Genomic DNA, 55676 nt, shown 5'->3' on the forward strand with positions numbered 1-55676 from the left:
CGGTTCCTCGACTCTCTAGAATGTTGTTATTGAGAATTAGTATTGTTTGAGCGGGCGAGTCTCGCACGCCGACCAGCGCGCCATGTTTGAGAATTCACCAGATCCCTTTGCGTCCGGCTCGCGCGAGCGCCTGGACATGGCCGCGCTCACGCGCGGCCTGCACCTGCTGGGCGACGACTGGCGCATCGCCGCCGGCGCGCGCCCGCCCGGCGCGCTGCTGCACGGCAGCGTGCACACCGAGGAGCTGCGCCCCGGCCTCGTGCTCTACCGCACGGCGGTGCGCGACCTGCATTCGCTGCGCACCTCCAACCTGCTGCACCCGGGCCTGAAGCTGTGCGTGCTGGTGCAGGGCAGCAGCGAGCTGGCCTACGGCGCGCGCGGCTTCGCGCTCGGGCCGCAGGCCGCGCAGGGCGCCGCCGTGCTGGTGAACCTGGCCGAGCCCGACCGCTTCGTGCGCCAGTGGCGGCGCGGGCGCAGCGAGCGCAAGGTCACGCTCACGCTGCGCCCCGAGTGGTTCGCCGCCGCCGGGCTGGAGGACGCGGGCATCGACGCCTTCCGGCGCGAGCACCTGGCCGTCGCGCCCTGGCGGCCTTCGGCGCGCGCGCTGGCGCTGGCCGCGCAGCTCGCCAGCCCGCCGCCGCTGCCGCCGGGGCTGCAGCGCCTGTGGCTGGAGAGCCGCTGCCTCGACCTGGCGGGCGAGGCGCTGGGCGCGGTCGCGCGCGCGGCGCCGCCCGCGCCCGCCGCGGGGCTGGACGCGCGCGGCCTGCGCCGCCTGTGCGCGCTGCGCGACTTCCTCGACAGCGGCGCCGCCGACGGCATGGGCCTGGCCCAGATCGCGCGCCACGCGGGCATGAGCGCGGCGCACCTGCAGCGCCACTTCCCCAGGGTGGGCGGCACCTCGGTGATCGACTACCTGCGCGCGGCCCGCCTGCAGCGCGCGCGCGAGGCGCTGGAGCGCGGCGATGCCGACGTGGCCGCCGCCGCGCTGCTGGCGGGCTACCGCAGCCCGGCGAACTTCGCCACCGCCTTCCGCCGCCGCTTCGGCATGACGCCCCGGCAGGCGCGGCATTCATGAGGAAAATGGGCGCAAGGCCTTATCCAGAAAGCGCTGGCAGCTCCGTTTTTTGAAGCAGGCAGCAGCCCTCAATCGCGCGACGGATACCCCGTGATCGCCCGGATGTCGCGGTACAGCGGCTGCAGCCGCTGGTACATGCGGCAGTACACGCGCCGGTAGAGCTGCTCGTAGGTGCGCGCGTGCGCGGGCTCGGGCGTGAAGGTCTGGCCGGTGCGCGTCATGGCCTGCACGGCGGCGGCGAAGCCGGGGTGCAGCCCCAGCCCCACGGCGGCGATGATGGCCGCGCCCAGGCCGCTGGTTTCGTACAGGTGCGGGCGCTCGCACGGCAGGTTGAACACGTTGGCGGTGATCTGCAGCGCCGCGTCGCTCTGCGAGCCGCCGCCCGCCACGCGCACGCGCGTGATGCGCGCGCCGCCGCGCCGCTCCACGCGCTCCTTGGCCTCGCGCAGCGCGTAGGCCAGCCCTTCGAGGATGGCGCGGTACAGGTGGGCGCGCGTGTGCACGTCGCCAAAGCCGATGATGGCGCCCTTGGCCTCCGGGCCGGGCACCTTGATGCCGGGGTTCCAGAAGGGCTGCAGCATCAGCCCCTGGGCGCCGGGCGGCACGGCGTTCACCAGGGCGTCGAACAGGCTCTCGGGCGGCACGCCGCGTTCGCGGGCGAGCTGCTCCTCGTGCTGGCCGAACTGCTCCTTGAACCAGCTCACCATCCAGAAGCCGCGCGTGATCTGCACCTCGGTGTTGTAGTGCCCCGGCACGGCGGCCTGGTAGGGCGGGATGAAGCGCGTGGCCTCCAGGTAGCGCGGCGTGGTGGTGTTGAGGGTGGCGGCCGTGCCGTAGGACAGGCAGGCCACCTCGGGCGTCAGGCAGCCCGCGCCCAGCACCTCGCAGGCCTTGTCGGCGGCGCCGGCCACCACGGGCAGGCCGGCGGGCAGGCCGGTCTGGCGCGCCGCCTCGGCGGTGACGGCGCCGATCACCGTGCCCGCGCCCACCAGCTCCGGCAGCATGGACGGGCGCACCGGCAGGGCGTGCCATTTCCAGTCGTGCGCCGCGGCCCAGCGCCCGCGCCTGTAGTCGAACGGCACGTAGCCCACCTGCGCGGCCACCGAATCGGCCATGCGCCCGGTGAGCCGCCAGTGCAGGTAGCCCGAGAGCAGCAGGAACTTGTCGGTGCGCGCCCACAGTTCGGGCTGGTGCTGGGCGATCCAGTTGGCCTCGGCCTCGTGCTGGAAGTGGCGCACCGTCTCGCGCATGCCGATGGCGGCGAACGCCGCCTCCCACCACCAGGGCAGGCGCGGCGCGTGCGCGGCGCGGCGCTGGTCGAGCCAGAGCATCGCGGGGCGCAGCGGCTGGCCATCGGCGTCGAGCGCGACGGTGGTGGCGCGCTGCGTGGTCACCACCACCCCGGCGATGGATGCCTTGGGCACGCCGGTGCTGGCCCACAGGCGCTGGCAGGCCTGGCACAGCTGCTGCCAGAAGGCCTCGGGGTCGTTCTCCATCCAGCCCGGCTGGGGCGACTGGTAGGTGGTGATGGGCACCTGCGCCTTGTCCACCAGGCGGCCGTGCAGGTCGAACAGCAGGGCGCGCACGCTCTGGGTGCCGTTGTCGATGGCCAGCAGGTAGGGCGCGCCCATGTGGTGTCTCCTGATCTTGTAGCTATTGTTTTGGTAGCTTGCAGCGCTTGTCAGATAAGCGCTGGAGGCGATTTTTATTCAAATTCCGGCAGCGTGGCGCCGGGCGGCTGGTAGTGCGCCGCCACCAGCGCGCGGTAGCGCGCCGTCTCCTGCGCCCAGCGCGCGCCGCTCCAGCCCAGGTGCGGCGCGCACAGGGCGCGGATGCGCGGCAGCAGGCCCAGCGCGCCATGCGCCACCAGCAGGCCCAGGCGCGTGCGGCGCAGCAGCAGGTCGTCCAGGTGCTCCACCGCCTCGTGCCGCGCCGCCAGGGGCAGCTCGGCCCACAGCGTGTGCGTGCCGGGAATGCACTGCAGGTCTTCGCCGCGCAGCGCCGCGCACAGGGCCGGGGCGAGCGCGCCGTAGCGCGCCAGCAGGCGCTGGCGCACGGCGGGCGGCCAGTGCGCGGGCAGGGGGCCGGCGCTGGCGAACAGCGGCGCCGCGCTGCGCGCGAAGGGCCGGCCCACGTGCGGCGCGGCGCGCGCCAGCGCATCCTGCGCCATGGGGCGGAAGGTGGTGAGCTTGCCGCCCGTGAGCGTGATGAGGCCGCCTTCGTCGCGCACCAGGTGCTCGCGCGGCGCGCGCGAGGCCGGCTGGCCGTGCGCGCCAACCACGGGGCGCACCCCGGCGTAGCAGGCCTGGATGTCGGCCGCCGTCAGCGCCGCATGGGGGAAGGGCGTGCGCGCCGCGTCCAGCAGGTAGTCCACCTCGGCCGGGGTGATGCGGGCCTCGGCGTCCAGCGGGCCGGCGTGGTCCAGGTCGGTGGTGCCGATGAGCGTGGCGCCCTCCCAGGGGTAGAGGAACACCGGGCGCCCGTCCTGCGGGTGCAGGAAGCTGATGCTCTGCGCCACCGGCAGGCGCCACCAGGGCAGCAGCAGGTGGCTGCCGCGCAGCGGACGCAGCAGCGGCGCGCCGCCCGCGCCGTCCATGCCGCCCGCATGGCCGCGCAGCCGGTCGGCCCAGGCGCCGGTGGCGTTGACCACGCAGCGCGCGCGCACCGTGTAGTCGCGGCCGGCCAGGGCGTCGCGCAGCGCCAGCCCGGTGACGCGGCCCTGCGTGCGCAGCAGGGCCTGAGCGGCGACGTAGGAGAGCGTGGTGGCGCCGTGGCGCCGCGCCTCCTGCAGCACGCGCAGCACCAGGCGGGCGTCGTCGGTCTGGGCGTCGTGGAACACCAGCGCGCCGCGCAGCCTGGGCAGCGCCAGGCCGGGCGCGAGCATGTGCGTGGCGGCCAGGCCGGCATGGAAGTGGCTGCGCTGGCCTGCCAGCAGGTCGTACAGCGTGAGGCCGGCCTGCACCAGCCAGCGCCCCGGCGCGCGGCCCGCGCAGTCGGGGAACAGGAAGCTCTGCCGCACCACCAGCCCCGGCGCCTCGCGCAGCAGGCGCTCGCGCTCGCGCACGCAGTCGCGCGTGGTGCGCAGGTCGCCCTGCTGCAGGTAGCGCAGCCCGCCGTGCACCAGCTTGGACGAGCGGCTCGACGTGCCCCAGGCGAAGTCGCGCTGCTCCACCAGCAGCACGCGCCAGCCCTGCTGCGCGGCCTGCTGCGCCACGCCCGCGCCGCTGATGCCGCCGCCGACGACCACCAGGTCCCATTCCTGCGCCTGCAGCCGCGCCAGCGCCTCGGCGCGCGGGGGGAAGGCGCCGGCGGGCGCCGCGTTCAGTCCGCCCATGGCCCGCCGTCCTGCAGGAGCTTGCCGGGGTTCATGATGCCGTGCGGGTCGAACTGGCGGCACAGCGCGGCCAGGGCCTGCATGCCCAGCGCGCCTTTCTCTTGCGCCAGGTGCGCGGCGTGGTCGCGCCCCACGCCGTGCTGGTGGCTCACCGTGCCGCCGTGCGCGGCGATCTGCGCCGCCACGGCGCGTTTCAGCGCCTGCCAGCGCGCGAAGTTGGGCGCGAAGCCGCCCGGCGCCGTGGGCCACACGTACTGCGCGTAGATGCTGCTGCCCTGCGGGTACAGGTGCGAGAGGTGGCTGAAGGCATGCACCGGCGTGCCGAACGGCGCGAAGGCGTCGCGCGCGGCCTGCTCCATGGCCTGCATCAGCGGCGTGACCTGGGGCCAGTCCACGGCGGTCTCGATGGTGTCCACGCTGTAGCCCAGCTCCCACAGGGTGTTGCGCAGGTAGGGGCCCCTGAAGCGGTTGGCCGCCCACTTGCGGCCCAGCGCCGCGCCGATGTAGACCGCGCCATGGCGCGCCAGCAGCCCGCGCGCGGCGCGCAGCGCGCAGCGCGCGGTGGCGGGGTCGGCGCTCACGCCCAGCATCAGCAGGCACTGGCCCGCGCCGCAGCCGCGCCAGCCCAGGTAGCGCTGCAGCAGCGCGATCTGGCGCGCATGGCCCGCCAGGCGCAGGTTGGTCTCGGTTTCGATGGCGTTGGACAGGCGCAGCATGGACAGCGGCAGGCGCTGCTGCACCAGCGCGCGCACGGCGGCCTCGGCCGCGTCCCAGCCGGGCAGGAAGAGGGCGTGGAAGCGCTCGTGCCCTGGCAGCGGTGCCACGCGCACGGTGGCCTCGGTCAGCACGCCCAGGCGCCCCTCGGAGCCCAGCACCATCTCGCGCAGGTCGGGCCCCGCGCTGGCGGCGGGCACGGTGGGCAGCACCAGCGGGCCCACGGGCGTTTCCATGCGGCCGCCGGCGAAGAGCTGCTCGATGCGCCCGTAGCGCAGCGACTGCTGGCCGCTGGAGCGCGTGACCACCCAGCCGCCCACGGTGGAGTACTCGAACGACTGCGGGAAATGCCCCAGCGTGCAGCCGTGCGCGCGCAACTGCGCCTCCAGCAGCGGCCCCGGCGTGCCCGCGCCGAAGGTGGCGAGCTGGCTGGCGGCATCCAGGTGCAGCAGCTGGTTCATGCGGCCCAGGTGGAGGGACAGGACGGGGCGCCCGTCCGCCGGGCAGTCCAGGTGCCCGGCCACGCTGGTGCCGCCGCCGAACGGAATCACCACCCAGCGCTGCGCGTGCGCCAGGTCCAGCAGGGCGCGCACCTCCTCGCTGGATGCGGGCGTGGCCACGCCGTCGGGCACCGGCGGCAGGTGGCCGCAGCGCTTGCGCAGCCAGTCGGCATAGCTCTCGCCCCAGGCCACGGCCAGGCGCGCGTGCGGGGCGGTGTCGATCAGGGGGTGCGCGGGCAGGCGCGAGGGGGGAATGCGCGCCAGCAGGTCGTCGCGCCGCGCGTCGGGCGCGGCGTGGCCTGGCCCGAGGCGCTCGGCCAGCATGGCGCGCGCGCCCGCGCCCAGGTCCATCGCAGTGGCATCGTCGCCCCAGCCGTTCCATCGCCGCATGAATGCATACTCCCGTGGTTGCCGCTCCACTGTAGGAACGCGCCGCCCGCTTGCCATTTCGCTATGCCGCCAAATGCTTGTTCCATCGCGCCACATGCCGGGCTGGCCCGCGTGGTGGCGCCGTACGCGCGCACGCTGTGGGACGCCGCGCGCGCCGCGGGCGTGCCGCAGGCGGCGCTGGCCCAGGCGCTGGGCCGCGCGGACCTGGGCGGCGAAGACCTGGACGCGCGCCGCTACCTGGCGCTGCTGCAGCAGGCGCTGGCGCATGCCGGGCCGGGCTTCGGCTGGCGCCTGGGGCAAAGCGCCAAGCCCACCACCTACGGGGTCAACGGCATCCTGCTGCTGGCCTGCCCGACGCTGGGCGACGCGCTGGCGCAGGTGCTGCGCTTCGAGTCGCTGGTGCACGACCTGGGGCGCTCCGCGCTGCAGCGCGAGGGCGCGACGGTGGCCTATGCCTGGCGCAACGACTGGGCCGCGCACCCGGCGGGCGCGGCGCTGGCGGAATCGGTGTTCGCCGGCATCCAGACCTGTGCGCAGTGGCTGGTGGGCCAGCCGCTCGCGGGGTTCGACCTCGAATTCGCGCACCGCCAGGACGGCGCCACGGCGCAGGCCATTGCCCAGGCCAGCGGCGCACGGGTGCGCTGGGGCTGCGCGGCCAACCGGGCGCTGTTCCCGGCGGCGCTGCTGGCCCTGCCCATACCCCAGGCCGACAAGGCGCTGCTGCCGCTGCTGCAGCGCCATGCCGACGCGCTGCTGCAGGCGCGCCGCCCGCACGAGGCGGGCATCGTGGCGCAGGTGCGCCAGTGCATCGCCGGGCGCCTGGGGCAGGGGCCGGTGCAGCTGGCGGATGTGGCGCAGGCGCTGCACCTGTCCACGCGCACCCTGCAGCGCCGCCTGGCGCAGGCGGGCCAGCCGTTCCAGGCGCTGCTGGACGACACGCGGCGCGAACTGGCCTGCCACTACCTGGCCAGCACGGCGCTGCCGATCGCCGAGGTGGGCTATCTGCTGGGCTACCAGGACCCGTCGGCCTTCCACCACGCCTTCAAGCAGTGGCTGGGCCAGGGGCCGGGCCAGTACCGCAGCGCCGGCAGCAGGGCGGGCTGACTTGAGTCAAGGTGCGTTGCGCCGCGCTGGCTAAGCTGGCGGCCCTGTTTGACCGGTAAGGATGAAAAATGGCTGCACTCGAATGGACCGACGCCCTGGTGCTCGACCTGCCACTGATGGACGACACCCACCGTGAGTTCGTGGACCTGCTCGCCGCCGTCGAGCAGGCCGGCGATGCCCAGGTGCTGCCCGCCTGGCAGGCGCTGATCGACCACACCGACCAGCATTTCGGCCAGGAGGACTACTGGATGGCGGCCACGCGCTTCGCCTCGGGCAACTGCCACAGCACGCAGCACAAGGTGGTGCTGACCATCATGCGCGAGGGCGCCGAGCGCGGCGCCAAGGGCGAGCTGGACGTGGTGCGCACCATGGCGCGCGAGCTGGCCGTGTGGTTCCCGCAGCACTCGCAGAGCATGGACGCCGCCCTGGCCCTGCACCTGCGCCGCGTGGGCTACGACCCGGCCACCGGCACCGTGCACGCGCCCGACGCCCTGCCGCAGGACCTGATCCATGGCTGCGGCGGCGCCTGCTCCAGCGGCGACGATGAGGCGCACGCCGCGCCCGCGGCGCAGCCCGCCGTGGCGTGAGCGCGCGCCCGGGGCGAGCGTCAACAAACGTCAACGCATTCCGCGCCGGCGGCGGAATAAGAGGGAAATAGGCCGCCAGCCCTTACCAGGCAAGCGCTGGCAGCTATGAAAACAGGAGTTCATAGTAAAATCCTATGGATTTGGCGCGAAGCACCATTGCCCCTATGATGGGGCCGCAGCCAAGGCGCCGCGCCCCCCGGGGCCCGGCGCGATCCACCTTCCAGCGGAGACACTCCCGTGAAAGCCTCCCCCGACCTCTCGTTCCATGCCCCGGCGCAGGCGGCGGCCCGCATGGCCGGCGCGCTGACCCTGACGGCCGCCAGCCTGGTCTTCGTCGCGCCGGCGGCCAGCGCCGCCACGGCCTTCGCGCCCACGCAGACCGTGCAGGGCACGCCCGTGGTGCTGCAGGGCGCGGGCACGCGCTACCGCGCCATCTTCAAGGTGTACGACATGGCGCTGTACCTGCCGCGCAAGGTGCGCACCGCCGAGGAGGTGCTGGCCGCCAAGGGCCCGGTGCGCCTGAGCTTCGTCGCGCTGCGCGACCTGCCCGGCACCGACCTGGGGCGCACGTTCATCAAGGGGCTGGCGAGCAACGCCACGCCCGAGCAGGTCACCCGCCACACGCCGGCGAGCAGCCGGCTGATCGAGATCTTCTCGGGCCGCAACAAGCTCGTCGAGGGCGATACCTTCGCCATGGAATACGTGCCAGGGCAGGGCACGACCTTCTTCATCCAGGGCCAGCCGCAGGGCGCGCCCGTGGGCGATGCGGAGTACTTCGGCATGATCCTGCGCATCTGGCTCGGCCAGTCGCCGGCGGACCCCATGCTCAAGGAGGCGCTGATGGGCGCCGGCGCCAGCGCCGGGGCTGCTGCTACGCCCTGAGCCTCACCGCTCCGCCCTGGCCAGGTAGCGCTTGCGCCAGAACAGCAGCACCAGCGCCAGCGCGATCGCAGCCATCGCGCCCATGGCCCACCAGAAGCCGCTTTGCTGGTGCACGAAGGGGGTGAACTCGAAGTTCATGCCGAAGATGCCCGCGATCAGGTTCAGCGGCAGGAACACCGCCGTGAGCGCCGTGAGCGTGCGCATGATGTCGTTGGTGCGGTTGCTCTGCACGCTGAAGTGCATCTGCACCACGGTCTCGGTGCTTTGCTCCAGGCGGCGCACGTAGTGCACCACGCGCTCGATGTGCTCCAGCAGGTCGCGGCTGCGCACCTTGAGCAGGTCGAGTTCGCGCGGGCCTTGCGTGCCCTCGGGCGGGCTCCAGGCGTCGAGCGCGTCGATCCAGTCCTGCACCGCCTGGCGCTGGTCTTCGCACACGTCGTCCAGCTCGTGCAGCGACAGGCGCGCGTCCAGCAGCGCGCCCCAGTTGGTGAAGCGCGTGCGCGGGCGCAGCAGCTCGGTCTGCCAGTGGTCAAGCTGGCGCGAGAGCTCGCGCCGCAGGTCGAGGAAGCCGTCCACGATCAGGTTGGCCAGGCGCAGCATCAGGTCGGCCGGGCTGGCGGGCGTGCGCGCGCCCGGCGTGGCGCTGGCGCGGCCGTCGCGCGGGTCGGTGGGCTGGGCCGCGAGCAGCCGCGCCGCGTAGGCGTCGCGCACGCTGCAGTCGCCGGGGTGCACGGACAGCAGCACCTGGTCGAACAGCGCGAAGCCCACGGGGCTGGTGTCGATGCGCCGCAGCACCGGCGGGCCGCTGCGGCGCGGCTGCGGCTGCGCGGGGACGGGCGCGGCCTCGGCGCTGGCCACGCTGGCCAGGCGGCGCAGCACCAGCAGGTCGTACTGCGAGGTGTAGTCGTAGCGCGAGGGCAACTGGGCGTTGAGCAGGTCGGAGACGTGCAGGTCCACCAGCTGCAGCCCGGCGGCGGCCTGCAGCGCCGCCTGCACGCTGGCCAGTTGCTCCTGCAGCGCGCCGCGTGTGCAGGCCAGCCAGTAGAAGCCCTGCGCGGGCGGGGCCGGGGGCAACTGCGCCAGCTCGCGCACGCCGCTGCCGGGCTGCAGGTGGAAGATGCGCAGCGGCGCCGCGGTATTCACAGTCAAATCGGCCTCCAGCGCTTTCCAGTCAAGCGCGAGCAGCTCTTATTTTTGAAGCAACCGCGCGGCGTCGCGGGCGAAGTAGGTGAGGATGCCGTCGGCCCCCGCGCGCTTGAAGGCGAGCAGGCTCTCCAGCATCACCGCGTCGTGGTCGAGCCAGCCGTTGGCGGCGGCGGCCTTGAGCATGGCGTATTCGCCGCTGACCTGGTAGGCGAAGGTGGGCACCTTGAACTCGTCCTTCACGCGGCGCACCACGTCCAGGTAGGGCATGCCGGGCTTGACCATGACCATGTCGGCGCCTTCGGCCAGGTCCAGCGCCACTTCGCGCAGCGCTTCGTCGGTGTTGGCCGGGTCCATCTGGTAGACGTTCTTGTCGGCCTTGCCCAGGGCGCCGCGCGTGCCCACGGCGTCGCGGAACGGGCCGTAGAAGGCGCTGGCGTACTTGGCGCTGTAGGCCATGATGCGCGTGTGGATGTGGCCGTGCGCCTCCAGCGCGTCGCGGATGGCGCCGATGCGCCCGTCCATCATGTCGCTGGGGGCCACCATGTCCACGCCGGCCTCGGCATGGGCCAGGGCCTGGCCGGTGAGGATCTCGACGGTTTCGTCGTTGAGGATGTAGCCGGTGTCGTCCAGCACGCCGTCCTGGCCGTGGCTGGTGTAGGGGTCGAGCGCCACGTCGGTCATCACGCCGAGCTGCGGGAATTCGGCCTTGAGGCGGCGCACCACGCGCGGGATCAGGCCGTCGGGGTTCAGCGCCTCCTTGCCGTCGGGGGTCTTGAGCGCGGTGTCGATGGCCGGGAACAGCGCCAGGTAGGGAATGCCCAGCGCCACGCACTCGGCGGCCACGGGCAGCAGCAGGTCCAGGCTCAGGCGCTCCACGCCCGGCATCGAGGGCACGGCCTCGCGGCGGTTGTCGCCCTCGTGCACGAACACGGGGTAGATGAAGTCGTGCGCCGACAGGCGGTGTTCGCGCACCAGGTTGCGGGTGAACGCGTCGCGGCGCAGGCGGCGCGGACGGTTCGTGGGAAAGGGCGTGGGGCTGGACAGATGCATGGCGGGCATTGTGCGCCACATCGGCGCGGCGGCGTCCATCCCCGGGAATGCCCTGTATTGCGCCCCCGGGCCCGCCGGTGCTAGATTGCCTGCCGGGCGGTTCGCCGCCCCCCGCTTTACCTCCCTGAGCGGGGCCTTGCCGGGCCGCAACCCTCGCAAGGCTTACTCGCCCGGCTGCCCGCCGGGCTTTTTTTTGCCGCCAGCCGGGCGCGTGGGGGCTTTGCCGCGGGGCGCGCCATGGCCCGTACACTGCCCCCATGCTCTGGGTCAAAGCCTTTCACATCGTCTTCGTGGCCAGCTGGTTCGCCGGCCTGTTCTACCTGCCGCGCATCTTCGTCAACCTGGCCATGGTGCAGCCGGGCTCGCTGGCTGAACGTGAGCGCCTGCTTCTGATGGCGCGCAAGCTGCTGCGCTTCACCACCTTGCTGTCGGTGCCCGCGCTGGGGCTTGGCCTGTGGCTCTGGCTGGGCTATGGCATCGGCCAGGGGCCGGGCAACGGCTGGCTGCACGCCAAGCTCGCCGTGGTGGTGCTGGTGATCGGCTACCACCACATGTGCGCGCGGCTGCTGCGCCAGTTCGCTGCCGATGCCTGCCAGCGCAGCCATGTGTGGTTCCGCTGGTTCAACGAAATTCCCGTGCTCTTGCTGCTGCTGGCGGTGGTGCTGGTGGTGGTCAAGCCGTTCTGATGGCCGCGGGGGCCGGGGCGCAGCGCGCCACCATGGCCTGGCCGCTGGCGCTGATCTACACGGCGCTGGTCCTTTTTGCCAGCCTGTTCCCGTTCGAGGGCTGGCGCGCCCAGGGCATTTCGCCCTGGGAGTTCCTCGCGGCGCGCATGCCGCCGCCTTACTGGACCTGGTTCGACGTCAGCATCAACGTGGCGGGCTATGCGCCGCTGGGCTTCCTGCTGGCGCTGGCGCTGCTGCGCTCGGGCTGGCCGCGCGCCGCCGTGCCGCTGGCGGCGCTGGCGGGGGCGCTGCTGTCGCTGGCCATGGAGTTCCTGCAGATCTACTTGCCGCAGCGCGTGTCGTCGAACCTCGACCTGGTGCTCAACGCCGCTGGCACGCTGTGCGGCGCCCTGGCCGCGGCGCTGCTGGAGCGCCTGGGGGCCATCGACCACTGGAGCCGCTTCCGGGCGCGCTGGTTCGTGCCCGACGCGCGCGGCGCGCTGGTGCTGCTGGCGCTGTGGCCGCCCGCGCTGCTGTTTCCGGCGGCCCTGCCGTTCGGGCTGGGCCAGGTGCTGGAGCGCCTGGAGGGCGCCGTCGCCGAGGCGCTGGAGGGCACGCCGTTCCTCGACTGGCTGCCGCTGGGCAACGCGCTGGAGCCGCTGGCGCGCAGCAGCGAGGCCCTGTGCGTGCTGCTGGGGCTGCTCATTCCCTGCCTGCTGGGGTACAGCGTCATCGGCCATGCGGGCCGGCGCGCGGTGTTCGCGCTGCTGGCGGTCTCCGTGGGCGTGGGGGTGACGGCGCTGTCCTCGGCGCTGACCTGGGGCCCCAGCCACGCCTGGGAGTGGTGGGTGGGCCTGCCGGTGCGCGTGGGCGTGGCGGCGGGCGTGGCGGTGGCGGCGCTGCTGCTGCCGCTGCGCCGGCGCGCCTGCGCGGCCGCGCTGCTGCTGGCGCTGGTGCTGCACCTGAGCCTGCTCAACCAGGCGCCCGCCAGCGCGTATTTCGCGCAGACGCTGCAGCTGTGGGAGCAGGGGCGCTTCCTGCGCTTCTACGGCCTGGCGCAGTGGCTGGGCTGGCTCTGGCCTTATGCGGCGCTCGCCTATGTGCTGGCACGCCTGTCGCGGCGCGAGGGGCAAACCTACAATCCCGGGCCATGAGCGATACCACCCCCCCGTACTTCCAGCGGCACATCTTCTTTTGCCTGAACGAGCGGGCCAATGGCGAGGCCTGCTGTGCCCAGCATGGCGCGCAGCAGGCCTTCGAGCACTGCAAGGCGCAGGTCAAGGCCCTGGGCCTGGCCGGGCCGGGCAAGGTGCGCGTGAACAAGGCGGGCTGCCTGGACCGCTGCGCCGCCGGGCCGGTGGCCGTGGTCTACCCCGAGGGCGTGTGGTACAGCTACGTGGATGCGTCCGACATCGACGAAATCGTCACCTCGCACCTGCGCGACGGCCAGGTGGTCGAGCGCCTGCGCACGCCGCCGGAACTCGGGCGCTGAATGGCGCTCTATCGGTTTTTCAATGTTTTTGGCCTCTGGCGCTTACCAGACAAGCGCTAGCAGCTATTGATTGGATAGCAAACGTGAATGCGCAGACTGAACGCCTGAGCCTGGCGGGCGCCGCTGGCGCCATCGAGGCCGCGCGCGACGGTGCCGCTGCGGGCGTGGCGCCGCGCGGCGTGGCCATCATCGCCCACCCGCACCCGCTGTTCGGCGGCAGCATGGACAACAAGGTGGTACAGACCCTGGCGCGCGCCTGCGTGGCCAGCGGCTACGAGGCCGTGCGCTTCAATTTCCGGGGCGTTGGCGGCTCGGCCGGCGTGCACGACGAAGGCCTGGGCGAGTGCGAGGACCTGCTCTCCGTGATCGCGCAGGTGGCGCCCGAGGGGCCGCTGGCCCTGGCGGGCTTCTCCTTCGGCGCGTTCGTCACCAGCCACGCGCTGGCGGCGCTCTGGGGGCAGCGCGACATCGGCCACGTGGTGCTCGTCGGCACGGCGGCGAGCCGCTTCACGGTGGCCCCCGTGCCCGCCGAGGCGCACGGCCGCACCCTGGTGGTGCATGGCGAGCACGACGACACCGTGCCGCTGGCCGCGGTGATGGACTGGGCGCGGCCGCAGATACTGCCCGTTACCGTTGTGCCGGGCGGCGGACATTTCTTCCACGGACAATTGCCGCTGCTCAGAAACCTGGTGGCGCGCCACCTGCAATCGCCGTCCTGAGAGCGGCGGCCCCTTCGGAACCTTTTTCCTGTCTTCGCCGGCCCGGGGCGCGGCGGCTGCCGCCATGGCCCGGGGCCCTGTTTCATCCCCATTCTTTTGCTGGTGCATTCCATGACCCGAACCCTTCCTGCACTGCGCGCCCTGGCCCTCGCGGCCGCCGCGCTGCCCACCGTCCTGCTGGCCCAGGTGGCCCCCCCCCAGCCGCCCGAGGTGGCCGCGCGCAACTACCTCCTGGTGGACGTGACCGCTGGCCAGGTGCTGGCCGCCAAGGACATCGACGCGCCGGTGGAGCAGGCATCGCTCACCAAGCTCATGACCGGCTACCTGGTATTCGACGCGCTGCGCGCCAAGAAGATCACGCTGGAGCAGAAGCTCCCGGTGAGCGAGCGCGCCTGGAAGATGCCGGGCTCGCGCATGTTCATCGACCCGAAGATGCAGATCCCGGTCGACGACCTGCTCAAGGGCATGATCGTGCAGTCCGGCAACGACGCCACGGTGGCGCTGGCCGAGGGCGTGGGCGGCTCGGTGGAGAACTTCGTGCGCCTGATGAACGAGCAGGCCAAGGCGCTGGGCATGACGGGCACGAGCTACAAGAACCCCGAGGGCCTGACCGAGCCCGGCCATACCACCACGGCCAAGGACCTGGCGACCCTGGCGCGGCGGCTGATGCAGGACTTCCCCGAGTACATGCACTACTACGCCACCAAGCACTACGCCTACCCGGGCACGCCCAAGTCCAACGGCAACAACCGCAACGCGTTGCTGTTCCGTGATCCGACGGTGGATGGCCTCAAGACCGGCCACACGGCGGCGGCGGGCTACTGCCTGGTGGCCACGTCCAAGCGCGAATTCCCGCAGCTGGGCCAGCGCCGCCTGCTGTCCATCGTGCTGGGCACGGCGAGCGAGAACGCGCGCGCCAATGAAAGCCAGAAGCTGCTGAACTGGGGCTACACCGCGTTCGACGCCGTCAAGCTGTTCGACGCCGGCCAGCCCGTGGCCACGCCCGAGATCTGGAAGGGCAAGCAAGGCCAGCTCAAGATCGGCCGGGCCGACGCCATCGTCGTCACCGTGCCATCGGGGAGCGCGGGCAAGGTCAGCACCCAGGTCGTGCGCCAGGAGCCGCTGCTGGCGCCCATCGCCCAGGGCCAGCAGGTGGGCACGCTCAAGGTGATGCTGGGCGAGCAAAGCGTGGCCGAGGTGCCGCTGGTGGCGCTCGAAGGCGTCGAGCAGGCCGGCCTGCTGGGCCGCGCGTGGGACGCCATCCGCCTCTGGATCAAGTGACGGGAGCGCGCCAGGGCGGGCCGTGCTTGCCTTGCCGGCACCGAACTGTTAGGATCGCGGGCTTTTCGGAATTTCCGAAGGGATTCACGTTTTCGCTTCATTGAAGCACATTCACGTTTTGGGACGTAATCAATGCCAACCATTAACCAGCTCATCCGTCATGGGCGCGAGGTCGAGACGATCAAGTCGAAGAGCCCCGCGATGGAAAACTGCCCCCAGCGCCGCGGCGTGTGCACCCGTGTGTACACCACGACGCCCAAGAAGCCGAACTCCGCTCTGCGTAAGGTCGCCAAGGTGCGCCTGACCAACGGTTTCGAAGTCATCTCCTACATCGGCGGCGAAGGCCACAACCTGCAAGAGCACAGCGTCGTGCTGGTGCGCGGCGGCCGTGTGAAGGACTTGCCTGGTGTGCGTTACCACATCGTGCGCGGCTCCCTTGACCTGCAAGGCGTCAAGGACCGTAAGCAGGCCCGTTCCAAGTACGGCGCCAAGAAGCCCAAGGCCAAGTAAGCCCTGGCCCTTCCGGTCTGAGAATTTTCGGTGCTGTCTCCCGCGTGGCGCGGTGATGCAGCGTAGTGACCCCAAACGCAGGTGTTCTGCGCGGGTCGAGTAAGTGGGAGCCTTGGATAGGTTCTCGCGGTGCCGGAAACGGTGCCAACTGAAGCAAGATAGAGGTGAAAAATGCCACGTCGTCGCGAAGTCCCCAAACGTGAAATCCTGCCGGATCCCAAGTTCGGCAATGTCGAGCTGTCCAAATTCATGAACGTGATCATGGAAGGCGGCAAGAAAGCAGTTGCAGAGCGCATCATCTACGGCGCCCTGGAACTGATCGAGAAGAAGCAGCCCGAGAAGAACGCCCTGGAGGTGTTCACCACGGCCATCAACAACGTCAAGCCCATGGTGGAAGTGAAGTCCCGCCGCGTGGGTGGCGCCAACTACCAGGTGCCCGTGGAAGTGCGCCCCGTGCGCCGCCTGGCCCTGTCGATGCGCTGGATCAAGGAAGCCGCCCGCAAGCGCGGCGAGAAGTCCATGGCCCAGCGCCTGGCCAACGAGCTGATGGAAGCCACCGAAGGCCGTGGCGGTGCCATGAAGCGCCGTGACGAAGTGCACCGCATGGCCGAAGCCAACAAGGCCTTCAGCCACTTCCGCTTCTAAGTCTCGCAAATCCCCTCGAAGGCTGGGAGCCCGTTCGTCACCATCCGGCGACCGGGCTCTTGCCGTTAACGAAAGACCATCACCATGGCACGCAAAACTCCCATCGAGCGTTACCGCAACATCGGTATCTCGGCCCACATCGACGCTGGCAAAACCACGACCACCGAACGTATCCTGTTCTACACGGGCGTGACCCACAAGCTGGGCGAGGTGCACGACGGCGCTGCCACCACCGACTGGATGGAGCAGGAGCAGGAGCGCGGCATCACCATCACGTCCGCCGCCGTGACCTGCTTCTGGAAGGGCATGGACATGTCCTACCCCGAGCACCGCTTCAACATCATCGACACCCCCGGCCACGTGGACTTCACCATCGAGGTGGAGCGTTCCATGCGCGTGCTGGACGGCGCCTGCATGGTGTACTGCGCCGTGGGCGGCGTGCAGCCCCAGTCGGAAACCGTCTGGCGCCAGGCCAACAAGTACAAGGTGCCGCGTCTTGCCTTCGTGAACAAGATGGACCGCACCGGCGCCAACTTCTTCAAGGTCGTGGACCAGATCAAGACGCGCCTGAAGGGCAACCCCGTGCCCGTGGTGGTGCCGATCGGTGCCGAGGACAACTTCAAGGGCGTGGTCGATCTGCTGAAGATGAAGGCCATCCTCTGGGACGAAGCCTCCCAGGGCATGAAGTTCGAGTACGCCGACATTCCCGCCGACGTCAAGGAAACCGCCGAGAAGTGGCGCGAGAACATGGTTGAGGCCGCGGCCGAGGCCAGCGAAGAGCTGATGAACAAGTACCTGGAAGAAGGTACCTTGTCGGAAGAGGACATCAAGGCCGGCCTGCGCGCGCGCACGCTGGCGGTGGAAATCCAGCCGATGCTGTGCGGCACCGCGTTCAAGAACAAGGGCGTGCAGCGCATGCTCGACGCCGTGATCGACTACCTGCCCTCGCCCGTGGACATCCCTGACGTCGAAGGCACCGACCCGGACGACGAAGAGAAGAAGCTGGCCCGCAAGGCCGACGACGGCGAGAAGTTCTCCGCCCTGGCGTTCAAGCTGATGACCGACCCGTTCGTGGGCCAGTTGACCTTCGTGCGCGTGTACTCGGGCGTGCTGTCCAAAGGCGACACCGTCTACAACTCGGTCAAGGGCAAGAAGGAGCGCATCGGCCGTATCGTGCAGATGATGGCCAACGAGCGTATCGAGGTCGATGAGATCCGCGCTGGCGACATCGCCGCCTGCGTGGGCCTGAAGGACGTGACCACGGGTGAAACCCTGTGCGACGTGGACAGCCCCGTCATCCTGGAACGCATGGTCTTCCCCGAGCCCGTGATCGCCCAGGCCGTGGAGCCCAAGTCGAAGTCCGACCAGGAAAAGATGGGTATCGCCCTGTCGCGCTTGGCTTCGGAAGATCCGTCGTTCCGGGTGCGTTCCGACGAAGAATCGGGCCAGACCATCATCGCCGGCATGGGCGAGCTGCACCTGGAAATCATCGTCGACCGCATGAAGCGCGAGTTCGGCGTGGAAGCCAACGTCGGCAAGCCCCAGGTGGCCTACCGCGAAACCATCCGCAACACCGTCAAGGACGTGGATGGCAAGTTCGTGCGCCAGTCCGGCGGTAAGGGCCAGTACGGTCACGTCGTGTTCCGCCTGGAGCCCAACGAGCCGGGCAAGGGCTTCGAGTTTCTCGATGAAATCAAGGGCGGCGTGGTGCCGCGCGAGTACATCCCCGCAGTGGAAAAGGGCGTGGTCGAAGCGCTCACCAGCGGCGTGCTGGCCGGCTATCCCGTGGTGGACGTGAAGGTCGCGCTGACCTTCGGTTCGTACCACGACGTGGACTCGTCCGAGCAGGCGTTCAAGATGGCCGCCATCTTCGGCTTCAAGGAAGCCGCCAAGAAGGCCAACCCCGTCATCCTGGAGCCCATGATGGCCGTGGAAGTGGAAACGCCCGAAGACTACGCTGGTACCGTGATGGGCGACCTCTCCAGCCGCCGCGGCATGGTGCAGGGCATGGACGACATGGTCGGCGGCGGCAAGGCCATCAAGGCCGAAGTGCCGCTGTCGGAAATGTTCGGCTACGCCACGCAGCTGCGCTCGATGACGCAAGGCCGCGCGACCTACACGATGGAATTCAAGCACTACGCGGAAGCGCCGCGCAACGTGTCCGAGGCCATCATCGCCGCACGCGCCAAGTAACTGGCATAAAAATGGCTGCCAGCCCTTGCCTGTCAAGCGCTGGCAGCTATTGAATAAATAGCAAATTCTTTGCAATCTGCGATCCGGTGCCGTCCTGTGGCCTCGTGCGGGACGAGCCAGCAACCGGGTGCAGACGTTAAACCCCGACACGGGCATTGCTCTTTGGAGATTGAAAATGGCAAAAGGTAAGTTCGAGCGGACCAAGCCGCACGTCAACGTAGGCACGATCGGCCACGTGGACCATGGCAAGACCACCCTGACGGCGGCAATCGCCACCGTGCTGTCCGCCAAGTTCGGCGGCGAAGCCAAGAAGTACGACGAAATCGATGCGGCCCCCGAAGAAAAGGCCCGCGGCATCACCATCAACACCGCCCACGTCGAATACGAAACGGCCAACCGCCACTACGCCCACGTGGACTGCCCCGGCCACGCCGACTACGTCAAGAACATGATCACCGGTGCTGCCCAGATGGACGGCGCCATCCTGGTGTGCTCGGCCGCCGACGGCCCGATGCCCCAGACCCGCGAGCACATCCTGCTGGCCCGCCAGGTGGGCGTGCCCTACATCATCGTGTTCCTGAACAAGTGCGACATGGTGGACGACGAAGAACTGCTGGAACTCGTCGAAATGGAAGTGCGCGAGCTGCTGTCCAAGTACAGCTTCCCCGGCGACGACACCCCCATCATCCGCGGCTCCGCCAAGCTTGCCCTCGAAGGCGACAAGGGCCCCCTGGGTGAGCAAGCCATCGACAAGCTGGCTGAAGCACTGGACACCTACATCCCCACGCCCGAACGCGCCATCGACGGCGCCTTCCTGATGCCCGTGGAAGACGTGTTCTCCATCTCCGGCCGCGGCACCGTGGTGACCGGCCGCGTCGAGCGCGGCATCATCAAGGTCGGCGAAGAAATCGAAATCGTCGGTATCCGCGACACGCAAAAGACCACCTGCACCGGCGTGGAAATGTTCCGCAAGCTGCTCGACCAAGGCCAGGCCGGTGACAACGTCGGCCTGCTGCTGCGCGGCACCAAGCGCGAAGACGTCGAGCGCGGCCAGGTGCTGTGCAAGCCCGGCTCCATCAAGCCGCACACGCACTTCACCGCCGAGGTGTACGTGCTGAGCAAGGACGAAGGCGGCCGCCACACCCCGTTCTTCAACAACTACCGTCCGCAGTTCTACTTCCGTACCACCGACGTGACCGGCTCCATTGAGCTGCCCGCCGACAAGGAAATGGTGATGCCCGGCGACAACGTGTCCATCACCGTGAAGCTGATCAACCCCATCGCCATGGAAGAAGGCCTGCGCTTCGCCATCCGTGAAGGCGGCCGCACCGTGGGCGCTGGCGTCGTGGCCAAGATCATTGAGTAATCCTCACCATTCGCAGACAAGGAATACCCAATGTCCAAGCAAAAGATCCGCATCCGCCTGAAGGCGTTCGATTACAAGCTGATCGACCAGTCCGCTGCCGAGATCGTTGACACCGCCAAGCGTACCGGCGCCATCGTCAAGGGCCCCGTGCCCCTGCCGACGCGCATGAAGCGTTTCGACATCCTGCGTTCGCCGCACGTCAACAAGTCGAGCCGCGACCAGTTCGAGATCCGCACCCACCAGCGTCTGATGGACATCGTGGACCCCACCGACAAGACGGTGGACGCCCTGATGAAGCTCGACCTGCCGGCTGGCGTGGACGTCGAGATCAAGCTGCAGTAAACCGCCTGTAGCTTCCCAGTGTGGCGCGGACTTGCTTGCCAAAGCAGTCCGCGTTATACTTTGCGGCTTCGCTCACCCCTTGCGGGTGGGCGAAGCTTTATCAACCGTCTTTCACGCACGCGGGCCTTTTGGTTTGCAGGTGCAAACGGCGCAGCCAATTGAAGTTGCGGCGGTGGAAGTTTTGGAGAAAACCAATGAGTCTGAGCACCTCCATGGGGCTGCTGGGCCGCAAGGTGGGCATGATGCGTCTGTTCACCGATGACGGGGACGCAGTGCCTGTCACGGTGGTGGATGTGTCGAACAACCGCGTCACCCAGGTCAAAACCCAAGAGAACGATGGCTACGTGTCCCTGCAGGTCACGTTCGGTTCGCGCCGCGTTTCGCGCGTGACCAAGCCTGAAGCCGGTCACCTCGCCAAGGCGGGCGTCGAAGCCGGTGAAATCATCCGCGAATTCCGTGTGACGCCCGAGATCGCCGGCAAGTACGCCGCCGGTACCGCCGTGCCCGTGGCCGATGTGTTCGCCGTGGGCCAGAAGGTCGATGTGCAGGGCACCTCGATCGGCAAGGGCTACGCCGGCACCATCAAGCGCCACAACTTCGGTTCGCAGCGCGCCTCGCACGGTAACAGCCGCTCGCACAATGTTCCTGGCTCCATCGGTATGGCGCAGGATCCGGGCCGCGTGTTCCCTGGCAAGAAGATGACGGGCCACCTCGGTGATGTCACCGTCACGACGCAAAACCTCGACGTGGTTCGCATCGACGAAGCACGCCAACTGCTCTTGATCAAGGGCGCTGTTCCGGGCTCCAAGGGCGGCTTCGTGACGGTGCGTCCCGCCATCAAGGCCAAAGCTTCCAAAGGAGCGAACTAATGCAGCTCGAACTCCTGAATGAACAAGGCCAGGCCGCGTCGAAAATCGACGTGCCCGAGACCGTGTTCGATCGCCAGTACAACGAAGACCTGATCCACCAGATCGTGGTCGCCTACCGCGCCAACGGCCGCCAGGGCACCCGTGCCCAGAAGGACCGCGAGCAGGTGCGCCACTCGACCAAGAAGCCCTTCAAGCAGAAGGGCACCGGCAACGCGCGTGCTGGTATGACCTCCTCGCCGCTGTGGCGTGGGGGCGGTCGCATCTTCCCGAACCTGCCTGAAGAAAACTTCACGCAGAAGATCAACAAGAAGATGTACCGCGCCGGCATGGCGTCCATCCTGTCGCAGCTGGCCCGCGAAGGCCGTCTGGCCGTGGTGGATTCCATCAAGGTCGATACCCCCAAGACCAAGGTGCTGGCCGACAAGTTCAAGGCCATGAACCTGGAGTCGGTGATGGTGATCGCCGACGAGGTCGATGAAAACCTGTACCTCGCTTCGCGCAATCTGAAGAACGTGTTCGTCGTTGAACCGCGTTACGCAGATCCCGTGTCGCTGGTGCATTTCAAGAAAGTGCTCGTCACCAAGGGCGCTATCGACAAACTCAAGGAGATGTTCGCATGAGCACGCTCAAGTTTGACGAAGGCCGTCTGATGCAGGTGTTGGTCGCTCCCATCGTGTCCGAGAAGGCCACCATGGTTGCCGAGAAGTCCAATGCCGTGACGTTCAAGGTGCTGCAGAACGCAACCAAGCCCGAAATCAAGGCCGCCGTGGAACTGTTGTTCAAGGTGGAAGTGAAGGGCGTTTCTGTGGTGAACACCAAAGGCAAGACCAAGCGCTTTGGCAAGACCATTGGCCGCCGCGACAACGTGCGCAAGGCCTATGTGACGCTCAAGGAAGGTCAAGAGCTGAACCTGTCCGGGGAGGCTGCGTAAACCATGGCCGTTATCAAGATCAAACCGACTTCCCCGGGCCAGCGCGGCGCGGTGAAGGTCTCGCGTGACCACCTGCACAAGGGTGCACCGTTCGCCGGTCTGCTGGAGCCCCAGTTCCAGAAGGCTGGCCGTAACAACAACGGTCACATCACCACCCGCCACAAGGGCGGTGGCCACAAGCACCACTACCGCGTGGTGGACTTCCGTCGCAACAAGGACGCCATCACCGCCAAGGTGGAGCGCATCGAGTACGACCCGAACCGCACGGCCCACATCGCCCTGGTGTGCTATGCCGACGGCGAGCGCCGCTACATCATCGCTCCGCGTAACCTGGAAGTGGGTGCGACCATCGTGAGCGGCTCCGAGGCGCCGATCCGCGTCGGCAACACGCTGCCGATCCGCAACATCCCGGTGGGCTCGACCATCCACTGCATCGAGCTCAAGCCCGGTGCTGGTGCCCAGATCGCCCGCTCGGCTGGTACCTCCGCGACGCTGCTGGCCCGCGAAGGCATCTACGCCCAGGTGCGCATGCGTTCCGGCGAAGTGCGCAAGATCCACATCGAGTGCCGCGCCACCATTGGCGAGGTCGCCAACGAAGAGCACAGCCTGCGCCAGCTCGGCAAGGCCGGTGTGAAGCGCTGGATGGGTATCCGCCCGACGGTGCGTGGTGTGGCCATGAACCCGATCGACCACCCGCACGGTGGTGGTGAGGGCCGTACTGGCGAAGGCCGTCACGCAGTTGACCCATGGGGCAACCTGACGAAGGGCTACCGCACCCGCAACAACAAGCGCACGCAGACCATGATCGTGTCGCGTCGCAAGAAGTAAGAGGTAGCAAATGACTCGTTCCGTCAAAAAGGGTCCGTTTGTTGACCATCACTTGCTGGCCAAGGTCGAGAAGGCCATCGCCACCAAGGACAAGAAGCCCGTCAAGACCTGGTCGCGCCGCTCCATGGTGCTGCCCGATTTCATCGGCCTGACCATTGCCGTGCACAACGGCAAGCAGCACGTGCCGGTCTATGTCACCGACCAGATGGTGGGCCACAAGCTGGGCGAATTCGCCCTGACGCGCACCTTCAAGGGTCACCCCGCCGACAAGAAGGCCAAGAAGTAAGGAATGACCATGTCTGAAACACGTGCAGTCCTGCGTGGCGTCCGTTTGTCGGTTGACAAGGGTCGCCTGGTCGCGGATCTGATCCGCGGCAAAAAAGTGGACCAAGCCCTGAACATCCTGACGTTCACGCAGAAAAAAGCTGCTGGCATCGTCAAGAAGGTGCTGGAGTCCGCCATCGCCAACGCCGAGCACAACGACGGCGCCGACATCGACGAGCTGAAGGTCAAGACCATCTACGTCGAGCAAGGTGCCACGCTCAAGCGCTTCACCGCGCGCGCCAAGGGCCGCGGCAACCGCATCAGCAAGCCTACCTGCCACATCTACGTGACCGTGGGTAACTGAGGCCAATAGGGAAGAATATGGGACAGAAAATCCATCCTACCGGCTTCCGCCTTGCTGTGAGCCGCAACTGGGCCAGCCGCTGGTACGCGAGCAACCGTGACTTCGCCGGCATGCTGGCCGAAGACATCAAGGTGCGCGAGTTCCTGAAGGCCAAGCTGAAGAACGCCGCCGTGTCGCGCATCCTGATCGAGCGTCCCGCCAAGAACGCCCGCATCACGATCTACTCGGCACGTCCGGGCGTCGTGATCGGCAAGAAGGGCGAGGACATCGAGAACCTGAAGAAGGAACTCGCCACCCGCCTGGGCGTGCCGGTCGCAGTGAACATCGAGGAAGTGCGCAAGCCCGAAATCGATGCCAAGCTGATCGCCGACAGCATCACCCAGCAGCTCGAAAAGCGCATCATGTTCCGCCGCGCCATGAAGCGCGCCATGCAGAACGCCATGCGCCTGGGTGCCCAGGGCATCAAGATCATGTCGTCGGGCCGCCTGAACGGCATCGAAATCGCACGTACCGAGTGGTACCGCGAAGGCCGCGTGCCGCTGCACACCCTGCGCGCCGACATCGACTACGGCACCTCCGAAGCCAAGACCACCTACGGTGTGATCGGCGTGAAGGTCTGGGTCTATAAGGGCGACACGCTGGGCCGCAACGACCTGCCCGCCGCAGAGACGCCGCGCCCTGAAGAAGAGCGTCGTCCGCGCGGTCCGCGCCGTGATGGCCGTGGCGATGGCCGCCGTGATGGCGCTGGCCGTGGTGGCCGCCGTCCTGCCGGCACCAATGCCGCGCCTGCCGACGGAAGCGACAAGCCCGCCGGCGCTGGCGCAGATTCCGTTAAGCGCGTTCGCCATGACGCGCCCGCTACAGCAGCGGACGGTAAAGGAGAATAAACATGCTGCAACCCGCACGCCGCAAGTTCCGCAAGGAACAAAAAGGTCGCAACACCGGCATCGCCACCCGTGGCAATGCCGTGTCGTTCGGCGACTTTGGCCTGAAGTCCACGGACCGTGGCCGCCTGACGGCCCGCCAGATCGAAGCGGCTCGCCGCGCCATTTCGCGCCACGTCAAGCGCGGTGGTCGTATCTGGATCCGTGTCTTCCCCGACAAGCCGATCTCGACCAAGCCCGCCGAAGTCCGTATGGGTAACGGCAAGGGCAACCCCGAGTACTACGTGGCTGAGATCCAGCCCGGCAAGATGCTCTACGAGATCGTGGGTGTGCCCGAAGAGCTGGCACGCGAGGCGTTCCGCCTGGCGGCTGCCAAGCTGCCGCTGCGCACGACCTTCGTGTCCCGTCAAATTGGCGCTTAAGGAGATCGACATGACGAAAGCTGCTGAACTCCGCCAAAAAGACGTGGCCGCGCTGGAAGCCGAAGTGAAGGCCCTGCAAAAGGCCCATTTCGGTCTGCGCATGCAGAAGGCCACGCAACAGCTGGGCAACACGAACACGCTGCGCGCCACGCGCCGTGACATTGCCCGTGCCAAGACCATTCTTGCTGAAAAGCAAGCCGCCAAGTAATCCAGGAGCGAACATGACGGAAGCCAAACCCTCCCTCAAGCGCACCTTGGTTGGCAAGGTGGTCAGCGACAAGCGTGCCAAGACCGTGACCGTGCTCGTCGAGCGCCGCGTCAAGCACGAGCTGTACGGCAAGATCGTTGCCAAGTCGAGCAAGTACCACGCGCACGACGAAAACAACGAGTACCACACGGGTGACGTGATCGAGATCACGGAAAGCCGCCCGCTGTCCAAGACCAAGAACTGGGTAGCCACCCGCTTGGTGCAAAAGGCCGCACTGGTCTAAGCCCTATCGGCACCCGGGCAGCAATGCCCCGCGAAACGACCCACAATGTGGGTCGTTTTTTTTCATCCCTAGGAGTCATACATGATCAAGGTCGGAGACGCGCTGCCCGCAGCCACGCTGATGGAATTCGTCGAGGTCGAAGGCAACGGCTGCAGTCTGGGCCCGAACCCCGTGGACGTGCAAAAGGCCACTGCAGGCAAGACCATCGCCCTGTTCGCCGTGCCGGGCGCGTTCACCCCCACCTGCTCGGCCCAGCACGTGCCGGGCTACGTGGCGCAGGCCGAGGCTTTCAAGGCCGCCGGCGTTGATGAAATCTGGTGCCTGGCCGTCAACGACGCCTTCGTCATGGGCGCCTGGGCGCGCGACCAGAAGACGGCCGGCAAGGTGCGCATGCTGGCCGATGGCGACGCGGTCTTCGCCAAGGCCACCGGCTTGACGCTGGACCTGCACGGCAAGGGCCTGGGCCTGCGCAGCAACCGCTACTCCATGCTGGTCAAGGATGGCAAGGTGGCGGCGCTGAATGTCGAGGCCCCCGGCAAGTTCGAGGTCAGCGACGCGGCCACGCTGCTCGCGCAAGCCAAGGGTTGAGTTTCTCCCCTTCGCACCCCGGCAAGGGCACGCAAGACCGCGTGCCCTTTCTTTTTTTCATCCGTCCCGCGTGCCGCTATCGGCGAAGCGAATGGCCTCGAACAGCCGTTGCAGCTTGGCGCTGCGCGTGGGTGCCAGCCATTGGCGGGCCCATTGGATTTCGCCCGCCAGCCGCGCGCGTTCCCCGGGGTCCACGCAGGCTTGCCGCGCCAGGCGATGCAGCCGCGCCTTCAGCGTGTCGAATTGTGCACGGCTCCAGTTGACGCGGTGGTTGACCACCAGACCCGTTACGTACTGGCGCTGGTGAGCTACATGAAGACCTACAACCACCAGATACCGCAACGCGCGCTCGATCATCTCGCTCCTGTTCAGGCACTCAAGGATTGGTATTCCAAGAAGCCTGAACTATTCAAGAAACGGGTCTATAACCAGTCGGGACTTGACACCAGTCGGGACTTGACACGCCGCATCCGCGCACGAAGCCATGCGCTGCCTCGTGCACGGGAATTGGGGCCAGCAGCAGATCGAGAATCCGCCGCTGCGCCTGCGCCAGCCGTGGGCGCGGCGCTTCCAGCAGGCGCAAGCCGCCACTGGGCTTGGGCAGCAGCCGGTAGCGGTAGTGCGACGGCGCCATGGCGTGGCCGCCGTCCGGCTGCCGCTCGCGCCAATGGGCGTGTTCCGGCGCGAGCCACAGCAGGTCTTCGAGCGAAACGGCCAAGGCTCCGGCGAGATCGGCAGCGGTCGCAAGCAGTGGCCCGGCGCGGGCGCCATCGCTATCGCGCCATGCGGGCAGCGGGCCAGTGGTTGCGGAGCGCAGCAGCCAGCGTTTGGGGGTGACATGCGAGGCCCATTGGCGGAACGCTTCGGCCAATGCCCTCGCCGTCCATTGGCTGGGCGGGGCGGCGGGCATGCCGTCGTCATCGGTGTCGTTGTCTTCTTCGTCGAAACCATCGTCAGGCACCCGCGCACCACGGGCAGAGGGCGCGCCGGTGCGCACACCGGCCATGCGGCGCCAGAAACCCTCGCGCAACCAGGTGCCGATGTCTTCCGCCCCCAGCCGCGCCCATTCGCGCGTGGGCAGCGTGGCCAGGCGGCGCAGCTGTTCTTGCAGTGGTGCCGGGAGCGGGCGCTGTTCCTCGCCCGGGGCGTGGCCCAGGCAGACCTGCACCCGCGCGCGCAGGGCCTCGACGGTGCGGCGCTGCGGTGCCTGGGCGTCGGCCAGTACGGCCAGGGCGATGGCCTTGGCCAGCACGCGGGCATGAACATGGACATGCATGGTGTGGAAGGTGGCCCGGCGCCAACCGGCAGGTCGTGCGCGAACGGGTCGCCACGGGTGGCGTGCGGTTCGCGCGCCCCGATGTGCGCTTGCGAGGAATACCGTGGGGCTGCCCCACGGCCCGAACCCTGACAGGCTCGGAATGCTTGGCGCCAGGCCGTCGGCGATTCTACGGTCAGTAGTGGATGTCGGCCTTGAGGTAATGCGCGCCCGCCACGGGGTTGTGGTAGTACGGCGGTATTTCCTGAAAGCCCAGCTCGGTGTAGAGCGCCCGGGCGGCCTCCATGTCGTCGAGCGTGTCGAGCAGCACGCAGGCATAGCCGGCCTGGCGCGCCATGTCCAGAATGGCTTCGGCCAGTTGCCGTCCCAGGCCGAAGCCCCGGAATGCCTTGCGCACGTACAGGCGCTTCATTTCGGCGGCGTTGGGGTAGTCGCTGGCGTCGAGCGGGCGCAGCGCGCAGCAGCCGGCGATGGCGCCGTCGACGGTGGCCAGCAGCAGCTGGCCGCGCGGCGCGGCGTAGTCGCCGGGCAGGCTGGCCAGCTCGGCCTCGAAATCCTGGAAGCCCAGGTCCACGCCCAGGCTCTCGGCGTATTCACGGAAGATTTCGCGGACGGCGTCGATCTCGGCGGCCTGCGTCGGTACGGACAAAGTGACGGCGGCTTGTTCCACTGGCGGAATGCAGAAGCGAAAAGCCCAGTGTAGCGGCTGCGTGTGCGGCCCCGGTCAGAAGGCCCCGAGCTGTACTACCCACCAGGCCGCCCCGCCGGCCAGGGCCAGCACCGCGGCGGCGGCCAGACGGCTCAGCGCATCGTCGCGCGAGGCGGGCACGGGCGTGGGCAATTGCTTGTCGCCCCCGAGCATCGGGCCGACCATGGCCTGGCGCTTGGCCACGGTGTAGAAGACGATGGCGGCGATGTGCAGCAGCACCAGCGCGATCAGCAGCCCCTGGCCCCAGCCAGCATGGTAGCCCGTGGCCTGGCTCACGGTATCGCCCGACACGAAGCGCGTGAGCGGGCCGGAGAAGGCGATTTCATCGTCGCTGAGCAGCCCGCTGCCCACCTGCAGCGCCAGCACGCCCAGCAGGCCGAATACCGAGAGCGCGCCCAGCGGGTTGTGGCCCACGCTGTCGTGCGCGCCGCCCTGGCCGCGCAGGTGGCGCAGCACGCTGGCGGGCGAGTACAGGAAGGCCGAGAAGCGCGACCAGCGCCCGCCGATGAAGCCCCAGCACAGGCGGAACAGCAGCAGCGCCAGCACCGCGTAGCCCAGGCGCAGGTGCCAGACCATGGCGTTGCCCCCCATCTTGGCGCTGACGAACAGGCCGATCACGCAGGCGGCCAGGCTCCAGTGGAAGAGGCGGGTGGGCAGATCCCAGATGCGGACGGTGTGGGCCATGGCGGTGCTTTCAGAAAAGGGCGTGGAGCGGCGCAAGGGAACTCCGCGCCACGGCGATACTCCCTATTGCCAAAAAGGTTTTTTGACCCCCACCAGAAAGGAAGTTCCCGATGAAGACGATTGCAGCACTTGCCCTGGCCGCCGTGGTCGCCACGCTGTCGGCACCCGCCGCCGCACAGTTCGCCAAGGCGGAGGACGCCATCAAGTACCGCCAGGGCGCGCTGTTCGTGATCGGCCAGCACTTTGGCCGCCTCGGCGCCATGGCGCAGGGCAAGATCCCCTTCGATGCCAAAGCCGCGCAGGACAACGCCGACGTGGTGCTGAACATGTCCAAGCTGCCCTGGGCGGGCTTCGGCGCCGGCACCGAGGGCGGCAAGGCCAAGCCCGCCATCTGGAAGGAGCAGGCCAAGTACAAGGAACACTCCGACAAGTTCGAGGCCGAGGCGGTGAAGCTGGCCGCCGCCGCCAAGACCGGCAACCTGGACAACCTGAAGGCGGCCTTTGGCGACGCCGCCGGCACCTGCAAGGCCTGCCACGACGCCTACCGCAACAAGTGATGGATGCTATTGAATAAGTAGCTGCTAGCGCTTGTGCAGAAAGCGTTTGGGGCCTGTTTCATGCTTGGAACAGGCCCTTTTGTCTGGCGCCTGGTGTCAGGTCTCGGCCAGCAGTTTCTCGATGAGGCGGTGCAGCTCGGCGAAGTCGGGCGCGCCCACGTAGCTCTTCACGATCTCGCCGCGCTTGTTGACGATGTAGGTGGTGGGGGTGATCTTGATGTCGCCCCAGGCGCGCGCCACGGCGCCGGTGTTGTCGATGGCCACCTTGAACGGCAGCTTGCGCGACTCGGCGAAGTTCACTACGTAGCTCGGCGGGTCGTAGCTCATGGCCACGGCCAGGGTCTCGAAGCCCTGGGCGCGGTACTTGTCGTAGGTGCGCACGATGTCGGGCATCTCGGCCACGCAGGTGGTGCAGCTCGTGGCCCAGAAATTCACCAGGGTCACCTTGCCGCGCAGGTCGGCGGTGGTCTGCTGCGAGCCGTCAAGCAGCACGAAGGTCGAGGACGGCGCCGCCTGCTGGCCCGCGCCCAGGTAGACGTAGGCGCCGATGCCCGCGAAGGCGGCGAGTGCCACGCCGGTAATCCAATGTTTGATGGCCATGACTGCTGTTTTCAACGTGTTTGCCGTGGGAGTGTCCGTGGGATTGCGCTGCGCCAGGGAAGTTCGCATTGTCCCCGAACCCGCATAATTGCCGGGCAAACACCCATCCCATGAGCACGCGCATTCTTCTCATCACCCATGCCCCCCTGGCCGAGGCGCTGCGCGCCTGCGCGCTGCACGTATTCCCCGACTGCGCCGGCGACCTGCTGGTGCTGGACGTGCCGCCCCAGGAGCCGCCCGAGGACACCCTGGCGCACGCGCGCGCCCTGCTGGCGCAGGGCGGCGGCGCCCAGGCACCCACGCTGGTGCTGTCCGACATGCTCGGCGCCACGCCCTGCAACGTGGCCCAGCGCCTGGTGGACGGCATGCCCTGCCAGCGCCTGGTCAGCGGCGTCAACCTGCCCATGCTGCTGCGCGCGCTGTGCTACCGCCACGAGGACGTGGACGGCCTGGTCTCGCGCGCCGTCGATGGCGGCAAGGCCGGTGTCATGCAGGTGGCGGCCAGTGTGTCGCCCCAGCCGATCTCATGCAATTCCCATGATTAAAGAAACCACGACCATCATCAACAAGCTCGGGCTGCATGCCCGCGCGTCCGCCAAGCTGACCAAGATGGCGGGCAGCTTTCCCTGCGAGGTGTTCATGAGCCGGGGCGAGCGCCGCATCAACGCCAAGAGCATCATGGGCGTGATGATGCTGGCCGCGGGCCTGGGCAGCGTGGTGGACATCGAGACCGATGGCCCGCAGGAGCGCGAGGCCATGGACGCGCTGCTGGCCTTGATTGCCGACAAGTTCGGCGAAGGCCAGTGATCCGGGAGCCCCGCATATGACCTTCGCCATCCATGGACTGGCCGTCGCCCGGGGCATCGCCATCGGGCGTGCTGTGCTGCTGGCGGCCAGCCACCTGGACGTGGCGCACTACTTCATCCAGCCCGAGCAGGTGCCGGACGAGATCGAGCGCGTGCGCCGTGGCCGCAACGCCGTGGTGCACGAGCTGCAGCGCCTGCAGGTAGAGATGCCGGCCGACGCGCCGGCCGAGCTGACCGCGCTGCTCGACGTGCACCTGATGCTGCTGCAGGACGAGACCCTGGTGGCCGGCATCAAGCACTGGATCAGCGAGCGCCTGTACAACGCCGAATGGGCGCTGGTGACGCAGCTCGAAGTCATCTCGCGCCAGTTCGACGAGATGGAGGACGACTACCTGCGCGAGCGCAAGGCCGACCTGGAGCAGGTGGTCGAGCGCATCCTGCGCTACATGAAGGGCGTGGCCAGCCCCGTGGCCGCGCCCGCGCCGCCCGCGCCCCCGGCGGCCGGCCAGCAGGAGCTGCTGCCGGGCGACGGCACCGACGTGCCGCTGGTGCTCGTGGCCAACGACCTGGCGCCGGCCGATCTGCTGCAGTTCAAGCAGAGCGTGTTCGCCGGCTTCGTCACCGACGTGGGCGGCAAGACCAGCCATACCGCCATCGTCGCGCGCAGCATGGACATCCCGGCCGTGGTCGGTGCACGCGCCGCCAGCCAGCTCGTGCGCCAGGACGACTGGGTCATCATCGACGGCGACGCGGGCGTGCTCATCGTCGATCCCTCGCCCATCATCCTGGCCGAGTACGGCTTTCGCCAGCGCCAGATCGAGCTGGAGCGCGAGCGCCTGATCCGCCTGCGCCACACGCCCGCCGTGACCATTGACGGCCACAAGGTCGAGCTGCTGGCCAACATCGAGCAGCCCGCCGACACCGCTGCCGCCGTGCGCGCCGGGGCCGTGGGCGTGGGGCTGTTCCGCACCGAATTCCTGTTCATGGGCAAGGGCAGCCACCTGCCCGGCGAGGAGGAGCAGTACCAGGCCTACCGCCAGGTCATCGAGGGCATGCAGGGCCTGCCGGTGACCATCCGCACCATCGACGTGGGCGCCGACAAGCCGCTGGAGAAGGGCCACAAGGACGACCACCTGAACCCGGCGCTGGGCCTGCGCGCCATTCGCTGGAGCCTGGCCGACCCGGTGATGTTCCGCACCCAGCTGCGCGCCGTGCTGCGCGCGGCGGCGTATGGCAGGGTGAACCTGCTGTTCCCCATGATCGCGCACGTCAGCGAGATCCACCAGGCGCTGGCGCAGGTCGATCTGGCGCGCGCCGAGCTGGATGCGCGCGGCGTGGCCTACGGCCCGGTGCGCGTGGGCGCGATGATCGAGGTGCCCGCCGCGGCGCTGCTGGCGCGGCGGTTTCTGCGCTATTTCGACTACCTGTCGATCGGCACCAACGACCTGATCCAGTACGCCCTGGCCATCGACCGTGCCGACGAATCGGTGGCGCACCTGTACGACCCGCTGCACCCCGCCGTGCTGCGCCTGGTGGCGGATGTGATTGCCGCCGGCGCCGAGCAGGGCAAGAGCGTGAGCGTGTGCGGCGAGGTGGCGGGCGACGTGGCCATGACGCGGCTGCTGCTCGGCCTGGGGCTGCGCAGCTTCTCCATGCACCCGGCGCAGATCCTGGCGGTGAAGCAGGAGCTGCTGCGCGCCGACACGCGCAAGCTCGTGCCCTGGGCGCAGCAGGTGCTCGAATCGGACGACCCGGCCCAGGCCATGGAAGCCCCGGCGGTGGCCCAGGAAAAAAGCGCCAGCAGCTATTGATTCAATAGCTTCTGGCGCTTGCTGGATAAGGGCTGGAGGCTTATTTCTCTACAAATGCGCGTTCGATCACGAAATCGCCCGGGGTGCTCGTGTTGCCTTCCTCGAAGTCGCGCTTTTCCAGCATCACCTTGAGGTCGGCCAGCATCGCGGGGCTGCCGCAGAGCATCACGCGGTCCGTCAGCGGGTCCAGCGGCGGCAGGCCGATGCTGGCGGGGAAGGCGCCGCTGGCGATCAGGTCGGTGATGCGGCCCTGGTTGCGGAAGGGCTCGCGCGTCACCGTCGGGTAGTAGATCAGCTTGTCGCGCACGATCTCGCCCAGCAGCTCGTGGTTGGGCAGTTCCTTCTCGAACAGCGCCTGGTAGGCCAGTTCCTTGACCTCGCGCACACCGTGCACCACCACCACCTTCTCGAAGCGCTCGTAGGTGTCGGGGTCGCGCACGATCGACAGCCAGGGCGCCAGGCCCGTGCCGGTGCCGATCAGGTACAGGTTCTTGCCGGGCAGCAGGTAGTCGATGAGCAGCGTGCCCGTGGGCTTCTTGCCGACGATGATGGTGTCGCCCACCTGGATGTTCTGCAGCTTCGAGGTCAGCGGGCCGTCCGGCACCTTGATCGAGAGGAACTCCAGGTGCTCCTCCCAGTTCGGGCTGGCGATGGAGTAGGCGCGCAGCAGCGGCTTGCCGTCCACCTTCAGGCCGATCATGGTGAAGTGGCCGTTGGAGAAGCGCAGGGCAGGGTCGCGCGTGGTGGTGAAGGAGAACAGGCGGTCGGTCCAGTGGTGTACGGAGAGAACTCGCTCTTCGAGGAATGCGCTCATGAAAAGATCGACAGGATGGGTTAATGAAGAATGCGGCGGAGTTTCATCGATTTTTTATTCGGCATGGGCATAAGGCGACTTGTTCAGTGTCGCCATGAGCCCAGAAGGCCCAGCCCGGTGTCCGCAGGGGCTTTGCGGGAAAACCCGTCCATTGTCGGACAAACCCGTGGTGCGGGTACAGTGCTGTGCCCCTGAACTGATATCGGACAAGGAATGCCCATGACTTCGCCCCTTTCCACCGTCGTCGCCGCGCTCGCCTTGTGCTGGGGCGCGGCCCACGCCCAGGGAACGATCAAGATCGGCGAAATCAACAGCTACAAGGCCCAGCCCGCCTTCCTGGAGCCCTACAAGAAGGGCATGGAGCTGGCCGTGGCGCAGGTCAACGCGGCGGGCGGCATCGCCGGCAAGCAGCTGCAGCTGGTCACGCGCGACGACAACGCCAGCCCCGGCGACGCCGTGCGCGCCGCCGAGGAGCTGCTGGCGCGCGAGAAGGCCGACGTGCTCATGGGCAGCTTCCTCTCGCACATCGGCCTGGCGTTGACCGATTTCGCGCAGCAGAAAAAGCGCTTCTTCCTCGCCGCCGAGCCGCTCACCGACAAGATCGTCTGGGAACAGGGCAACCGCTACACCTTCCGCCTGCGCCCCTCCACCTACATGCAGGTGGCCATGCTGGTGCCCGAGGCCGCAGCGATGAAGAAGCAGCGCTGGGCCATCGTTTACCCCAACTACGAATACGGCCAGTCGGCCGTGGCCACCTTCAAGAAGCTGCTGCAGCAGGCCCAGCCCGGCGTGGAATTCGTCGCCGAGCAGGCCACGCCGCTGGGCAAGGTCGATGCCGGCAGCGTGGTGCAGGCGCTGCAGGACGCCCGGCCCGACGCCATCTTCAACGTGCTGTTCGCCGCCGACCTCGCCAAGTTCGTGCGCGAGGGCAACACGCGCGGCCTGTTCCAGGGGCGCGGCGTGGTCAGCCTGCTGTCGGGCGAGCCCGAGTACCTCGACACCCTCAAGGGCGAGACGCCCGAGGGCTGGGTCGTCACCGGCTACCCCTGGTACGCCATCCAGACGCCCGCGCACCAGGCGTTTCTGGACGCCTACCAGAAGCGCTTCAAGGACTACCCGCGCGCCGGCTCCATCGTCGGCTACAACGCCATCCTGTCGATCGCCGAGGGGCTGAAGAAGACCGGCGGCAGCGCCGACACCGAGAAGCTCATCGCCGCCTTCCGCGGCCTGGAGGTCAAGACGCCGTTCGGCCCCATCACCTACCGCGCGCAGGACCACCAGTCCACCATGGGCGCCTACGTCGGCAAGACCGCGCTGCGCCAGGGCAAGGGCGTGATGGTGGACTTCAGCTACCAGGACGGCGGCAAGTTCCAGCCTTCCGACGACGAAGTGAAAAAACTGCGCCCCGCCGCGCCGTGACGGGCCGATGGACTTCTCCGGCCTGCTCGTACAGCTCCTGAACGGCCTGGCGGGCGCCTCCACGCTGTTCCTGGTGGCGGCCGGGCTGTCGCTGATCTTCGGCGTCCTGCGCATCGTCAACTTCGCCCACGGCTCGCTGTACATGCTGGGGCTGTACGGCGCCTACACCTGCGTCGAGCAACTGGGCGGCGCGCTCGGCTTCTGGCCCGCGCTGCTGCTCGCGCCGCTGGCCGTGGGCCTGCTCGGCGCGGCGGTGGAGGTGCTGCTGCTGCGCCGCATCTACCGCGCGCCCGAGCTGCTGCAACTGCTCGCCACCTTCGCGCTGGTGCTGGTGTTCAAGGACGCCGCCCTGTGGCTCTGGGGCCCCGAGGAGCTGTTCGGCCCGCGCGCGCCGGGCCTGGAGGGCGCGGTGGCGCTGCTCGGGCGGCGCTTTCCGGCCTACGACCTGTTCCTCATCGCCGTCGGGCCGCTGGTGCTGCTGGCGCTCACGCTGCTGCTCGCGCGCACGCGCTGGGGCACGCTGGTGCGCGCCGCCACGCACGACCGCGAGATGCTCGGCGCCCTCGGCGTCAACCAGGCCTGGCTGTTCACCAGCGTGTTCGCGCTCGGCGCCTTCCTGGCCGGGCTGGGCGGCGCGCTGCAGCTGCCGCGCGAGCCCGCCAGCCTGGAGCTGGACATGCTCACCATCGGCGCTGCCTTCGTCGTGGTGGTGGTGGGCGGCATGGGCTCGCTGCCCGGCGCCTTCGCGGCGGCGCTGCTCATCGCCGAGCTGAAAGCCGTGTGCATCTGGCTCGGTGTGGTCACGCTCGGCGGGGTCGAGATCGCCTTTCCCCAGCTCACGCTGGTGGCCGAATTCCTGGTCATGGCCGCCGTGCTGCTGTGGCGGCCCTGGGGTCTGCTCGGGCGCGCGCCCGCCCCGGCCCGCGCCCTGGGCGCGCCCGAGGCGCCGCTGCGCCCCGCCGGGCGCGCCGCCACGCTGGCCTGGTGCGCGCTGCTGGCGGCGCTGGCGCTGCTGCCCTGGCTCGCCGGGACGCAGAGCTACGCCACCGTGCTGGCCGCCGACGTGGCGATTGCCGCGCTGTTCGCCGCCAGCCTGCACCTGCTGGCCGGGCCGGGCGGGCTGCACTCCTTCGGCCACGCCGCCTACTTCGGCCTGGGCGCCTACGGCGCGGCGTTGCTGGTGCGCTGGGCCGGCTGGCCCATGGGCGCGGCCCTGGCGGCCGCGCCGCTGGCGGCGGCGGCGGGCGGGCTGGTGTACGGCTGGCTGTGCGTGCGCCTGTCGGGCATCTACCTGGCCATGCTCACGCTGGCCTTCGCGCAGCTCACCTGGGCCGTGGCCTACCAGTGGGACGGCTTCACCGGCGGCAGCAACGGCATCACCGGCGTCTGGCCGCCCGAATGGGCGGCGCAGGGCGCGGGCTTCTACCTGCTGGCGCTGGCGCTGTGCGCGGCAGGCATCTACCTGCTGCGGCGCATGCTGCTGTCGCCCTGGGGCTACGCGCTGCGCGCCGCGCGCGACGCCGGCGCGCGCGCCGAGGCGCTGGGCATCGCCGTGCGCCGCGTGCAGTGGTCGGCCTTCGCCGTGGCTGGCGCGCTGGCCGGGCTGGCCGGGGGGCTGTACGCCTTCTCCAAGGGCAGCGTGGCGCCCGATGCGCTGGCCGTGGCGCGCTCGGTCGATGGCCTGGCCATGGTGCTGCTGGGCGGGCTGCAGCAGCTCGCCGGGCCGGTGGTGGGGGCGGCCGCCTTCACCTGGCTGCACGACAGCCTGGCGCGTGGCACCGAATACTGGCGCGCCCTGCTGGGCGGCGTGATCCTGCTGCTGGTGCTGCTGTTTCCACAAGGAATTTCCGGCCTGGGCCACTACTGGCAAGCGCTGGCAGCTCTTAAAAACAGAGCGGCGGGGAGTGCGCCATGAGCCTGCTGGAAGCGCAGGGGCTGCGCAAGTCGTTCGGCGGCGTGCAGGCGGTGCAGGGCGTGTCGCTGCGGCTCGCGGCGGGCGAGCTGCTGGCGCTCATCGGCCCCAACGGCGCGGGCAAGTCCACCACCTTCAACATGCTCGGCGGCCAGCTCGCGCCGGATGCCGGGCGCGTGCTGCTGGGCGGCCAGGACATCACCGGCCTGCCGCCGCGCCGCCTGGCGCGCCTGGGCGTGGGCCGCACCTTCCAGGTGGCCGAAACCTTCGCCAGCTTCACCGTGCTGGAGAACGTGCAGCTGGCCCTGCTGGCGCACGACCGCGCCACCGCGCGCTGGTGGCGCCGCGCCAGCGGCCACCGCCCGCAGGACGCGCTGGCGCTGCTGGCCCAGGTCGGCATGGAGGGCCAGGCCGCGCAGCCCTGCAGCGCCCTGGCCTACGGCGACGTCAAGCGCGTGGAGCTGGCGCTGGCCCTGGCGGGCAACCCGCGCCTGCTGCTCATGGACGAACCCACCGCCGGCATGGCCCCGGCCGAGCGCGGCGCGCTGATGCAGCTGGTGCAGCGCCTGGCGCGCGCGCGCCGCATGGGCGTGCTGTTCACCGAGCACAGCATGGACGTGGTGTTCGGCCACGCCGACCGCGTGGCCGTGCTGGTGCGCGGCCAGTTGCTCGCCGAGGGGGCGCCGCAGGCCATCCGCCACGATGCGCGCGTGCAGGCCGCGTACCTCGGCACGGGCCTGGAATGCTCTGAAAACGAGAGCTACCCGCGCTTGCCAGACAACGGTTTGGCGCCAGAAAACCCCTTGCTCACCGTCGAGGACCTGAACGCCTGGCATGGCGCCGCGCACATCCTGCACGGCGTCTCGCTGCACGTCGCGCGCGGCGAAGTCGTGGCGCTGATGGGGCGCAACGGCGCGGGCAAGAGCACCACGCTCAAGGCCATCGCCGGGCTGCTGGCACGCGCCGAGGGCCGCATCGGCTTCATGGGCCAGCCCCTGCGGGGCCGCGCGCCGCACCAGATCGCGCGCCTGGGCCTGGGCTACGTGCCCGAGGAGCGGCGCATCTTCACCGGCCTGACGGTGCTGGAAAACCTCGAAACCGGCCGCCAGCCGCCGCGCGCCTGGCCCGATGGCACGCCCGCGCCGCGCTGGACGCCCGAGCGCCTGTTCCAGCTCTTTCCCAACCTGGGCGCCATGCCGCAGCGCCTGGGCGCGCGCATGAGCGGCGGCGAGCAGCAGATGCTCACCGTGGCGCGCACGCTCATGGGCCAGCCGCTCGTGGTGCTGCTCGACGAACCCTCGGAAGGCGTGGCCCCGGTCATCGTCGAGCAGATGGCGCAGGCCATCCGCGCGCTCAAGGCGCAGGGCGTGGGCATCCTGCTGTGCGAGCAGAACCTGCCCTTCGCCCAGGCCGTGGCCGACCGCGCCTGCGTGCTCGAAAAAGGCCGCATCGTGCACAGCGCCCCCATGGCCGAACTGGCGCGCGACGCGGCGGCGCGGGCGCAGTACCTGGGGGTGTGAGCCTTATTCCATTTCCAGATCGATCGAGTACGCGAAGGCGAAGCGCAGACAGTGCTGACGCACGGCAAGCGAAGCCGACAAAGTAATCGATTGATCTGGAACTGGAATTACCCGCCCCTGCGCCGCAGCCCCAGCACCCCGAGCAGCCCCGCCAGCAGCCACACCCCCCACGGTGCCAGCACCGGAATCGCCACCCCGGCGGGCGCGATCGGCGTGAAGACGGCGGCCACGCTGCGCGGGCCCTGCACATTGGCCAGCGTGCAGGTGCTGCCGCTGGCGCTGTCGCAGCCCGTGAAGTGGCTGAAGCCGAAGCCTGTGGCCGCCGCCGCGTGGCAGACGGCATCGCCGCCATGCGCCACCGTGGCCGGGCAGTCCAGCGTGCCGCCGTTCGTGGGCGTGGCGCTGGTGGCGATGGCGTAGACATTGCGCGTGAAGCGCGCCGCCACCGTGCAGGCGCCGGTGATGGCGCCGGTGTCGTAGCCGTTCACGCCCGCGCCCGTAGCGGTGCCGCCGCAGCCGTCGATGGTTTCGGTGGTGTAGCCCGGCGTGGGCTGCGCCGTGCAGTGCGCGCTGCTGCCGTGCAGCGCCGTGGCTGGGCAAGTGAGCGTGCCGCCTTCCGCGGGTGTGACGTGGGTGCCAATGGCGTGGGCCACGGGCGGCTCGGCGCTGGCGTCGCAGGTGCCGGTGAAGGGCAGCGGCGCGCTCCAGCGCGCCGGGGCCATGTCCACGCCCCCGGCGGCGGTGCCCGCGCCGTCGTCGAAGCTGCCGCCGCCCCCGCCCGCCATCAGGCCGAAGACCTGGGGCGTGCCATCGGCAAACCAGCCGATGGCCGTACCCGGGGCCAGGCCGCTCACGCCGTAGTCGGCCCAGGCCAGCGGGCCGCCGGTGTTGACCGAGGAGAACACCTGCGTCAGCGCGCCCGCCGCGTCGGTGCGGGCGCTGCCCAGGCCCTGGGCCACGCCGCCGCGCAAGTCCAGCGCCACCGCCACGCTGCGCGTGCCGTCCACGCGCCAGCGCCAGAAGCCGCAGGCCAGGTCGCCGATGTTCCAGTGCTGGCTGGTGGCGCTGCCGTCGCCGTTGTCGAACACCAGGGTGAGGGTGAAGGCCGCGCCATCGGGCGCGTCGGCGGGGATCTGGGAGCCGGCGATGGTGCCGTGGTAGGTGGTGGCGTAGGGCGCCGCCTGCGCGCTGGCGCTGGCCAGCAGCGCGGCGGCGGCGATCAGGGCATGGATGCGCATGGCGGGGCCTTTGGTATTTCGTGGATGCTATGCATTGGGTAGCTGCTCGCGCTTGCCTGGAAAGGGTTCAGGGCCGATTCGGCTTCAAACCCCGTGCTGCCGACGCAGTGCCGCCAGCGCACACCCACGGGGCGCGGGGCATGCGCTGGCGCATGGCGGAACGGGTTGCCGGGTGGATGGTTCTGGCCGCAGTGGCGGCCTGCGGCCGCCATCGCAGGCAAGTCTAGGAACGGATGGCGGCCGCGCCGTGGACGATCTTGGGTGCCGGCGTCCCAGGTTGAGGAAATGCGTCCGGCGGCAGCCCGCGCCAAGCCTGCTGCCGTGGAATGCCGCTGCCTACAATCCGTCGCCATGACACCCACCCCCGCGCCCTGCGTGCTGGAGCATTGGTCCTCCAGCGAAGTCGATCCGGCCATTCGCCTGGATTACTGGCGCGACGTGGCGCACAACTGGGTGGACGTGCAGCCCCTGTCGCCGGGCGAGGAGCTCGACGCCTCCTGGTCGCTGCTGCGCGGCCAGGCGAGCTTCTTCGGCACCAAGCGCTCCACCGCCTACGAAATGCGCACCGGCCCGCAGCACGTGCCCCCGGCGGAGGACATGGTGGTGCTCTCGCTGCTCCAGGCCGGCGAGATGCGGCTGAACGCCGCGCCGGGCGAGCGCCAGCACGCCACGGCGGGCATGCTGGGCATGTACGTGCCCGAGCAGGAAGGCTGCTACCGCTGGGGCGCCGGGGCGCGCCAGACCTACCTGGCGCTGCCGCGCCGCCTGGTGTGGGACACACTGGGGCACAAGCCGGGCAACACGCTGCTGCTACCGCAGCGCTGCGCGCTGGCGCCCATGCTGGCCAGCCAGCTCGGCCACCTGGCGCTGCTGGTGCGCCGGCCCGGGCAGCTCGACGGCGTGGAGTACGGCGGGGTGCTGGACGCCACGCGCGCGCTGGCGCTGCTCATGCTGCGCAACCTGGGCCGCCAGGGCCTGGGCGCCGACCTGCCCGATCTGAACGAGTGCCTGCACGCCGGCCGCCATGCGGCGGCGCTGCGCTTCATGGAGCAGCAGGCGCACCGCCACGACCTGGACGCGGCTGCCATCGCGCGCGGCGCGGGCTGCTCGCGCACGCGGCTGTACGAGGCCTTCGCGGCGCAGGGCCAGACCGTGATGGGCGCGCTGCGCGAGCTGCGCCTGCAGCGCGCGCGGCGCGGCATCGAGCAAAGCGCCCGGCTGCACGTGGGCGGGCTGGCGTGGCGCTGCGGCTTCGCCAACCCGTCGGATTTCAGCAAGCTGTTCCGCGCGCGCTTCGGGCTCTCGCCCACCGAGTGGCACCAGCGCCTGTGGGGGCGCTGAGCGCACGGCCCTGGGACTGCGTCCCAGGTTAAGGGAATGCGTCCGGAATGCGCCGCGCGCGGGTTCGCGGTGCGGCGGTGCGTTCCTAAACTTCGCGCCATGACGCCCCCCACACTGCCTGCCTGCGTTCTGGAGCACCGTTCCTCGGCGGACCTGGAGCCCGCGCTGCGCCACGCGGCGTGGCAGGAGATCGCCCACCGCTGGGTGGACTTCCGGCCCGCGCCCGAGGTGCCGCTGGAGGCCGAGCTGACCACCCTGTCCAGCGGCGTGTGCACCCTGGGCGCCACGCGCTCGTCGGCCTACGAGATGCGCACCGGCGCGCGGCGCGCGCAGCCCGACGACATGGTGGTGCTGACGCTGATGCAGTCCGGCGACCTGCTGCCCCAGGCCTATCCGCGCAAGGGGCCGGGCGCCCTGAGCCTGTGCGCGCCGCGCGAGGCGGGCGCGTACCGCTGGGGCCAGGGCGCGCGCCAGGTCTTCCTGGCCCTGCCGCGCCAGGACGTGGCCGCCGCGCTGGGGCAGGAGCCTTCCACCCGGCTGCTCAGCGCGCGCTGCGCGCTGGCCCCGGCGCTCTCCAGCCAGATGGGCCACGCGGCCCTGCTGCTGCGCCAGGGCACGCTGGACGCCAGCGAATGCGCCGCCCTGCTGGACGCCACGCGCGCGCTGGCGCTGCTCATGCTGCGCAACCTGGGCCGCCAGGGCGCGGCCGCCGACCTGCCCGATCTGCACGAATGCCTGCACGCCGGCCGCCATGCGGCGGCGCTGCGCTTCATGGAGCAGCAGGTGCACCGCCACGACCTGGACGCCGCGGCCATTGCGCAGGGCGCGGGCTGCTCGCGCACGCGGCTGTACGAGGCCTTCGCGGCGCAGGGCCAGACGGTGATGGGCGTGCTGCGCGACATGCGCCTGCAGCGCGCCCAGGGGCTGCTGGCGCAGGGCCAGCGGCTGAACGTGGGTGCGCTGGCGTGGCGCTGCGGCTTTGCCGACGCCTCGGGCTTCAGCAAGCTGTTCCGCGCGCGCTTCGGGCTCTCGCCCACCGAATGGCACCAACGGGCGCACACGGGCGCCCACCACGAACGGAGTTGAACGATGAACCCCTGCAACAACCCCCTGGCGCGGCGGCGCGGCTTCATGGCGGCGGCCGCCGCCGGGCTGGCGCTGCCCCTGCTGGCGCCCCCGGCGCGGGCGGCCACGGCGGCGCCCACGGGCACCGAGCGCGGCGCGACGCGCGTGGCCGGCTTCGCCGATGCCGAGATGGACTTCCAGCTCATGCGCCAGCTCGGCGCGGCGCGCTACGGCGGCGCCTCGGTGGGCGAGTGCTTCGCGCTGGCGCAGCGCATCCAGAACGGACAGCCGGCGAGCTGGGTGAACGAGTTCGCCGCCGCTGCCGTGCGCCAGGAGGAGGACGCGCAGGCGCGCGCGCGGCGCGGCCATGCGCTCAGCGCGCGCGACCAGTACCTGGTGGCCTGCAACAACTACCGCGCCGCCGAGTACTACTGCGGCGTGCTGGACCCGCGCCACGCGGCGCTCGGCCTCAAGAGCCGCGAGTGCTTCCTGGCGGCGATGCTGCGCGCCCCCGAGCTGGCGTGCGAGGAGGCGGCCATGCCCTTCGGCAACAAGCTGCTGCCCGCGTACTACTTCCGCGCGCCGCAGGCGGGCCGCAGGCAGGGCAGGACGCTGATCATCATCAGCGGCTACGACGGCACGCTGGAGGAAACCTGGCTGGCCTACGGCCGCGCGGCGCTGGAGCGCGGCTACCACCTGCTGCTGGTCACGGGGCCGGGGCAGATGGACACGCTGCGCTGGTACCCCGGCCTGGCCTTCGTGCCGGAGTACGAGGTCATCGCCCGCGCGGCGCTGGACTTCCTGCTGGCGCGCCGGGGCACCGACCCGCGCCGCGTGGCGCTCATGGGCATCAGCTACGGCGGCTACTTCGCCACGCGCATGGCGGCACACGAGCCGCGCATCCGCGCGCTGATCGCCAATTCGCCCATCGTCGATCTGCACGCCTACATGGTGTCGTTCGTCGGCTTCGACCCGGCCGAGTGGCCCGACGCCGAGGACATCCGCCTGGCCGACCTGGACCACATTCCCGACACGGCGATCCCGCCGCAGCAGCGCGAGATGATGCGCAGCCTGATGGTGCGCATGGGGCGTGACAGCTTCAAGCAGGCCTACCAGCGGCTGCGCGACTTCCGCGTCAGCGATGCCGATCTGCGCAACATCCGCTGCCCGTCGCTGGCCCTGGTGGGCAGCGGCGAGGGGCAGGAGCCCCAGGCGCAGTGCACGCACTTCCTGAACACCGTGGCCGGGCCGGTGGCGCACCACCTGTTCACCGCCGAGGAAGGCGCCGACGGCCATTGCCAGACGGGCAACCTGGCCTACTCCGCCGCCGTCTCGATGGACTGGCTGGACGAAGTGCTCTGACCTGACGGGCGTGCGGGACGCCCTTCCTCAACCTGGGACGCCGGCACCGCAGATCGTGTTCATGCCCTGGCCCGTTTCTCCCTAGATTCGTACCTGTAGAACCACAAGGAGTTTCAAGCCATGCACCCCTCTGCCCCGAACGGCGCGATCCGGCGCCCCGTGAGCGCCGCCGCCGCGCTGGCATTCATGTTCACCCTCACGGCCTGCGGCGGCGGCAGTGACGCCAGCGACACGCCCCCCACCTCCGGCCCCCCGCCGGGCGCGGGCGCGCCCCAGGGCTCCGTCGTCTGCAAGGACTACGGCATGCAGGACGTGACGGTCGCGCCCAAGACCATCACCATCCGCAACAACGCCGACGAGCAGATCTACCCCGTGCTCTCCACCAGCACCAATGCGGAGAACCTGTGGGTGCAGGGCTGCCTGCGCACCACCGAGGCACTGCCCACCGACGTGGTCTATAAGCTCTACGTCAACGACGGCCAGGGCATTCCGCCCGGCTCCGAAGTCACCATCACCCTGCCGCTCTACAGCGAACTCGGCCCCAAGCAGTACATCACCTGGTGGAACGGCGGTCGCATGCTGCTGGCCGACCGCAACAAGCGCCTGCGCAACGATGAGGACAAATCCATCGCCACCCCCGCCGAGGTGACCTGCCAGGCGCAGGGCACGGCGTGCGCGCTGACCACGTACGCCAGCGCGGTGCAGTTCCCCGAAGACGCCTTCGCGCAACTGTCTGAATACACCTTCGGCGACTCCGACATCCCCGCAGGGCAGGCCGCGCGGCTGCTCAAGCCCGCCAACGTGGGCTACAACATTTCCTACGTCGATCACGTCTACATGCCCGTGGCCATCGGCCCCCGGGACAACCCCTACATCGGCTACAGCGGCTCGGTGCAAAAGCCCGCCGCGTTCCGCAAGGCGCTGCGCAGCTTCCTGGGTGGCCTGGGCGAAGGCTGGCCGGTCTACAACATGAGCGAAGTGCGCCTGCCCGGCGGCTACAACATCTTCGCCCAGCGCGGCGGCTACCTGGTCCAGGACGCCGACGTGCCCGTGCAGCCGCCGGACGGTCAGAACCCGCCGGTGCTCACCGTGCAGAAGTGCATCGACAAGCAATGCACGCCCGAGGAGCAGCGCAGCCTGCAATGGGGCCAGTCGGTGCAGAACATCCAGGACCTGTGGGGCGCCTGCGTCGATTGGGGCAGCGAGGACATCTCCCAATACACCCGCAAGAAGTACCCGCAGGACTGCCCCGCCCCGCAGGAGATGCAGGGCAAGCTGGCCCTCGTCAAGGACTTCTTCGCCGAGAACCACAAGAAGTATTTGGCGATGTACGACGCCAGGCAATGCACCGGCGAGCCCAAGGGCTCGGGCAAGATTCCGCCGCACGTCGCCGAGTTCAAGTTCTGGGAGGCCATCAAGCACATCTACGGCTGGGTGCCCTACAACGAAGGCTGCGGCGCGGGCGCCAACAAGCTGGGTGCCACCACGGCCCAGGGCCGTGACCACGCCTACGTGCAGGCCATGTACATCCAGGACCTGCAATACAACTACGGCCAGGGCGCCGTCCAGGCCGACCCCAGGCTTGCCTTCAACCCCTACGTCAAGCTGATCCACGACGACCTGGGCATGAGCGCCTACGGCTTCTCGGTGGATGACGCCGTGGGCTTCATGAGCGAGCTGGGCAACGGCCTGGTGTTCACCGTGGGCGGCGTGCAGGGGCTGGAGAACGGGCGCGCCTTCAACTACCACGACGGCTTCGACGTGCTGCTGGGCAACCCCGCCGACCGCGTGCCCGAGAACAAGCCGTTGCTCAAGAAGTACGGTGCCTGCTCGCTGGGCCAGGACGCCAGCGACCCCAACTGCGACAACGTCAAGCAGGACGTGCTTATGCCCGACACCAACCGCATCGTCGGCTTTCGCGTGGGCACCATGCCCTCCTACCCCATGAAGGTGCGCTTCACCGACGCGCAGGACAACGTCTACACCTTGCTCGTCAAGGAGAAGTTCTCCGCCTGCACCGGCGCGCTGGCCGACTGCCCGTCCAACCGGGCCAGCATCGTTGACAGCAGCGCGTGCAGTGTCACGACCCCGGCGGGCGGCAAGCACCCCAAGTCCGACATGTGGTGCGTCGGTGCCAACCCCAACCAGAGCCGCGAAAACGACGAGGCGGCCATCAAGAACCACCTGAGCTTCCCCGTTCCGGTGCAATACCTGCCCTAAGGAAAATTAAGACAAAAAACGGCTCCAGCGCTTACCAGGAAAGCGCTAAAAGCTATCAAAAACAGAGTCTCTCGCGCTTGCGCGCGCTCCCGCTGCGTCCCACCCCGCCTCCGGGTGGGACGCATTCCCCCAACCTGGGACGAATCACCGCCAGATCGTCGCCCATCGCCCCCGGGCCCGTGCCTACAGTCGAAGCGACAGAACCACGACACCCGCAGCAAGCCATGTTCCCCACCCTTTCCCTTCTTCGCCTGGGCGCGCTGGCCGGCCTGGCGTGCGCACTGGGCGCCTGCGGCGGCACGGCGGCGCCAGGCGCGGTGCGGCAGGCCGCGGCCGGGCTCGACACCCTGGTGCCGCAGTGGATGGCGCGCACCGGCGTGCCGGGCGTGGCCGTGGCGGTGGTGTACCGGGGCGAGACGCTGTATGCGCGCGGCTTCGGCGTGCGCCGGGTGGATGGCGACGCGCCGGTGGACGCCGACACGGTGTTCCAGCTCGCCTCGCTGTCCAAGTCCGTGGGCGCCACCGTCATGGCCGGGCAGATGCAGGGTGGCACGTCCGCCATCGGCTGGAGCACGCCCGTGCAGCACCTGCTGCCCGGTTTCGCCCTGGGCTACGCCGATGCGCAGGACAACGCCCGCCTGACCCTGGGCGACCTGTATGCGCACCGCAGCGGCCTGCCGGATCACGCGGGCGACCTGCTCGAAGACCTGGGCCACACGCGCGCCGAGGTGCTGCAGCGCCTGCGCCACGCGGCGCTGAACCCCTACGGCAGCTACGCCTACACCAACTTCGGCCTGACGGCCGCCGCCGAGGCCATGGCCCAGGCGCGCGGCGTGGACTGGGCCACGCTGTCCGCGCAGACGCTGTACCAGCCGCTGGGCATGGCGCGCACCAGTTCGCGCTACGCCGATTTCGCCGCGCGCGAGAACCGCGCCTGGGGCCATGTGCAGGCCGGCATCAGCGCGGCCAGCTACGGCGCCGCGCCGGCGCGCTACGCCGTGCAGCAGCCCCCGCGCCAGCCCGATGCGCAGTCGCCTGCGGGCGGCGTCAGCGCCAGCGCGGCCGACATGGCGCGCTGGATGGCGCTGGTGCTGGCCCAGGGCCGCTGGCAGGGGCGGCAACTGGCCGACGCGGCGGCGCTGCAGGCGGCGATGACGGCGCGCCCCGGCGGCGCCTATGGCTATGGCTTCAACGTGGGGCCCGATCCGCACGGCCACCCCAGCGTCTCGCATTCGGGTGCGTTCCTGCTGGGCGCGCACACCGCGTTCATCCTCTGGCCGCAGGCGGATCTGGGCATCACCGTGCTCACCAATGCCCAGCCGCGCGGCCTGGCCGAGGCCATTGCGCTGGCCTTTGGCGAGCAGGCGCTGGGCGATGCCGCGCCGGGTGCGCCCAGCGCCGACTGGCTCGCCGTGATGCAGGAAAAGATGCGCGGCCTGTACCGCCCGCTGGGCGCGCTGGCGGGCCAGCAGCCGCCCGCCGCGCCGCTGCCGCCCCAGCCGCTGGCGCAGTACGCCGGGCGCTACGCCAGCGCCTACTACGGCGGCGCCGAGGTGCAGCGCAGCGGCGATGCGCTCGACCTCGTGCTCGGCCCGGCGCGGGTGCGCTACCGGCTGCGCCACTGGAGCGGCGACCAGTTCGTTTTCACGCCCGAGGGCGAGAGCGCGCCGCCCGGCTCGGTGTCGGCCGTGCAGTTCAGCCTGGACGGCGGACACCGGGCCGTGCAGATGCAGATCGAGTATTTCGGCGAAGACACGGCGCGCGGCCTTTTCGCGCGCGTGGCCGATGGCCAGTGACAGGGGGCCGCTTCCCTGCGCACACATTCCCAGAAGGAGACCCACCATGACGACCCCCGCACGACGCGAGACCCCCCGCCTTTTCCCGGCCAGCGCCTTGGCGCTGTCCTGCGCCCTGCTGCTGGCGGCCTGCGGCGGTGGTGGCGGCGACGGTGGCACCACCCCGGACACCGGCGACGTGACGAAGCGCATCTACGTGCTGTCGGCCGATGCCGGGCAGGCCGGCGCGGTGGCCGCCGGGCAGACGCTCAGCGTGACCCTGACGGGCGTCGAGCCCGGGGTGGACTGGTACAGCGACCGCCCGGCGCGCGAGGTTGGCGAGGCCCGCGTCCAGAACTTCGTGGGCGCCGACTGGCAGCGCGTGTATGGCGGCGTGGCGCCGAATGCCCTGCTGCAGTTCCAGAACGCCAGCGGCGTGCACGCGGTGTTCGGCAGCGTGCAGGCGGCGCAGTACGACGCGGCCACGCGCACGCTGCGCCTGGAACTGCGCGTGACCAAGGTGTCGCCCGGCACGGGGGCCAGCGTGGGCAGCTTCACCCTGCCGGTGGTGACGCTGCTGAACAACCTGCAGGCGCCCGCGCAGGGCTCGACCTTCGCCATGGCGGCGGGCCGCACCGCGCTGCAGTCCGATGGCAAGGGCGGCCAGCGGCTGGTGCTGCAGGACGTGGATGAGGACGTGCTGTGGATGAACAACGCGCCGGCGCGCGCGGGCGACTTCGAGAGCCTGGGCAACTTCGTCAACGTCTGGGACGAGCGCTTCGGCGATGCGCTGCCCAACGCCTCCGTGGCCGGCGATCCGGGCAATGGCGACTACGGCATCGTGCCGCTGACGCTGGCCGACCCGGTGTACGACAGCGCCACGCGCAGCCTGAGCTTCGCCGCCGTGCCGCTGGCCGGGGCGAGCCTGCCGGGCCAGGGGACGCTGCGCAACGCCATCGTGTTCGTCGACGCGGGCGACCGCGCCTCGCCCGCCAGCGTGTTCGAGCAGCCGTGGCGCGGCGTGGCGTACTCGGCCATTCCGGCCAAGTTCCAGAGCAACCCCACGGGGGCGTTCTTCGATTCCGACGCCACCTCCAGCGCCTTCCAGGCCTTGTGGGGCAGCAAGGACGGCTGCGGGCGCAACGACCTGGAGGCCATGGCCGCGCAGGGCGTGAATCTGATCCGCCTGTACGACTACAACTACCAGCGCGGCTCCGACAAATGGACCACCGGCGGCAACGGCCACATCGCCTTCCTGGACAAGGCGCAGTCGCTGGGCATCAAGGTCATCATCCCGGTCTCGAACTACAACTTCAAGAACCAGGACGGCAGCAACCGCCCGTGGGACAACATCGACCTCACCGTCACGCAGATCGTGGCCAGCGTGAAGAAGAATGGCGCCATCCACCCGGCGGTGCACTCCTTCAGCATCGGCAACGAGCTCGATCTGCCGAAGGAGGACCAGACCTGGCAGGCGCTGTTCCCGAAGGCCGCGCACGTGGCCAGCCTGCTCCACAAGCTCGCGCCGGACCACTACATGACGGTGCCCGTCAGCAACGCCGACGAGAAGAGGTTCTACGAGGAGCTGCGCAAGCAGTTGCCGGCCGATCTCTACCAGAGCCGCTTCTACAACGCGGTGCAGACCTTCAAGCTCAAGACCGGCAACGACCTGCGCGACAACATCCTGCAGGCCTACGACAACCTGAACCTGGGCGTGCCGCTGGTCATCACCGAGCTGGGCACGAACAACATCGGCATCGGCTCGGTCGATGCCAAGGTGAACGCGGTGCTGGGCCAGGCCAGCGCGGTGCGCGAATACATGGACGCCAACCCGCGGTCCCTGGTCAAGGGCTTCTCCATCTTCGAGTGGCAGAACTCCAACTGGAAGCGCAACGGCGGTCCGGACAACACCGAGTCCACGTTCGGCATCCATGCCTATGGCCCGGTGCTGTGCCAGTCCAAGACCGGCGTCTTCGGCATGTGGAACGCCAAGGACTCCTACTGGGTCTCCTTTCACGACGATGTCGCCTACGACGTGGATGCGCTGGTGCCGCTCACCAGCGCCGACCACCCCGAGGGCCTGCTGAAGGCGCTGTCGCCGTACTTCAAATGAGGCCGGCGGGCATGCCCGGGCGGCCTTCCCCATAATCCGCCGCATGCCCCCCGCCGCACCACCCTGCACGCTGGAGCGCCTGCACACCCACGACGTGGAGCCGGCGCTGCGCTTCGACGCCTGGCGCGAGCGCGCCCACCAGTGGGTGGAAATGCTGCCGCCGCCGCCCGGCGCGGCGCTCGACGCCGAGCTGCTGATGCTGCGCGGCGGCGGTGGCTGCGTGTTCGGCACCATGCGCTCCTCGGCCTACGAGATGCATGCGGCGGCGCGGCGCATGGCGCATGCGCCCGGCATGGTGGTGCTCACGCTGATCCAGTCGGGCGAGATGCTGCGCGACGCCGCGCCTGGCGAGCACCAGCGCGCCGGGCCCGGCACGCTCGGCCTGTACGACCCGTGGCGCATGGGCAGCTACCGCTGGAGCGAAGGCTCGCGCGAGGCGTTCCTGGCACTGCCGCGCGACGTGGCGCAGGCGGCGCTGGGGCGCGAGCCGGGCAATCTGGCGATAGCGCCCGGGCGCTGCACGCTGGCGCCGGCGCTGGCCGCGCAACTGGGCCACCTGGCGCTGCTCGTGCACCAGCCCCAGCGCATCGACGCGGCGGAATACGCCGGCCTGCTGGACGCCACGCGCGCGCTGGCGCTGCTCATGCTGCGCAACCTGGGCCGCCAGGGCGCGGGCGTGGACCTGCCGGACGCGCGGGAGAGCCTGCACGCCGGCCGCCACGCGGCGGCGCTGCGCTTCATGGAACTGCACGCCCACACCCAGGGCCTGGACGCCGGTTCGATAGCGCGTGGCGCGGGCTGCTCGCGCACGCGGCTGTACGAGGCCTTTGCCGCACAGGGCCAGACGGTGATGGGCACGCTGCGCGAGTTGCGCCTGCAGCGCGCCCGGGGCCTGATCGAGCAGAGCCCGCGCCTGCACGTGGGCGCGCTGGCGTGGCGCTGCGGCTTTGGCGACCCGTCGGACTTCAGCAAGCTGTTTCGCGCGCGCTTCGGGCTGGCGCCTTCGCAGTGGCACCAGCGGGCCTGGGCGGCGGGCTGAAGCTTGCCTCCGTGCCGAGGTGCGCACCGACCACCTCGGCCAGCCAGTCCATCACCATGCGCACGCGGCGCGGCAGGTGGCGGCGGTTGGCGTACACCAGCGTGAGCGGCATGGGCGGCGCGGCGCACTGCGGCAGCACCTCCACCAGTTCCCCGCGTGCCAGCAGGTCCACCACGCCCAGGCGCGGCACCTGGATGATGCCCAGGCCCGCCAGGCAGGCGGCCACGTAGGCTTCGGCGTTGTTCACGGTGATGGCGCCCGCCATGGGCTGGCGCACCAGGGCGCCGTCCACCACGGCCTCGTAGCCGGCCGAGGGCGCGCCCAGCGTGTTCACGAAATGCACCAGCTGGTGCTGCGCCAGGTCTGGCAGCGCGCGCGGCGTTCCGTGGCGCCGCAGGTAGGCGGGGCTGGCGCAGTTGGCCAGCGGTGCCATGCCCAGCGGGCGGGCCACCAGGCTCTGGTCCACCACCGCGCCGGTGCGCACCACGCAATCGAACCCTTCGCGGATCACGTCCACGCGGCGCTCGGTGCTGCTCAGCTCCAGCGCCAGCCCGGGGTGCTGGCGCAGCAGTTCGGGCAGGCGCGGCACCACCACATTGCGCGCCATGCCGGTGGACATGTCGATGCGCACGCGCCCCTTCAGGCCCGCGCCGTCGGCCTGCTGGAACATGGACTGCAGCGCATCCACCTCGGCCAGCAGGTCCTTGCAGCGCTCGTAGCAGGCCTGGCCGTCCTGCGTGAGCTGCACGCGCCGCGTGGTGCGGTGCAGCAGCCGCGTGCCCAGTTGCGCCTCCAGTTGCTGGATGGCGGTGGAGGCGCTGGCCTTGGGCAGGCCCAGCGCCTGCGCCGCCTGCGTGAAGCTGGCGAGTTCGGCCACGCGCGTGAAGATGTGCATGCGCTCCAGGGGGTTCATTGTTCTTCCTGCATGAACGATGTGGTCTATTTTCAGGGATTTATCTCGATTCGATCTCCCAATAAAGTGCATGCCATCTCTTTGGCTCCCGCACTCTGGAAAGGACCTCGCCATGACCGCCTCCACTCCCGCACCCACCCCCATCGCCCTGATCACCGGCGCCAGCCGGGGCCTGGGCCGCAACGCGGCGCTGCATGCCGCGCGCGCCGGCATCGACGTGATCGTCACCTACCGCAGCCAGGCCGCCGAAGCCCAGGCCGTGGTGGCTGAGATCGAGGCCCTGGGCCGCCGCGCGCTGGCCCTGCCGCTGGACGTGGCGCACAGCGGCGGCTTCGCGGCCTTCGCCGCGCGGGTGCAGGACGCCCTGCGCCAGCACTGGCAGCGCGAGCGCTTCGACTTCCTGGTGAACAACGCCGGCATCGGCATCCACACCCCGTTCATGGAGACCACCGAGGCGCAGTTCGACGAACTGGTGGCCATCCACCTCAAGGGCGTGTTCTTCCTCACGCAAAAGCTGCTGCCGCTGATGAACGACGGGGGGCGGATCCTGAACGTGTCCTCCGGCCTGGCGCGTTTCGCCCTGCCGGGCTATGCCGCCTATGCGGCGATGAAGGGCGCGGTGGAAGTGCTCACGCGCTACCTGGCCAAGGAACTGGGCGCGCGCGGCATCGCCGTGAACGTGGTGGCGCCTGGCGCCATCGAGACCGACTTCGGCGGCGGCACCGTGCGCGACAACGCCCAGGTGAATGCCTTCATCGCCGCGCAGACGGCCCTGGGCCGGGCGGGCCAGCCCGACGACATCGGCGGCGTGATCGCGGCGCTGCTGGCCCCGGGAACGGGCTGGATCAACGCGCAGCGCATCGAGGCGTCGGGCGGCATGTTCCTGTGAACGCGGGGCCGCGCGTGGATTGCAAGTCAAAATGGCCTCCAGCCCTTTGCTGGCAAGCGCTATCAGCTATTGAATGAGGAGCGCCCGGCGGATGCCGCGGCCCCGCCGCTCGCCAGGGTGAGCGTGAAGCAGGTGCCGCCCTGCGCCGACGCCGTGGCCTGCACGTCGCCGCCGTGCAACTGTGCGATGCGCCGCGCCACCCACAGGCCCAGCCCGTAGCCGCTGGCCTGGCCGGTGCGTGCGCCGCGCTCGTAGCGCGCGAAGAGGTGCTGCGCCGCCTCGGGCGGCAGGCCAGGCCCCTGGTCGCTCACGGCCAGTGCCAGCAGGCCGGGCGCCGGGCTGTGCGCGCTGAGGGTGATCTCCCCGGGCCCGGCGTGCTTGACGGCGTTGTCCACCAGGTTGGACAGGGCGATGCGCACCAGCGCCGGGTCGCAGGTCCACCACGCCGGGGCGCGTGCGGTGTCCAGGCGCAGGTGGTGGCGGCGGGACCACTGCACCAGCTCGGCGGCCGCATCGACGATGTCGGCCAGCGGCACGTCGCGCCACTGGGGCTTGAAGGCCTGGGCGTCCAGGCGGTCGCTGACCAGGCAGTTGTCCACCAGCGCCATCAGGCGGCGGCAGGCGCGGCGGATCTGGGCCGCGCGCTCCACCTGCGGAGCGGTTTCCGGGCTGGGGAAGGCCTGCTGTTCGGTGGCGGCGCTGTCCACCACTGCCAGGGGCGTGCGGAACTCGTGGTTGATCATGGCGAAGAACTGCCGCTGCTCCTGCCGCAGCGCCCGCTCGCCGTGCAGCGCGGCATGCAGCGCGTTCTGGGTCTGCTGCAGCTCCGCCGTGCGCTGGCGCACGCGCTCCTCCAGCGCATGCTCGGACTTCGCCAGGCGTTTGTACAGATGGGCCTGGCGGCGCATGGCGTCGCCGAACCGCTGGTACAGCCCCGCGCCCAGGGCCACCGTGACGACGATGTTGACCAGCAGGGTGTTCAACTGCCAGAGCACGCTGGTCTCGATGGGGGGCAGTTGCACCAGCCCGGTGTACGCCGCCGTCACGTACAGGCCCATGACGCCGTACAGCGTGGAGGGGCCAGCCATCAGCACGTTCACCATCGAGCAGCGCTCGCGCAGCAGGTTGCTCCATGCGACCACGGCGAACAGCGCGCTGATGGCCCAGGGCGCCGCCACGCCGATCCAGGCCCAGTCCTCGTAGCGGCCCAGCGGAATGCTGGGCAGGCACAGCAGCGGCGCCACGCCGAGCGCCAGCAGCGCGCGGTCGGTGCGCCGCCAGCGCGGGCCCTGCGTGAGCAGCGCGCGGAACTGCCACGACAGCGCGATCGGCAGCATCAGGGTGCCCAGCTTGACGGCGAGGTCGCCCCACAGGGGCGGTGCGCCCGGCAGCCAGACCTGCAGGTAGCCCCGGTCCAGCGCGCCGTGCACCAGCGTGGCCGTGGCGCCCGCCGCCAGCGCCCACAGGCTGCGCAGGCGCAGGAACAGCGCGGCCCCGGCGACCAGCAGGACCAGCGCGAAGTTGATGCCCTGGTGCACGCCGGAGGCCCATTCGACGCCCGAGAGATGCGCCAGCAGCGCCGGGCTGCGCCACACCGTGGCGTCGAGCTGCATGGGGCTGGTGGTCTGCACGCGCAGGATGAAGGGCTGGCCCTCCTGCAGCGGGAACATGAGCTGCCGCACGCGCAGGCGCTGCGCCATGGGCACGGTGTCGCCGCTGCGCTGCGCCTGCCAATGGCCGCTGCCGTCGCCCCCGGGCTGGTACAGCGTGACGCTGTCGAGGTAGCTCGGCAGGATGCTGAGCCACAGGCGGCGGGCCGGTGCGGGTGTGGCGTCGCCGGGCGCGGCGGCCGGGGCGGTGGCCTTCAGCCAGTAGACATCGCGCGTGTAGCCCTGGCTCAGCGGCGCGTCCAGCCGCGTGAAGGCCGCATCGGGCAGGGCGAGCACGTCCGCCAGGGCCAGTGTGCCCCCAGGGTCGGCCAGCGCCTGCAGGGGGATGCCGGGCCCCAGCTGCAGGCCGCGCGCGCCGCCGGGCCACAGGCTGGGCCCGAGGATGGCCAAGGCCACCAGCCCCAGGGAGAGCATGAACCAGCCCGGCAGGAGCAGCCGCCCGAGCCGCCCGCGCCGCGCCGACGCCGCCGGCAGCCCCGGCGCCATGGCATGCCCCGGGGTCATGTGGCCGAGGCCGGGCGCAGCACGCGGCGGTACTGCACGGCCTCCGCGACGTGGGCGGTGCCGATGGCGCCGCTGGCCGCCAGGTCGGCGATGGTGCGCGCCACGCGCAGCGTGCGGTGCGTGGCGCGCGCCGACCAGCCCAGCCGGGTGGCGGCGGCCTGCAGGAAGTCCTGCGCCGCGGGGGCCAGCGCCAGGTGCGCGTCCAGCTCCTGGCCCTGCAGCGCGTGGTTGGGCTTGCCCTGGCGCGCCAGCGCGCGTTCGCGGGCCTGCACCACGCGCGCGCGCACCGCCTGGCTGGCTTCGCCCGCCGGGGCATGCAGCAGCTCCTGCGCGGGCAGGGCGGGCACCTCCACGTGCAGGTCGATGCGGTCGAGCAGCGGGCCGCTGAGCTTGCCCTGGTAGCGTGCCACCTGGTCGGGCGTGCAGCGGCAGGCCTGCTGGCGCGACCCGGCGAAGCCGCAGGGGCAGGGGTTCATGGCCGCCACGAGCTGGAAGCGCGCCGGGAACTCGGCACGCTGCGCCGCGCGCGCGATGGTGATGCGGCCGGTCTCCAGCGGCTCGCGCAGCGCCTCCAGCGCGCTGCGCGCGAATTCCGGGAACTCGTCGAGGAACAGCACGCCTTCATGGGCCAGCGAGATTTCGCCCGGGCGCGGCGGCGAGCCGCCACCCACCAGCGCCACCGCGCTGCTGCTGTGGTGCGGGCTGGCCGTGGCGCGCCGCATCCACTGCTGCGGCGTGAAGCGGCCCGCCAGGCTGGCGATGGCGGCGCTTTCCAGCGCCTCTTCCACGCCCAGCGGCGGCAGCAGCCCGGCGAAGCGCTGCGCCAGCATGGACTTGCCCGCCCCGGGCGGCCCCACCAGCAGCAGCCCATGGCCGCCCGCCGCGGCGATCTCCAGCGCGCGCCGGGCGGCGGCCTGGCCCTTCACGTCGGCCAGGTCGGGGCCCGTGGCCTCGGGCGCGGGCGGGGCGGGCTGCTGGGCGTGCCAGCCGCTGCCGTCGCCGTCCGGCGGCGTGCTGCCCGGGGGCAGGAACTGGCGCACCACGTCCAGCAGGTGCGCGGCGCCGTAGATGGCCGTGCCGGGCACCAGCGCGGCCTCCTGCGCGCTCTGCGGCGGCAGCACCAGGCGCGCGCCTTCCTGCTGGCGGCGCAGCGCCAGCGCCGTGGCCAGCGCGCCGCGCACGGGGCGCAACTGGCCCGACAGCGACAGCTCGCCCGCGAACTCCCAGCCCGCGAGCCGCGCCGCGTCGATCTGCCCGCTGGCCGCGAGCAGGCCCAGGGCGATGGGCAGATCGAAGCGCCCCGAGTCCTTGGGCAGGTCGGCCGGGGCGAGGTTGACGGTGATTTTCTTGTTCGACGGAAATTCCAGCCCGGCGTTGAGCAGTGCCGAGCGCACGCGCTCGCGCGCCTCCTTCACCTCGACCTCGGCCAGGCCGACCAGCGTGAAGCTGGGCAGGCCGTTGGCCAGGTGCACTTCGACGGTGACCGCGGGCGCGGCCAGTCCCAGCAAGGCACGGCTTTGCACCAAAGCGAGACTCATGAAGGTGTTCCTCTCTGTGGGAATGCGCCAAGGCGGTGGGTTGTTGGGGGGCACGTGGCAGGGACGGAGCGTCTCGCCATGCGGCATTGTGCGTGGTAGCACCGCGCATTGCGGCATGACATCGGCAGGATTGACGCAGACGGTTGGCTTGCAGAAACGGCTGGAACAGCCAAAGATTTGGTGGTTGCTCTTAATTCAATAGCGCAAAGCGCTTGATTGGTAAGCGCTGGAGGCTATTTCCTTTCATTTTTTGAGCTGAGGCGTG

General features: G+C 70.0%; 54 protein-coding genes and 1 pseudogene. 40 read left to right on the forward strand and 15 right to left on the reverse strand.

All coding sequences use genetic code 11. The features are described 5' to 3' along the window. Positions 1-82 precede the first annotated feature (82 nt). On the forward strand, positions 83-1075 hold the full coding sequence (locus YS110_15500; GenBank protein UJB66060.1) for a helix-turn-helix transcriptional regulator: 993 nt from the start codon (positions 83-85) through the stop codon (positions 1073-1075). A 68-nt stretch (positions 1076-1143) separates the two neighbouring features. Here the strand turns inward: YS110_15500 and YS110_15505 are convergent, their stop codons facing one another. The 3 genes from YS110_15505 to YS110_15515 all read right to left on the reverse strand — a co-directional run bounded on the left by YS110_15505 (position 1144) and on the right by YS110_15515 (position 6013). Next, positions 1144-2706 (reverse strand): carbohydrate kinase, encoded by a 1563-nt coding sequence (locus YS110_15505; GenBank protein ID UJB66061.1) that lies wholly within the window; start codon positions 2704-2706, stop codon positions 1144-1146. A 74-nt stretch (positions 2707-2780) separates the two neighbouring features. Beyond that, entirely contained in the window at positions 2781-4409 is a 1629-nt protein-coding gene (locus YS110_15510; GenBank protein ID UJB66062.1) for a glycerol-3-phosphate dehydrogenase/oxidase, read from the reverse strand. Next, the gene (locus YS110_15515; protein UJB66063.1) at positions 4397-6013 is read right to left on the reverse strand and encodes an FAD-binding oxidoreductase; all 1617 of its coding nucleotides are present in this window, start codon (positions 6011-6013) and stop codon (positions 4397-4399) included. The genes YS110_15510 and YS110_15515 overlap by 13 nt, the downstream gene beginning before the upstream one ends. A gap of 63 nt (positions 6014-6076) precedes the next feature. On the opposite strand from YS110_15515, the gene YS110_15520 reads away from it, so the two are divergent. The 3 genes from YS110_15520 to YS110_15530 all read left to right on the forward strand — a co-directional run bounded on the left by YS110_15520 (position 6077) and on the right by YS110_15530 (position 8586). Continuing rightward, positions 6077-7117 (forward strand): AraC family transcriptional regulator ligand-binding domain-containing protein, encoded by a 1041-nt coding sequence (locus YS110_15520; protein UJB66064.1) that lies wholly within the window; start codon positions 6077-6079, stop codon positions 7115-7117. Between the two features lie 68 nt (positions 7118-7185). Continuing rightward, the gene (locus YS110_15525; protein ID UJB66065.1) at positions 7186-7704 is read left to right on the forward strand and encodes a hemerythrin; all 519 of its coding nucleotides are present in this window, start codon (positions 7186-7188) and stop codon (positions 7702-7704) included. A 291-nt stretch (positions 7705-7995) separates the two neighbouring features. After that, positions 7996-8586 carry a chalcone isomerase family protein gene (locus tag YS110_15530; GenBank protein ID UJB67477.1) on the forward strand — a complete coding sequence of 197 codons (591 nt, stop codon included), beginning with the start codon at positions 7996-7998 and terminating at the stop codon, positions 8584-8586. A gap of 3 nt (positions 8587-8589) precedes the next feature. Here YS110_15530 and YS110_15535 read toward each other — a convergent pair whose 3' ends face one another. Continuing rightward, positions 8590-9711 carry a magnesium transporter CorA family protein gene (locus YS110_15535; GenBank protein ID UJB67478.1) on the reverse strand — a complete coding sequence of 374 codons (1122 nt, stop codon included), beginning with the start codon at positions 9709-9711 and terminating at the stop codon, positions 8590-8592. Positions 9712-9774: 63 nt separating this feature from the next. Beyond that, the gene (gene hemB / locus YS110_15540; protein ID UJB66066.1) at positions 9775-10782 is read right to left on the reverse strand and encodes a porphobilinogen synthase; all 1008 of its coding nucleotides are present in this window, start codon (positions 10780-10782) and stop codon (positions 9775-9777) included. 257 nt (positions 10783-11039) lie between these two features. Here hemB and YS110_15545 point away from each other — a divergent pair, with 257 nt between their 5' ends. The 21 genes from YS110_15545 (at position 11040) to YS110_15645 (ending at position 25636) form a co-directional block, all read left to right on the forward strand. Continuing rightward, positions 11040-11468, forward strand: coding sequence for a CopD family protein (locus YS110_15545; GenBank protein ID UJB66067.1), 429 nt, complete (start codon positions 11040-11042; stop codon positions 11466-11468). After that, complete coding sequence (locus tag YS110_15550) at positions 11468-12601, forward strand: VanZ family protein (GenBank protein ID UJB66068.1); 1134 nt, start codon at positions 11468-11470, stop codon at positions 12599-12601. Before YS110_15545 ends, YS110_15550 begins: the two co-directional genes overlap by 1 nt. Beyond that, positions 12598-12939, forward strand: coding sequence for a (2Fe-2S) ferredoxin domain-containing protein (locus YS110_15555; GenBank protein UJB66069.1), 342 nt, complete (start codon positions 12598-12600; stop codon positions 12937-12939). Before YS110_15550 ends, YS110_15555 begins: the two co-directional genes overlap by 4 nt. Positions 12940-13022: 83 nt before the next feature. After that, positions 13023-13658: an alpha/beta hydrolase gene (locus YS110_15560; GenBank protein ID UJB66070.1), complete on the forward strand. Its 636-nt coding sequence runs from the start codon at positions 13023-13025 to the stop codon at positions 13656-13658. A gap of 111 nt (positions 13659-13769) precedes the next feature. Next, a complete protein-coding gene (locus YS110_15565; protein ID UJB66071.1) occupies positions 13770-14939 on the forward strand; it encodes a D-alanyl-D-alanine carboxypeptidase in 1170 nt (389 codons plus the stop codon). Between the two features lie 132 nt (positions 14940-15071). Beyond that, positions 15072-15449 carry a 30S ribosomal protein S12 gene (gene rpsL / locus YS110_15570; GenBank protein UJB66072.1) on the forward strand — a complete coding sequence of 126 codons (378 nt, stop codon included), beginning with the start codon at positions 15072-15074 and terminating at the stop codon, positions 15447-15449. Between the two features lie 171 nt (positions 15450-15620). Then, the gene (gene rpsG / locus YS110_15575) at positions 15621-16094 is read left to right on the forward strand and encodes a 30S ribosomal protein S7 (protein UJB66073.1); all 474 of its coding nucleotides are present in this window, start codon (positions 15621-15623) and stop codon (positions 16092-16094) included. A gap of 84 nt (positions 16095-16178) precedes the next feature. Continuing rightward, positions 16179-18287 carry an elongation factor G gene (gene fusA / locus YS110_15580; protein UJB66074.1) on the forward strand — a complete coding sequence of 703 codons (2109 nt, stop codon included), beginning with the start codon at positions 16179-16181 and terminating at the stop codon, positions 18285-18287. Positions 18288-18462: 175 nt separating this feature from the next. Continuing rightward, positions 18463-19653 carry an elongation factor Tu gene (tuf, locus tag YS110_15585; protein UJB66075.1) on the forward strand — a complete coding sequence of 397 codons (1191 nt, stop codon included), beginning with the start codon at positions 18463-18465 and terminating at the stop codon, positions 19651-19653. A 30-nt stretch (positions 19654-19683) separates the two neighbouring features. Further along, positions 19684-19995: a 30S ribosomal protein S10 gene (gene rpsJ / locus YS110_15590; protein UJB66076.1), complete on the forward strand. Its 312-nt coding sequence runs from the start codon at positions 19684-19686 to the stop codon at positions 19993-19995. A 194-nt stretch (positions 19996-20189) separates the two neighbouring features. Beyond that, on the forward strand, positions 20190-20864 hold the full coding sequence (gene rplC / locus YS110_15595; GenBank protein UJB66077.1) for a 50S ribosomal protein L3: 675 nt from the start codon (positions 20190-20192) through the stop codon (positions 20862-20864). Further along, the gene (gene rplD, locus YS110_15600; GenBank protein ID UJB66078.1) at positions 20864-21484 is read left to right on the forward strand and encodes a 50S ribosomal protein L4; all 621 of its coding nucleotides are present in this window, start codon (positions 20864-20866) and stop codon (positions 21482-21484) included. Before rplC ends, rplD begins: the two co-directional genes overlap by 1 nt. Next, positions 21481-21795, forward strand: a complete 315-nt coding sequence (rplW, locus tag YS110_15605; GenBank protein UJB66079.1) for a 50S ribosomal protein L23 — start codon at positions 21481-21483, stop codon at positions 21793-21795. Before rplD ends, rplW begins: the two co-directional genes overlap by 4 nt. Before the next feature lie 3 nt (positions 21796-21798). Continuing rightward, positions 21799-22623, forward strand: a complete 825-nt coding sequence (gene rplB / locus YS110_15610) for a 50S ribosomal protein L2 (GenBank protein ID UJB66080.1) — start codon at positions 21799-21801, stop codon at positions 22621-22623. 10 nt (positions 22624-22633) lie between these two features. Next, positions 22634-22909 carry a 30S ribosomal protein S19 gene (rpsS, locus tag YS110_15615; GenBank protein ID UJB66081.1) on the forward strand — a complete coding sequence of 92 codons (276 nt, stop codon included), beginning with the start codon at positions 22634-22636 and terminating at the stop codon, positions 22907-22909. A 9-nt stretch (positions 22910-22918) separates the two neighbouring features. Further along, complete coding sequence (gene rplV, locus YS110_15620; protein ID UJB66082.1) at positions 22919-23251, forward strand: 50S ribosomal protein L22; 333 nt, start codon at positions 22919-22921, stop codon at positions 23249-23251. Between the two features lie 17 nt (positions 23252-23268). Next, positions 23269-24138 (forward strand): 30S ribosomal protein S3, encoded by an 870-nt coding sequence (rpsC, locus tag YS110_15625; GenBank protein ID UJB66083.1) that lies wholly within the window; start codon positions 23269-23271, stop codon positions 24136-24138. 2 nt (positions 24139-24140) lie between these two features. Further along, the gene (gene rplP, locus YS110_15630) at positions 24141-24557 is read left to right on the forward strand and encodes a 50S ribosomal protein L16 (protein ID UJB66084.1); all 417 of its coding nucleotides are present in this window, start codon (positions 24141-24143) and stop codon (positions 24555-24557) included. A 10-nt stretch (positions 24558-24567) separates the two neighbouring features. Further along, positions 24568-24765: a 50S ribosomal protein L29 gene (gene rpmC, locus YS110_15635; GenBank protein ID UJB66085.1), complete on the forward strand. Its 198-nt coding sequence runs from the start codon at positions 24568-24570 to the stop codon at positions 24763-24765. Between the two features lie 13 nt (positions 24766-24778). Next, entirely contained in the window at positions 24779-25048 is a 270-nt protein-coding gene (gene rpsQ, locus YS110_15640) for a 30S ribosomal protein S17 (GenBank protein UJB66086.1), read from the forward strand. A gap of 81 nt (positions 25049-25129) precedes the next feature. Then, entirely contained in the window at positions 25130-25636 is a 507-nt protein-coding gene (locus tag YS110_15645) for a peroxiredoxin (GenBank protein ID UJB66087.1), read from the forward strand. 57 nt (positions 25637-25693) lie between these two features. Here YS110_15645 and YS110_15650 read toward each other — a convergent pair. The 4 genes and pseudogenes from YS110_15650 to YS110_15665 all read right to left on the reverse strand — a co-directional run bounded on the left by YS110_15650 (position 25694) and on the right by YS110_15665 (position 28305). Then, positions 25694-25945: pseudogene (locus tag YS110_15650) on the reverse strand (RNA-directed DNA polymerase). Positions 25946-26045: 100 nt separating this feature from the next. Next, positions 26046-26912, reverse strand: coding sequence for a hypothetical protein (locus YS110_15655; protein ID UJB66088.1), 867 nt, complete (start codon positions 26910-26912; stop codon positions 26046-26048). Positions 26913-27087: 175 nt separating this feature from the next. Then, positions 27088-27582, reverse strand: a complete 495-nt coding sequence (locus tag YS110_15660; protein ID UJB66089.1) for a GNAT family N-acetyltransferase — start codon at positions 27580-27582, stop codon at positions 27088-27090. Between the two features lie 54 nt (positions 27583-27636). After that, the gene (locus YS110_15665; GenBank protein ID UJB66090.1) at positions 27637-28305 is read right to left on the reverse strand and encodes a cytochrome b/b6 domain-containing protein; all 669 of its coding nucleotides are present in this window, start codon (positions 28303-28305) and stop codon (positions 27637-27639) included. 110 nt (positions 28306-28415) lie between these two features. On the opposite strand from YS110_15665, the gene YS110_15670 reads away from it, so the two are divergent. Beyond that, entirely contained in the window at positions 28416-28862 is a 447-nt protein-coding gene (locus YS110_15670; GenBank protein UJB66091.1) for a cytochrome c, read from the forward strand. A 96-nt stretch (positions 28863-28958) separates the two neighbouring features. On the opposite strand, the gene YS110_15675 is transcribed toward YS110_15670, so the two are convergent. Then, a complete protein-coding gene (locus YS110_15675; GenBank protein UJB66092.1) occupies positions 28959-29462 on the reverse strand; it encodes a TlpA family protein disulfide reductase in 504 nt (167 codons plus the stop codon). A 110-nt stretch (positions 29463-29572) separates the two neighbouring features. Between YS110_15675 and YS110_15680 the strand changes: the two genes are divergently transcribed. Genes YS110_15680 through ptsP form a run of 3 tightly spaced genes read left to right on the forward strand, consistent with a single transcriptional unit; the run spans position 29573 to position 32079 of the window. Continuing rightward, positions 29573-30007, forward strand: coding sequence for a PTS fructose transporter subunit IIA (locus YS110_15680; GenBank protein ID UJB66093.1), 435 nt, complete (start codon positions 29573-29575; stop codon positions 30005-30007). Then, positions 30000-30269 (forward strand): HPr family phosphocarrier protein, encoded by a 270-nt coding sequence (locus YS110_15685; protein UJB66094.1) that lies wholly within the window; start codon positions 30000-30002, stop codon positions 30267-30269. Before YS110_15680 ends, YS110_15685 begins: the two co-directional genes overlap by 8 nt. Before the next feature lie 16 nt (positions 30270-30285). Further along, complete coding sequence (ptsP, locus tag YS110_15690) at positions 30286-32079, forward strand: phosphoenolpyruvate--protein phosphotransferase (GenBank protein UJB66095.1); 1794 nt, start codon at positions 30286-30288, stop codon at positions 32077-32079. Between the two features lie 40 nt (positions 32080-32119). On the opposite strand, the gene YS110_15695 is transcribed toward ptsP, so the two are convergent. After that, a complete protein-coding gene (locus YS110_15695; protein UJB66096.1) occupies positions 32120-32893 on the reverse strand; it encodes a ferredoxin--NADP reductase in 774 nt (257 codons plus the stop codon). Positions 32894-33106: 213 nt separating this feature from the next. Here YS110_15695 and YS110_15700 point away from each other — a divergent pair, with 213 nt between their 5' ends. From YS110_15700 to YS110_15710, 3 genes are read left to right on the forward strand one after another with little or no spacing between them, the layout of a single operon-like run. Further along, entirely contained in the window at positions 33107-34312 is a 1206-nt protein-coding gene (locus YS110_15700) for an ABC transporter substrate-binding protein (GenBank protein UJB66097.1), read from the forward strand. A gap of 7 nt (positions 34313-34319) precedes the next feature. Beyond that, a complete protein-coding gene (locus YS110_15705) occupies positions 34320-36227 on the forward strand; it encodes an ABC transporter permease (protein UJB66098.1) in 1908 nt (635 codons plus the stop codon). Further along, positions 36224-37744 carry an ATP-binding cassette domain-containing protein gene (locus tag YS110_15710; protein UJB66099.1) on the forward strand — a complete coding sequence of 507 codons (1521 nt, stop codon included), beginning with the start codon at positions 36224-36226 and terminating at the stop codon, positions 37742-37744. The genes YS110_15705 and YS110_15710 overlap by 4 nt, the downstream gene beginning before the upstream one ends. 107 nt (positions 37745-37851) lie before the next feature. Here the strand turns inward: YS110_15710 and YS110_15715 are convergent, their stop codons facing one another. Next, on the reverse strand, positions 37852-38982 hold the full coding sequence (locus YS110_15715; GenBank protein ID UJB66100.1) for a hypothetical protein: 1131 nt from the start codon (positions 38980-38982) through the stop codon (positions 37852-37854). Positions 38983-39357: 375 nt separating this feature from the next. On the opposite strand from YS110_15715, the gene YS110_15720 reads away from it, so the two are divergent. The 7 genes from YS110_15720 (at position 39358) to YS110_15750 (ending at position 49897) form a co-directional block, all read left to right on the forward strand. Next, positions 39358-40323 (forward strand): AraC family transcriptional regulator, encoded by a 966-nt coding sequence (locus YS110_15720; GenBank protein UJB67479.1) that lies wholly within the window; start codon positions 39358-39360, stop codon positions 40321-40323. 99 nt (positions 40324-40422) lie between these two features. Beyond that, complete coding sequence (locus tag YS110_15725) at positions 40423-41409, forward strand: helix-turn-helix transcriptional regulator (GenBank protein ID UJB66101.1); 987 nt, start codon at positions 40423-40425, stop codon at positions 41407-41409. Positions 41410-41454: 45 nt separating this feature from the next. Next, positions 41455-42750: an alpha/beta fold hydrolase gene (locus tag YS110_15730; GenBank protein ID UJB67480.1), complete on the forward strand. Its 1296-nt coding sequence runs from the start codon at positions 41455-41457 to the stop codon at positions 42748-42750. Between the two features lie 120 nt (positions 42751-42870). After that, positions 42871-44970, forward strand: coding sequence for a hypothetical protein (locus tag YS110_15735; protein ID UJB66102.1), 2100 nt, complete (start codon positions 42871-42873; stop codon positions 44968-44970). Between the two features lie 224 nt (positions 44971-45194). Continuing rightward, the gene (locus tag YS110_15740; GenBank protein ID UJB66103.1) at positions 45195-46766 is read left to right on the forward strand and encodes a serine hydrolase; all 1572 of its coding nucleotides are present in this window, start codon (positions 45195-45197) and stop codon (positions 46764-46766) included. 46 nt (positions 46767-46812) lie between these two features. Next, complete coding sequence (locus tag YS110_15745; protein UJB66104.1) at positions 46813-48858, forward strand: hypothetical protein; 2046 nt, start codon at positions 46813-46815, stop codon at positions 48856-48858. A gap of 43 nt (positions 48859-48901) precedes the next feature. Beyond that, the gene (locus YS110_15750) at positions 48902-49897 is read left to right on the forward strand and encodes a helix-turn-helix transcriptional regulator (GenBank protein ID UJB66105.1); all 996 of its coding nucleotides are present in this window, start codon (positions 48902-48904) and stop codon (positions 49895-49897) included. Here YS110_15750 and YS110_15755 read toward each other — a convergent pair. Continuing rightward, entirely contained in the window at positions 49824-50810 is a 987-nt protein-coding gene (locus YS110_15755; protein ID UJB66106.1) for a LysR family transcriptional regulator, read from the reverse strand. The two genes, YS110_15750 and YS110_15755, sit on opposite strands and share 74 nt — an antisense overlap. A 112-nt stretch (positions 50811-50922) precedes the next feature. Between YS110_15755 and YS110_15760 the strand changes: the two genes are divergently transcribed. Then, a complete protein-coding gene (locus YS110_15760) occupies positions 50923-51699 on the forward strand; it encodes an SDR family oxidoreductase (protein UJB66107.1) in 777 nt (258 codons plus the stop codon). 62 nt (positions 51700-51761) lie between these two features. Here the strand turns inward: YS110_15760 and YS110_15765 are convergent, their stop codons facing one another. Both YS110_15765 and YS110_15770 read right to left on the reverse strand, forming a co-directional pair. Next, the gene (locus YS110_15765; protein ID UJB67481.1) at positions 51762-53783 is read right to left on the reverse strand and encodes a histidine kinase; all 2022 of its coding nucleotides are present in this window, start codon (positions 53781-53783) and stop codon (positions 51762-51764) included. Between the two features lie 86 nt (positions 53784-53869). Beyond that, positions 53870-55411 carry a YifB family Mg chelatase-like AAA ATPase gene (locus YS110_15770; GenBank protein UJB66108.1) on the reverse strand — a complete coding sequence of 514 codons (1542 nt, stop codon included), beginning with the start codon at positions 55409-55411 and terminating at the stop codon, positions 53870-53872. Positions 55412-55676 lie beyond the last annotated feature (265 nt).

It is taken from the genome of Acidovorax sp. YS12, from assembly GCA_021496925.1.
In the GTDB taxonomy this organism is placed as follows: domain Bacteria; phylum Pseudomonadota; class Gammaproteobacteria; order Burkholderiales; family Burkholderiaceae_C; genus Paenacidovorax.

Bases quoted from the DNA above. Each gene is read 5' to 3' on its own strand.
- YS110_15515 (UJB66063.1), bottom strand. From the start codon at position 6,013: ATGCGGCGATGGAACGGCTGGGGCGACGATGCCACTGCGATGGACCTG.
- rpsL (UJB66072.1), top strand. From the start codon at position 15,072: ATGCCAACCATTAACCAGCTCATCCGTCATGGGCGCGAGGTCGAGACG.
- rplB (UJB66080.1), top strand. From the start codon at position 21,799: ATGGCCGTTATCAAGATCAAACCGACTTCCCCGGGCCAGCGCGGCGCG.
- YS110_15655 (UJB66088.1), bottom strand. From the start codon at position 26,912: ATGCATGTCCATGTTCATGCCCGCGTGCTGGCCAAGGCCATCGCCCTG.
- rpsS (UJB66081.1), top strand. From the start codon at position 22,634: ATGACTCGTTCCGTCAAAAAGGGTCCGTTTGTTGACCATCACTTGCTG.
- rpsQ (UJB66086.1), top strand. From the start codon at position 24,779: ATGACGGAAGCCAAACCCTCCCTCAAGCGCACCTTGGTTGGCAAGGTG.
- YS110_15695 (UJB66096.1), bottom strand. From the start codon at position 32,893: ATGAGCGCATTCCTCGAAGAGCGAGTTCTCTCCGTACACCACTGGACC.
- YS110_15710 (UJB66099.1), top strand. From the start codon at position 36,224: ATGAGCCTGCTGGAAGCGCAGGGGCTGCGCAAGTCGTTCGGCGGCGTG.
- YS110_15730 (UJB67480.1), top strand. From the start codon at position 41,455: ATGGCGGCGGCCGCCGCCGGGCTGGCGCTGCCCCTGCTGGCGCCCCCG.
- rpsG (UJB66073.1), top strand. From the start codon at position 15,621: ATGCCACGTCGTCGCGAAGTCCCCAAACGTGAAATCCTGCCGGATCCC.
- rpsC (UJB66083.1), top strand. From the start codon at position 23,269: ATGGGACAGAAAATCCATCCTACCGGCTTCCGCCTTGCTGTGAGCCGC.
- YS110_15750 (UJB66105.1), top strand. From the start codon at position 48,902: ATGCCCCCCGCCGCACCACCCTGCACGCTGGAGCGCCTGCACACCCAC.
- YS110_15645 (UJB66087.1), top strand. From the start codon at position 25,130: ATGATCAAGGTCGGAGACGCGCTGCCCGCAGCCACGCTGATGGAATTC.
- YS110_15555 (UJB66069.1), top strand. From the start codon at position 12,598: ATGAGCGATACCACCCCCCCGTACTTCCAGCGGCACATCTTCTTTTGC.
- YS110_15705 (UJB66098.1), top strand. From the start codon at position 34,320: ATGGACTTCTCCGGCCTGCTCGTACAGCTCCTGAACGGCCTGGCGGGC.
- ptsP (UJB66095.1), top strand. From the start codon at position 30,286: ATGACCTTCGCCATCCATGGACTGGCCGTCGCCCGGGGCATCGCCATC.
- YS110_15675 (UJB66092.1), bottom strand. From the start codon at position 29,462: ATGGCCATCAAACATTGGATTACCGGCGTGGCACTCGCCGCCTTCGCG.
- YS110_15760 (UJB66107.1), top strand. From the start codon at position 50,923: ATGACCGCCTCCACTCCCGCACCCACCCCCATCGCCCTGATCACCGGC.
- YS110_15545 (UJB66067.1), top strand. From the start codon at position 11,040: ATGCTCTGGGTCAAAGCCTTTCACATCGTCTTCGTGGCCAGCTGGTTC.
- YS110_15745 (UJB66104.1), top strand. From the start codon at position 46,813: ATGACGACCCCCGCACGACGCGAGACCCCCCGCCTTTTCCCGGCCAGC.
- rpsJ (UJB66076.1), top strand. From the start codon at position 19,684: ATGTCCAAGCAAAAGATCCGCATCCGCCTGAAGGCGTTCGATTACAAG.
- YS110_15520 (UJB66064.1), top strand. From the start codon at position 6,077: ATGCCGCCAAATGCTTGTTCCATCGCGCCACATGCCGGGCTGGCCCGC.
- fusA (UJB66074.1), top strand. From the start codon at position 16,179: ATGGCACGCAAAACTCCCATCGAGCGTTACCGCAACATCGGTATCTCG.
- YS110_15670 (UJB66091.1), top strand. From the start codon at position 28,416: ATGAAGACGATTGCAGCACTTGCCCTGGCCGCCGTGGTCGCCACGCTG.
- hemB (UJB66066.1), bottom strand. From the start codon at position 10,782: ATGCATCTGTCCAGCCCCACGCCCTTTCCCACGAACCGTCCGCGCCGC.
- YS110_15505 (UJB66061.1), bottom strand. From the start codon at position 2,706: ATGGGCGCGCCCTACCTGCTGGCCATCGACAACGGCACCCAGAGCGTG.
- rpmC (UJB66085.1), top strand. From the start codon at position 24,568: ATGACGAAAGCTGCTGAACTCCGCCAAAAAGACGTGGCCGCGCTGGAA.
- YS110_15680 (UJB66093.1), top strand. From the start codon at position 29,573: ATGAGCACGCGCATTCTTCTCATCACCCATGCCCCCCTGGCCGAGGCG.
- YS110_15715 (UJB66100.1), bottom strand. From the start codon at position 38,982: ATGCGCATCCATGCCCTGATCGCCGCCGCCGCGCTGCTGGCCAGCGCC.
- YS110_15735 (UJB66102.1), top strand. From the start codon at position 42,871: ATGCACCCCTCTGCCCCGAACGGCGCGATCCGGCGCCCCGTGAGCGCC.
- YS110_15665 (UJB66090.1), bottom strand. From the start codon at position 28,305: ATGGCCCACACCGTCCGCATCTGGGATCTGCCCACCCGCCTCTTCCAC.
- YS110_15510 (UJB66062.1), bottom strand. From the start codon at position 4,409: ATGGGCGGACTGAACGCGGCGCCCGCCGGCGCCTTCCCCCCGCGCGCC.
- YS110_15755 (UJB66106.1), bottom strand. From the start codon at position 50,810: ATGAACCCCCTGGAGCGCATGCACATCTTCACGCGCGTGGCCGAACTC.
- rplV (UJB66082.1), top strand. From the start codon at position 22,919: ATGTCTGAAACACGTGCAGTCCTGCGTGGCGTCCGTTTGTCGGTTGAC.
- tuf (UJB66075.1), top strand. From the start codon at position 18,463: ATGGCAAAAGGTAAGTTCGAGCGGACCAAGCCGCACGTCAACGTAGGC.
- YS110_15685 (UJB66094.1), top strand. From the start codon at position 30,000: ATGATTAAAGAAACCACGACCATCATCAACAAGCTCGGGCTGCATGCC.
- rplC (UJB66077.1), top strand. From the start codon at position 20,190: ATGAGTCTGAGCACCTCCATGGGGCTGCTGGGCCGCAAGGTGGGCATG.
- YS110_15770 (UJB66108.1), bottom strand. From the start codon at position 55,411: ATGAGTCTCGCTTTGGTGCAAAGCCGTGCCTTGCTGGGACTGGCCGCG.
- YS110_15550 (UJB66068.1), top strand. From the start codon at position 11,468: ATGGCCGCGGGGGCCGGGGCGCAGCGCGCCACCATGGCCTGGCCGCTG.
- YS110_15765 (UJB67481.1), bottom strand. From the start codon at position 53,783: ATGCTCTCCCTGGGGCTGGTGGCCTTGGCCATCCTCGGGCCCAGCCTG.
- YS110_15525 (UJB66065.1), top strand. From the start codon at position 7,186: ATGGCTGCACTCGAATGGACCGACGCCCTGGTGCTCGACCTGCCACTG.
- rplP (UJB66084.1), top strand. From the start codon at position 24,141: ATGCTGCAACCCGCACGCCGCAAGTTCCGCAAGGAACAAAAAGGTCGC.
- YS110_15500 (UJB66060.1), top strand. From the start codon at position 83: ATGTTTGAGAATTCACCAGATCCCTTTGCGTCCGGCTCGCGCGAGCGC.
- YS110_15740 (UJB66103.1), top strand. From the start codon at position 45,195: ATGTTCCCCACCCTTTCCCTTCTTCGCCTGGGCGCGCTGGCCGGCCTG.
- YS110_15530 (UJB67477.1), top strand. From the start codon at position 7,996: ATGGCCGGCGCGCTGACCCTGACGGCCGCCAGCCTGGTCTTCGTCGCG.
- YS110_15700 (UJB66097.1), top strand. From the start codon at position 33,107: ATGCCCATGACTTCGCCCCTTTCCACCGTCGTCGCCGCGCTCGCCTTG.
- rplW (UJB66079.1), top strand. From the start codon at position 21,481: ATGAGCACGCTCAAGTTTGACGAAGGCCGTCTGATGCAGGTGTTGGTC.
- YS110_15565 (UJB66071.1), top strand. From the start codon at position 13,770: ATGACCCGAACCCTTCCTGCACTGCGCGCCCTGGCCCTCGCGGCCGCC.
- YS110_15725 (UJB66101.1), top strand. From the start codon at position 40,423: ATGACGCCCCCCACACTGCCTGCCTGCGTTCTGGAGCACCGTTCCTCG.
- rplD (UJB66078.1), top strand. From the start codon at position 20,864: ATGCAGCTCGAACTCCTGAATGAACAAGGCCAGGCCGCGTCGAAAATC.